Origin of the sequence: Sphingobium lactosutens DS20 (assembly GCF_000445105.1) — a bacterium.
Classification (GTDB): Bacteria; Pseudomonadota; Alphaproteobacteria; order Sphingomonadales; family Sphingomonadaceae; genus Sphingobium; species Sphingobium lactosutens.
This window is the reverse complement of sequence record NZ_ATDP01000092.1, coordinates 170,832-225,864: the sequence shown is the minus strand read 5'-3', so window position 1 is coordinate 225,864 and position 55,033 is coordinate 170,832. Positions and strand designations below refer to the sequence as shown.

Below are 55,033 nucleotides of genomic sequence, written 5' to 3'. Positions count from 1 at the left end.
CGAGGAGCCGATCAGCCCCAGGCCGATGATGGTGACGCGGGCGAAGGGCAGCATGGCGTCAGGCGGCCTCCGCCATGGCGCGCAGCTTTGCCGCGACGGCGCGGGTCTGCTCCTCGGTGCCGATGGTGATGCGAAGGCCGTTGGGCAGGCCCTGACCGGGCAGCCAGCGCGTGGCAAAGCCCTCGTCCCACAACCCCTTCATCGCCGCTTCGGCGGTCAGCTTCCCCTCGAACAGGATCAGCAGGAAGTTCGTCTTGCTCGGGATCGCGCGCAGCCCATGGTTGGAGAGCGAAGCGACCTCCCCCGCCAGCCATTCGCGCCACTGGTTGTTATGCGTGCGGCTGCGCGCCACCCAGTCGTCATCGCCGATGGCCGCGATCGCCGCGGCCTGACCCACGGTCGTGACGTTGAAGGGCGCGCGGATGCGGTGGAGAATGTCGATCACCTCGGGCGACCCATAGCCCCAGCCGATCCGCTCGGCGGCCAACCCGTAGATTTTCGAAAAAGTGCGCGTCACGAATACATTGGACGCGTCGCGGGCCAGCGCCAGCCCGCCATCATCTTCGTCCTCGTCCAGATATTCGGCATAGGCCTGGTCCAGCACGAACAGGATGTCGGGGCGCAGGCCCGCATGCAGCCGCGCAATCTCCGCCCGGCTGGTCATGGTGCCGGTGGGGTTGTTGGGATTGGCCAGGAAAACGACCTTGGTCCGCTCCGTCACCGCCGCCAGCAGCGCGTCGACGTCCGTGGCATAATCCTTGTCCGGCGCGATCACCGGGGTTGCGCCGACGCGCCGCGCGGCGATGTCGTAAACGGCAAAGCCGTAGCGCACATAGAGGATCTCGTCGCCCGGGCCGGCATAGCCGCTTGCCGCCAGGTGCAGCAATTCGTCCGATCCGGTGCCATAGATGATGCGCGCGGGGTCCAGCCCGTGCTTCGCGCCAATCGCTTCCCGCAGCTTGGCTGCGGCGGGGTCGGGATAGGTCGCCATGTCCGCGGCGGCGGTCATGAACGCGTCGCGCGCCGCCTGGCTCGTTCCCAGCGGATTTTCGTTGGCGGACAGCTTGACCAGCGGCCGGCCGTCATCGGCTGCGGCCTTGCCGGGCACATAGGCGTGAATGCCCAAAATCCAGTCCTTGGGCGCGGGATATGCAGCGGGATATGCAATGGTGTCTGTCATGGCCGGGGGCTTTACCCGCTCGACGCCAAAAGGCCAAGCGGGGGAAAAGGCGGGATCAGTCACGGGCACAATGCCGCCCAAGCCAGGTAGGCGGCCAGAGCCATGTCTCATCAGGGATGATCTGTCGCGTCAGCGTCGGGACGGCGTTGGCATTACCCTATCGACCTTTTTTATTATCGTGCGCGCTCAATATGGAAGATGGGTGATAGTGGTCGATGAACCATAGTCGCGGGTGAAATTCGGACGAAGCGTGCTTCGTCATCATGTTCATCACGTCCGAACAATCCGCCATGCCGCACTATGTCGGACTTGGATAAGCCGGGAAGGAAAATTCGATGTTGTATCAAGTCAGCCCCGATAATTTACGGGTTGATGCCCTGATTGGCCAAGAGCGGCCTGCGATCGAGGCAGATATCAACAAGCCGGCGGATATTGTCAGATTGAGGGAAAGCTGGGCGACCGCAGAAGCGATCCCCGTATTGCTGATGAACCGGGACGAGGGGATCGTACGGGACTGGGGCAGGCTTGATGTCCGCACTTTGCTCTATGGCGAACAAAGTTCGGGCCGTTTTTCGGTGCATAGCATTTTGCTGGCGCCAGGCACGGAATTGCCGACACATTATCTTGTCGATTCCCATAGCTATGTCGTGCTGACAGAAGGCGAGGCCGTGCTGACCATCGGCGACAGGTCGCAGGCGGTGGGTGAATATGCGATGGGCTATGCGCCGCCCCGGACTCGACTCGGATTTCGCAATGAATCCCAGGCGCCTGCGACCATCATCCTGATCCAGTCGCCGGCGGGAACAGAGCGGGCCTTTGCCGAAGCGCATCGCCTTTGGAAAGCGACGGGCCAAGCGGATTTTGCGTCCTATGCTGCCATCTTCGAGCGTCATGGCATGTGCTTTGACGATACAGCGCTGCCGAGAGACGTGCTGGTCAACAAGGACCCCGAACCTCTCGATTTCGTCATCGGCAAGGATGGCGATATCGCCGCGCTGCGCGAGGCCTTTGAGCGTCGCGAGCCGCTCCCGCGGCTGGTGTCGATGCCCAGGGACAATCTTTCGACCAAGGCGACGGGCCAGAATGTCAGAAAGCAGGTCATGAGCGGAGACTTCAGTGCCGGCCACGCCATGTTGACGATGCTGGGTTTCACTCCCGGATTTGGTGCCGCGCCCCATCATCAGCCGACCGAGGAAGAGTTTTTCTTCATCTTTGAAGGCCTGCTGGAAATGACCTGCGCGACGGAAACCAGAATGCTCGCGCCAGGCGGTTTCGCCTTTTGCCCCCGCAATTGCACCCATGGTTTTCGCAATCGTCAGGAGGCCGAGGATACCTATTTCATGACCCTGAACTCGCCTGCGGGGCACGAACGGGCGATGGCGGTATTGCGGGAAATGATCCGGAATGGGGCCAACGAACAGCAAATCCACGACGTTGCAGTTCTGGGCGGCTTCATGCTTCATGAACCCACACTTCCGGTCAACGAAAAGACGTAAGACATTTTCCCATGGACGCCAGCCCGTGCGAATGACGGCGGGCTGCACGGTTACGGGCATCTGACCGGATCAGCGGCCGGTGAGCGTTCTCTCGCGCCCTTGGGACCGACTGGGGTCAAACTCATCCAGCGTGTGTTGTGACCGTGCGATAACCTCGCGCGCGGATTGCCCCGCCTATCTGTTCGCCCTCCCGGATCAGGAAGCGAAAGCCAGAAATGGCCAGAAGGGGATCACATTCCCTTGAGCATGGCGCCTGACGGCAATCGGGGGAGCTGTGTCCAACGTCTGGTGGACAAATGACGCGAGCCGCGTTGACGCCGTAGCGTCAGATCAACTCACTCAATCTTGCTGGCAATTTTGGTCGGGACGAGAGGATTCGAACCTCCGACCCCCACACCCCCAGTGTGATGCGCTACCAGGCTGCGCTACGTCCCGACCGGAGGGCGCCCAATAGAGCCATGATCGCCGTGATGCAAGGGTTCAATCGCAACGGCGCGCACGTCTCGCCGCGCGCCCTTATCATATTGCCTCCGCCCCCCTGTCTGTGTTAGCCGCCCGCCCTTGATCCGTGGGTGCGCCAATGGCCGCCCGCGACCGACAGACAACAAGGCAGTCCCACCCATGTTCATTACCCCAGCCTTTGCCCAGACCGCGGGCGGGCAAGCCTCCGGCGCCGGTATCCTGGTGCAGATGGCGCCGCTGGTCCTGATCTTCGTCGTCTTCTATTTCCTGCTCATCCGTCCGCAGCAAAAGAAGATGAAGGCGCACAAGGCCAAGATCGACGCGGTGAAGAAAGGCGATCAGGTCGTCACCGGCGGCGGTCTGGTGGGCAAGGTGGTGCGCGTCGATGACATCTATGTCGATGTCGAACTGGCGCCGGGCATGAAGGTCAAGGCGGTCAAGGCGACGCTGACCGACGTCATCGACCCGATGACCGCCAAGCCCGCGAACGACTGAGCGGCGTCATGCTGAACTTTTCGCGCTGGGCGATCGCCGCGATCCTCCTGCCGCTCCTGATCGGCGTGCTGTGCGCCGTGCCGAGCTTCCTGCCCGATGCCGCCGTCGCCAGGCTGCCCGGCTTCATGCAGACGCGCGTCAATCTGGGCCTCGATCTGGCCGGCGGCAGTCATTTGCTGCTCGAAGCCTCGACCCAGGACGTGGCCAGGCAGCGGCTGGTCAATATGGAGGAACAGGTCCGCACCGAATTGCGCCGGGGCGATCCGCGCATCGCGATCGGCGATATTTCCAGCCGCGACGGCAAGTTGAGCTTCATGGTGCGCAATCCGGCCCAGGTCGACGCCGCGGTCGAGCGCATCCGTCCGCTCACGCAAGGCGCGGGCCTCACCGGGCAGCGCGATTTCAATGTCGAGGTGGTCAATAGCTCGACCATCGTCATCACGCCGACGGAAGCGGGCATCGACAATGCGGTCAAGAGCGCGATGGAAGTCGCGACCGAAGTGATCCGCAAGCGCATCGACGAAATGGGGACGCGCGAACCCACGATCCAGCAGCAGGGCGACAACCGCATCGTCGTGCAGGTTCCGGGCCTTCAAAATCCCAAGGCGCTCAAGGACCTGCTGGGTCAGACCGCAAAGCTCGAATTCAAGCTCGTCGACACGACCGCCAATCCCGCCGAAGTCGCGCAGGGCCGCGCGCCGGTGGGCAGCGAAGTCCTGCCCTATCCCGACAATCCGTCCGGCGTTCCGGTGATCGCGGTCAAGCGGCAGGTGATGGTGTCGGGCGAGGACCTGACCGACGCCACGCAAGGCTATGACCAGAATAACCAGGCGATCGTCAACATCCGCTTCAATGGCTCTGGCGGCCGCAAGTTCGGGCAGGTGACGTCGCAGAATGTCAACCGGCCCTTCGCCATCATTCTGGACGGCCGGGTCTTGTCCGCCCCCAATATCAACGAACCGATCCTGGGCGGCAGCGCGCAGATCAGCGGCAGCTTCACCGTGGAAAGCGCCAACCAGCTGGCGATCGCGCTGCGGTCGGGGAAGCTGCCGGTCGCGCTCACCGTGGTGGAGGAACGCACGGTCGGGCCGGGCCTGGGCGCCGACTCGATCCGCGCTGGCCTCATCGCGTCGGTGATCGCCGTGGTCGCGGTCGCCGCCTTCATGTTTGTGAGCTATGGGCGCTTTGGCGTCTATGCGAACATCGCTGTCACCATCAACGTGCTGGTGATCCTCGGCGTCATGGGGATTTTGGGCGCGACCTTGACCCTGCCGGGCATTGCCGGCTTCGTGCTGACCATCGGCACCGCGGTCGATGCCAACGTCCTTATCTATGAACGCATCCGTGAAGAACGCAGGCGCGGCCGCAACGTGGTGCAGGCGATCGAGCATGGCTATAAGGAAGCCAGCCGCACCATTTTCGAAGCGAACGTGACCCATGCGATCGCGGGCGGCATCATGCTCGCGCTCGGCTCCGGGCCGGTCAAGGGCTTCGCCATCGTGCTGCTAATCGGCATCGCCACCAGCGTGTTCACGGCCGTCACCTTCACGCGCCTGCTGGCGTCGCGCTGGGTCCGCGCCAAGCGCCCGACCGAAATCACGATCTGATGCGCGCGCGTCGCATCTCCGTTCGCCCTGAGCTTGTCGAAGGGCTGTTCTTTCTTCGGAAGGGAACTGGTCTTCAAGAAGGACTGGGCTTCGACAGGCTCAGCCCGAACGGCATTAGGTTTTAAGCCATGAAACTGCTCAAGCTTGTCCCCGACAACACCAATATCGGCTTCGTCGCGATGCGGAAATGGGCGTTCGCGCTCACCGCGTTGCTGACGGTGCTGGCGATTGGTGCCGTGGCCCACAGGGGCCTTAATCTCGGCGTCGATTTCGTCGGCGGCCTGATGATCGAGGCGAAATTCCCGCAGGCGGTCGAAACCGACAAGGTGCGCGCCACCATTGGCCGCCTGGGCGTGGGCGAAAGCTCGCTCCAGCAATTTGGCGATCCCAAGACGGTGCAGATCCGCTTGCCCTTGCCTGAGCAGGGCGGCGCGGGAGCGGCCAATGCGGTGGTGGAAAAGACCCGCAACGCAATGACGGCGCAATTCCCCGGCGTCACCTTTTCCCGCTACGATACGGTGTCGGGCAAGGTGTCGGGTGAGCTGATCCAGAACGGCATATTGGCGGTGGTGCTGGCCGTGGTCGGCATCGCGATCTTTTCCTGGCTGCGTTACGAATGGCAATTCGGCGTCTCGACCTTTGTCGCGATCATGCACGACGTGCTGATGACGCTCGGCTTCTTCGCCATCACCCAGCTGGAATTTGACCTCAACATCGTCGCGGCCGTGCTGACGATCGTGGGCTATTCGATCAACGACAAGATGGTGATCGACGACCGTATCCGCGAAAATATGCGCAAATATCGCAAGATGGACATGAAGGCGCTCATCGACCTGTCGGTCAATGAGACGCTGCCGCGCACGGTGATGACGTCGCTGACCATCCTGCTGGCGCTGGGGTCGCTGCTGCTGTTTGGCGGTCATGTGCTGCGCGGCTTCACCGCCGCGATGATGCTGGGCGTGATCGTGGGGACCTATTCGTCCATCTATGTGTCGTCGTCGCTGCTCATCTCGCTCGGCCTCACCCCGCAAGCGTCGGAGAAAAAAGCGTCCAAGGCTGGCATCGCCGCGCAGGCGGAGCGTGTCGGGCCGCGCGACGACGGGGCGCGACCCTGACCGATTCGGGCATCAGGCTGCGCCGCGATGACAGCGGACAGGGGCCGATCGTCACCGGCTTTCAGGGGCGCGGCTTTCGCGTGCGCGATGATGTGTTTCCCGACGGCCTGTTGCTCAGCCCGCTGCGCGCCATGGCCTGGACCGATGCGCCGTCGGTCGACGCGCTGGATGCCTCGCAATTTGGCGATCTGTTCGCCCTTGATCCCGCGCCCGAATTTCTGCTGCTCGGCACCGGCGCTGGACTGCGGCAGCCGCCCCGGCCCTTCGTGCGCGCGCTGGAAGCACGGGGCATCGGCGTCGAGGCGATGGACAGCCGCGCCGCCGCGCGTGCCTGGGGCGTCCTGCGCGCCGAGGAACGCTGGATCGTCGCTGCGCTGCTGCCGCTCTAACCGTCTGCCGCTAGACCAGCCCTAACCGCGTGAGTTCACCCAGCAGGGCGGGCGGCATCGCCTCCAGATCATCCGCTTCGCCGCTGCCCAGGTCCGGCGGCGCGTCCTTGTCCTCAAGATAGCGCCAGCCCTGATGCGCGCGCTTGGGACTGGTGCGCACGGGGATGAGCCGGGGCGCCAGCCGCACCCAATATCGCCCTTGGCCCGTTTCCTCGAAACCCAGCAGCGGGCTGCGGCCGATGATGGTGTGGGCGTGAATCCAGTACAGCGATCCGCCAGTCATCTCCTCGACGCGCTTGGGCAGATAGCGGGTGGTGATCCGCGCCTCGCCCGATCCGGCCTGGCTTTCCAGCCAGGCGCGCAACGACGCGGGGCCTTCGCTGCGGAAGGCGATCTTGGTCATATGGAGTGGCATTACGGCCTTACATGGGCGCTCGGATCAGCCGGTCAATCCCGCCGCGGTCGCCAACCCCAGGAAAGCGAAGAACCCCATCGAATCCGTGATCATCGTCACGAAGATGGAGGAGGCCACCGCCGGGTCCAGGTTCATCCGGTCAAAGGCCAGCGGGACCGATGCGCCGGCCAAGCCCGCCGTGATGATGTTCGTGACCATGGCGGCGGCGATGACGCCGCCCAGCGCCATATTCTGGAACACCAGCGATACGCCGATCCCCAGCACGATGGCGACGGTCGCGCCATTGAGCACCGCGACGCGAATTTCCCGCAAGATGGTGCGCCGGGCGTTGGACCCGGTAATCTGGTTGGTGGCGAGCGCGCGCACGGTGACGGCCATCGTCTGGCTGCCGGCATTGCCGCCGACTCCTGCGACGATCGGCATCAGCGTCGCCAGCGCGACCATCTGCTGGATCGTCCCTTCGAAAATGCCGATGATGGTGGATGCGACCAGCGCCGTCAGCAAATTGGTGAGCAGCCAGCGGACCCGCGCGCGATAGCTGTCGAGCACCGGTTCGTTGATGTCGCCTTCGCCCGCGCCCGACAGGCGCAATATATCTTCGCCCGCTTCCTGGCTGATGATGTGGACGATATCGTCCACCGTGATCATGCCTACCAGCCGGCCCGAACTGTCGACCACGGCGGCTGAGATCAGCGCATATTTCTGGAAGCGCAGCGCCACTTCCTCCTGATCCATGTCGACCGGGATCAGCGTCTGCTCCCGCTTCATGAGGTCGCTCATGGGCACGCCGCGCGGGCAGGTCAGGATCCAGCTGAGCTGGCAGGTGCCGATCGGCCGATGGCCTTCATCGACGACGAAGATTTCCCAGAAATCCCGCGTCAGATCGCCGCTGTCGCGTAGATAGTCGATCACCTGTCCGACCGTCATATGCTCGGGCACCGCGACCAGGTCGCGCTGCATCAGGCGGCCGGCGGATTCCTCCGGGTGCGCCAGCGCGCTTTCGATCGCGGCGCGATCCTCTGGCTCCATCGCCTCCAGCACCGCCTGCTGGTCGGCTTCCTCCAGATCCTCGATGATCGCGACGGCGTCGTCGGTATCCAGTTCGGACGCGAATTCCGCCACCTGTTCGGGCGCCAGCGCGCCGATCAGGTCGTCGCGCACATAATCATTGAGTTCGGACAGGACTTCCGCGCCGACCAGGTCGCCCAGCGCCGCGGCAATATCGGCGCGCCGTTCGGACGGGGCCAGTTCCAGCAGGTCGGCAATGTCGGCCGGATGCAGCGGCGACACCAGGTCGCGCGCCTTTTCGCTGTCGCCATCCTCGACCGCGTCCAGCACGGCCGTCAGATATTCGGGCTTCAGCCGGTCATCTTCATCGTGGCTGGCCTCCGCCGCCTCGATCACCGGATCTTCGAAATCATCCCCATGCACCAGGGGTTCGGCCATATCGCCGCGCTCGCTCATGGCGCCCCCTACTGTCCGGTTCCTGTAACATATCGTCGCTTTCGCCCATGCCCACTGGAAATGCAATAAGGAGACAGCGCTTCCATCCCGGTCTTTAGCCTTTATATGGGCTCCATCCCCACGTCCCCGGCAAGAGAGGATTTTTCATGGCCGACGATACGCTTACCCTTACCCTCGACAGCGGCGGCGATGTCGTCATCAAGCTGCGCCCCGACCTTGCGCCCGGCCATGTCGCGCGCATCGTGGAAAATACCAAGGAAGGCTTTTACGACGGCGTCGTCTTCCACCGGGTCATCCCCGGCTTCATGGCGCAGGGCGGCGATCCGACCGGCACGGGCATGGGCGGCCACCCCGACAAGCCCGACCTCAAGGCTGAATTTAGCCGTCAGCCGCATGTGCGCGGCGTCTGCTCAATGGCGCGCGCGTCCAATCCCAACAGCGCCAACAGCCAGTTCTTCATCTGCTTTGACGATGCCACCTTCCTCGACGGGCAATATACCGTCTGGGGCGAAGTGACGTCGGGCATGGAGTATGTCGACGCGCTGCCCAAGGGCGAGCCGCCGCGCACGCCGGGCAAGATCGTCAAGGCGACCGTGGCCTGATTGTTGATGGGGGCGATGGCGGGTCATCCCGGCCATCGCCCCGCCACCGTCATTTCTGTTCTGCCTGCTTCCGGCGCGCCATGCCATCGGTGATGGAAATCGGCGCGCTCGCGCTGGACGCAACTTCCGCCTCCTCCGGGACATAGGCGCCGATCGACTGGATATGCCAGCGGCGCTGCTCTTCCGTCGATCCCGGCACATCATTGACGCGGCGCAGCGTCACCTGCCGCAACGCATACCAGGGCTTTCCGTTGGCGGCGATGCGGCCATAGACCTGCACCGGCACTGTCACATAAAGCGAACCGGCCGCCCCTTCGGGTTCCGATGGCGCACCGACATTGGCATGGATTTCGCTGAAACCCCGGAAACGCGCGGCAAAATGCGCGTCATCCTGCGCGCCGATCGCAGTCGCCGGATTCCACATATCCTGTGCGTCCTCGAAACGCTTTTCCTCCAGCAGGCCATAATAGCCCTGCACCACCTGCGCCGCGCCCTGCGCGCTGCCCGGGTCGATCGACCCCTCCTCGATCGGTGCAGGGTCGACCGGCAGGCCGCCCGGCGTCCCCGGTTCGGGCGGTGCGAGCGGCTCCATCAGCGCCATCGCTTCGGCCCGTACATTATTTTCCACCTGCGCCTGGTTGGCGCCATTGGCCAGATTGTCGATTGCGCTTTCCTCCCGACCATCGCAGGCCGCGACGAGCAGGAGGGTGGCCAGCGCGCTTGTCCTGATCGCTCCCCGCATCAGTTCGGGCGGACCCGATTTGCCGGCTCACGACCGCCGCCCGACCGCATCGGTCGCGACATGCGTGATCCTGGCGAGGGTCGTGCGCTCATGCTGCGCTGAGGGCGGGGCTGACTTGCCTGGGGGCGGGGCTGGGGCGATGGGCGGACCGCATTCGCGCCATCGCGTCCGCGCCCGCCATTCCAACGTCCACGTCCGTCCCCGCGGTCGTCATTACCGCCAGGGCGCGGTCGGACATAATTGCCCGGCCGGCCATCGCGATCGGGCCGTTGCCAGTTTCCGGGGCGTCCATCGCGATCGGGGCGGCCATCACGGTCGGGTCGCTGCCAGTTGCCGGGCCGACCATCGCGATCGCCACGCCATCCGGGTCGACCGTCGCGATCCCTGTCTCGCCACCGGTCATCGCGCCGGTCATTCCGCCGCGCCTGCCAATAGCGCCGCTGGCTGTCGGTCCAGCGGTGCCGCCGTCCGCCGCGGTCATAGACATAATACCCGGTGCCCGGATAATAGAAGTCATTATACCAGCCATAGCCGCCGCCATAATAGCCGGGGCTGTAATAGGGGTCATAATAGCCCCCGCCATAATAGCCGGTGCCGACGCCTACTCCGCCATAGCCATAGCCATCGTCATAGGCGCATCCGCCCAATGTCATCGCGCCAATCAAGCCGAGGGCGGCCAGAAACCTTCGTGCAGGTCCAGTCATCGCCTGTCTCCTTATCCTCTTGCTGTCAGGGGTAACGCGTGGAGTTTGAATTGGTTGTGAATGACCGTTCTGCCGCACGAATTTGATTTATCCGCCGTTCAGAAATCTTCCGCCTCGTTCATGTGCACGACAGAAACCGTGTTGTCGGTGCCACAATCTGGCGGTTTTCCGCCTTTTCGTCATTCCGCCGGGAAACCTTCCCGCCATCATGGTCATTATGATCCCTGCCGCTCCGGTCGCTTGAAGCACCCAGGAAGCGGCCCGGCGGGTCCAAACCGCCGCAAGCATCCAACAACAGATCAAAGGGTCACACCCATGAAGACACTGCTTATTTCGGCAGCCGCTGCCGCGTCCCTGATCCCCGCCGCCGCTATGGCCCAGAGCGGCCAGGCCGACGACGCAGGCGCCACCCGCCGCCTGGAACCTTATGTCGGCGTGATGGGCGGCGTGCATAATTTCGACAGCGAAACCGGCAAGGAAGGCATCCCGCCCGTCGGTTACAAGGGCCGCATGGTCGAAGGCGTCGCTGGCGTGAACTACAATGTCGCAGGACCGCTTGTGGTCGGCGTCGAAGGCACGGCTTCCAAGGGCGTCTCTGGCGATATTGATTGGGAATATGGCGTGGCTGGCCGCGCCGGGGTCAAGGCGGGCAAGGACAGCCTGATCTTCGGCAAGGTCGGGTATAAGTGGGTCAATTTCGACGCGCTCGGCCCGGACAGCCCGGACTTCCACGGCACCACCTATGGCGCCGGCGTCGAACTGTCGCCCGCGGACATGGGCGGATCGGCCCAGAGCAGCAACATCCGTCTGCGCGTTCAGGCAGACACGCTCGGCAATTTCCGCTCGATCCGTCCGATGGCGGGTGTCGTCGCGAAGTTCTGACGCGTTTTGACTGAGCTTCAGTGCTCGAGCGGGCGGGGTGGACCAGGGTCTGCCCCGCCCGTTTACGTGAATGGCGGCATCAACCCATCCCAATCCGCAGCGCCAGCGCCGCCAGGGTGACGATCAGGATGGGAATGGTGAGGCAAAAGCCGACCCGAAAATAATAGCCCCAGCCGATCCTGATGCCCTTCTGGCCGAGGACATGCAGCCATAATAAGGTCGCCAGCGATCCGATCGGCGTGATCTTGGGACCAAGGTCGCAGCCGATGACATTGGCATAGATCATCGCCTCCCTGACCGCGCCCGTGGCATCCGTCGCGCCGATCGACAATGCGCCGACCAGGACGGTCGGCAGGTTGTTCATGATGGAGGAGAGGAGGGCGGCGAGCACGCCCGTCCCGATCGCCGCGCCCCATATCCCGCCTTGCGCCATCTGGCTGATCAGCGCCGCAAGATGATCGGTCAGCCCTGCATTGCGCAGGCCGTAGACAACCAGATACATGCCGAGCGAGAAAATGACGACCTGCCAGGGCGCGCCGCGCAACACGGCCCGGGTCGCGATGACATGTCCCCGTGCGGCGATGGCCATCAACAGCGCGGCCCCGGCGCCGGCCACCACGCTCACCGGCACGCCGCGCGGCTCGAGCAGGAAAAAGCCCACAAGCAGCAGGGCAAGGACGACCCAACCCGCGCGGAAGGTGGCCATGTCCCGGATCGCCTCGCCCGGCATGCGCAAAGCCGTCACATCATAGGCCGCCGGTATGTCGCGCCGGTAAAAGAGAATCAGCGCGCCCAATGTGGCGGCGACGGCCGCCAGGTTCACCGGCACCATGATGCCGGCATAGTCCGCGAAGCCAAGGCCGAAGAAGTCGGCCGAAACGATATTGACCAGATTCGATACGACAAGCGGCAGGCTGGCGGTGTCGGCGATGAAGCCCGCCGCCATCACGAACGCCAGCATCGCCTTGTCGCCATAACCCATCGCCCGCAGCATCGCGATGACGATGGGGGTCAGGATCAGCGCCGCGCCGTCATTGGCGAACAGCGCCGATACCGCCGCGCCCAGCAGCACGACCAGGACGAACAGCGCATGGCCATTGCCCTTGCCCAGCCGCGTGACATGCAGCGCCGCCCATTCGAAGAAACCGGCTTCATCCAGCAGCAGGCTGATGATGATGATCGCCACGAACGCGCCGGTCGCGTTCCACACGATGTTCCAGACCACGGGCACGTCGGCCAGCGATATGACGCCAGCCAGCAAGGCGACGATCGCCCCGCCCATGGCGCTCCATCCGATGCCCAGGCCCCTGGGCTGCCAAATGACGAGCGTGATCGTGGCGATGAAGATCAATAAGGCCGGCAGCATCAGGCGACACGCTGACCATCGGCGTCCACGACCGGTTCGCCATCTTCCTTGGCAAAGGCGCCGCTCTGTCTGGTGGGCAACAGCTCCAGCACCGCCTCGGACGGACGGCACAGCTTCACGCCCAGCGGCGACACGACCAGAGGCCGGTTGATCAGGATCGGATGCGCCATCATCGCGTCGACCAGCGCATCGTCGGACAGCGTCGCGTCGTCCAGGCCCAGGGCGGCATAGGGCGTATCCTTCTGACGCAGCAGGTCACGCGCGGTCATGCCGGCGCGGACGATGAGATCGACCAGCAAGGCGCGGGAAGGCGGCGTCTTCAGATACTCGATCACATGCGGCTCGATGCCGGCGTTGCGGATCATGGCCAGCGCATTGCGCGACGTGCCGCATGCCGGATGATGATAGATGATGATGTCGACAGCCATGGCGCAGCCTTTCAGCACAGGGGGGTGAGTTCAGCGATCAGCGGCGCGCAAAGCTCGGCGCGCCCCGCGCAGCAATCCTGGAGAAGGAACAGGGTAAGCGCGCGCATCCGGTCCAGATCGGCGCGATAGATGATGAACCGGCTGTGACGCTCCGCGCGGACCAGCCCGGCCCGCGCCAAGATCCCAAGGTGCGACGACAGGCTGTTTTGCGGCACATCCAAATGCCGCGCGATGTCGCCCGCCGCCATGCCCGCTGGCTCATGACGCACCAGCAGCCGGAACGCATCAAGGCGCGTCCCCTGAGCAAGCGCCCCCAGCGCGGATATGGCCAATTCTGTATCCATATATCCAGAATAATGGATATAGTTTGATCTGCGCAACAGCTATTTTGTCCGCATACACGCCCATCGCCATCGACCTTGCCATATCCGGCGCGTGCGGCCATCACCCCGCCATGACCTGGCATTTCTGGATCGATCGCGGCGGCACCTTTACCGATGTGGTCGCGCGCGATCCTGAGGGGCGCTTGCACACGGCGAAGCTGCTTTCCAGCGATCCCGAACGCTATGCCGATGCCGCCGTCGAAGCGGTCCGCCGGCTGACGGGGGCGGGCGATGGCCCGATTCCGCCCTGTTCGCTGCGGATCGGCACGACCATCGCGACCAATGCCCTGCTGGAGCGCAAGGGCGAACCTGTCCTGCTTGCTGTCACGCGCGGCTTTCGCGACGCCATCCGCATCGGCACGCAGGAACGCCCGGACCTGTTCGCGCGCCATATCCGCTTGCCCGATCCCCTGCATCACGATGTCATCGAAATCGACGAACGAGTGAGCGCCGACGGCGAGGTGCGCGTGGCGCTGGACGAAGCGGCCGCGCGCGCCGCGCTGGAGGCGGCCTATCGTCAGGGATTGCGCGCCGTCGCCATCCTGCTGATGCATGGCTATCGCTACCCCGCGCATGAACAACGACTGGCGCAAATCGCCGCCGATATCGGCTTTACCCAGATCAGCGCCAGCCACGATGTCACGCCGCTCATCAAGCTCGTGGGCCGGGGCGACACCACGTTGGCCGACGCCTATCTCTCGCCCGTGCTGCGCGATTATGTGGATGGGCTGCATAAGGCGCTTGGCGGGCGAGCCGACATGCTGTTCATGCAATCCAATGGCGGCCTCACCCCCGGATCGCTGTTCCGGGGGAAGGACGCCGTCCTGTCGGGACCGGCGGGCGGCATCGTCGGCCTGGCGCGCACCGCCGAGCAGGCGGGTTTTCGGAAGGTCATCGGTTTCGACATGGGCGGCACGTCGACCGATGTCTCCCATTATGCCGGCGCCTACGAACGGGACAATGAAGCGCGGGTGGCCGGTGTCCGCCTGCGCGCGCCGATGATGCGGATCGATACGATCGCGGCGGGCGGCGGTTCGCTCTGCACCTTTGTCGACGGGCGTTTTCGCGTCGGGCCGGAAAGCGCGGGCGCGGTGCCCGGGCCGGCCTGCTATCGGCGTGGTGGGCCGATCACCATCACCGATTGCAATGTCCTGCTGGGCAAGATCCAGCCGGACTTCTTTCCCTGCCTGTTCGGACCCAATGGCGACCAGCCGCTCGATCGCGACGTGGTCGAGCGGCGCTTCGCTACCCTCTGCGAACAGGTCGAGGCGGAAACGGGCCGCGCCATGACCCCGCGCGAGGCGGCGGAGGGCTTTATCGCCGTCGCCGTCGCCAACATGGCCAACGCCATCAAGCGCATCTCGGTCGCGCGCGGCCATGACGTGACGTGCTATACCCTGGCCAGCTTTGGCGGCGCAGGCGGGCAACATGCCTGCCTCGTGGCCGACGCCCTCGGCATGGACCGGGTGATGATCCATCCGCTGGGCGGCGTGCTGTCGGCCTATGGCATGGGACTGGCAGACCGGCGGGCGGTGCGGGAATGCACGCTTGCCCTGCCGCTTGCGCCTGACGCCATGCCGCAGCTCAAGGACGCGCTCGCCGCCATGGAGGCGGATGCGCGCGCCGACTTGCCGCAAGCGGACCGGACCGAAATGCTGCTGCGCCTGCGCTATGACCGCACCGACAGCCTGTTCGATGTGCCGCTCGCCGATCTGGAGACGATGTGCGCCGATTTCTTGGCGCAGCATCGCGCGCGCTTCGGCTTTGACGGGCGCGGCGAAATCCTTGTCGATATGGCGCGGGTCGAGGCGATCGCTTCCACGCAGGCGGCGATGGACGATATCGTCGCCTTCCCCGATGCGGCCGCGCTGCCGCTGGCGCAGGTCGATTGCGGCGGCTGTTCCGCGCCCGTGCATGATCGCGCCGGCCTCAATCGCGACAGCGTCCTTGATGGTCCCGCCCTCATCATCGATCCGGTGTCCACCACCGTCGTGGAGTCGGGCTGGCGGGCGCGGGTGGACGCGATCGGCAACCTCATCCTGACCCGGCATCAGCCTCGCCCAGCGCCGCAGGCCATTGAGCAAGCGGGCGTCGATCCCGTGCGGCTGGAGGTGATGGGCGGGCTATTCATGGCGATTGCCGAGGAAATGGGCGCCGCGCTTCAGCATAGCGCCTCCTCCGTCAACATCCGCGAGCGGCTCGATTTTTCCTGCGCCCTGTTCGATGCCGCCGGCAATCTGGTCGCCAATGCGCCGCACATGCCGGTGCATCTGGGCAGCATGGGCGAAAGCATCCGCGCCATCCTGCGCCGGCGCGGCCCCGGTGCGGACGGACGGCCGATCGACGGGCGGGGTATGCAGCGGGGGGATGTCTATGCGCTCAACGCGCCTTATGACGGCGGCACCCATCTGCCCGACGTCACGGTCATCATGCCGGTGTTCGTCGACGGACGCGATGCACCCGTCTTCCACGTCGCGGCGCGCGGGCACCATGCCGACATTGGCGGCATCACCCCTGGGTCCATGCCGCCGGGCAGCCGGTCGGTCGAGGAAGAAGGCGTCATCCTCGACAATCTGCTGGTGGTCGACCGTGGCGACTTCCGGGAAGCGGCGATCCGCGACCTGCTTGGCTCTGGCCCCTATCCTGCGCGCAACATAGACCAGAATATCGCTGACCTGTCGGCTCAGATCGCCGCCTGCGCCAAGGGTGCTTCCGAATTGATACGGATCAGCAACGATTATGGTGTTGATAGCGTTTCCGCCTATATGGGCCATGTCCAGGACCAGGCCGAAGCGGCTGTGCGCCGGCTGATCGGGCGGCTCGACGATGGTCGCTTCACCTATGCCATGGACAATGGCGCAACCGTCGAGGTCGCCGTCACCATCGACGCCGCCGCCCGCGCCGCGACCATCGACTTCACCGGCACCTCCGACCAGCTGCCCGGCAATTTCAATGCGCCCCTGTCGGTCGTGCGTGCCGCCGTCCTCTATGTCGTGCGCACGCTGATCGATGAAGCGGTGCCGATGAATGACGGCTGCCTCAAACCCATCACTATCATAGTGCCCGAAGGGTCGATGCTCCATCCGCGCCATCCCGCCGCCGTGGTCGCAGGCAATGTCGAAACCAGCCAGGTCGTCACCGACGCGATCTTCGGCGCGCTCGGCGTCATGGCCGGGGCGCAGGGAACGATGAACAATGTCACCTTTGGCAATGACCGGCACCAATATTATGAAACGATCGCCGGCGGGTCGGGTGCGGGGCCGGATTTTGACGGCGCAGCGGTGGTTCAGACGCATATGACCAACAGCCGCCTCACCGATCCGGAAATCCTGGAAACCCGTTTCCCGGTGCTGCTGGAGGAATTTTCGATCCGCTCAGGTTCCGGCGGGGCGGGTCGGCATCGCGGCGGGGATGGCGCGGTGCGCCGCATCCGCTTCCTTGCGGATATGACGGCCGGCATCCTGGCCAACCGCCGTGTGGTGCCGCCCTTTGGCCTTGCTGGCGGGGCGGACGGCGCGCCGGGGCGCAACTGGGTGGAGCGCGCCGACGGCTCGGTCGAACCGCTGGGCAGTACAGCCACGGTCGATCTTAACGCCGGCGACGCCTTCGTCATCGAAACGCCCGGCGGCGGTGGGTTCGGCAAGGCCTGACCCGCCCCGTCCTTGCCTATTGCTTCCAGCTCGAATCGATCCGGTCGATCACCCGCACCATCGCCTGAAAGTCCGGCACCCCCGGCCCGACCGGCAATTGCACCCCGGCCAGGTCCCGCTGATGCACGGCGATCACCTCCGCCGGGATGTCGACCGGCGTGCCCGCCGCGCCGGCCGCGACCTGAATCTCGCAGGCGCGCTGCAACGACCAATGTTTGAGGAAGGCTTCGGGCAGGCTCGCCGCCATGACCAGCGTGCCATGATTGCGCAGGATCATCACCCGCTTGTCCCCCAGATTGGCGATCAGCCTCTCGCCTTCCTCCGGCCGGATCGTGACGCCTTCAAAGTCATGATAGGCGATCTGCCCCGCAAAGGCGGCGGCGTAGAAGCTGATCGGCCGCACTCCCTCGGCGCAGGCGCTCACCGCCATGCCCGCGGTCGTGTGGGTGTGGATGATGCAATGGGCGTCGGGCAGGTGACGGTGAAAGACGCTATGCTGGGTGAAACCGGCGCGGTTCACCGGATAGGGGCTGCCGTCCAGCACCTGGCCCTCAATGTCGATCTTGACCAGGTTGGACGCTGTTACTTCCTGATAGCCAAGACCGAACGGGTTGATCAGAAAGGCGTTATCCTCGCCCGGCACGCGCAGCGTGATATGGTTGTAGATCAGTTCCGACCATCCCATATGGTCGAATATGCGGTAGCAGGCGGCAAGCTGCTGGCGCGCCTCCCATTCCTGCGGCGTCATGTCGGGTTGTTGTGCGGCGCTGGCCATGGGCGATCCTCCTGTCTGTTATCGCGCCACTATCGGCTGGCCCGGCGCAAATGTCGAGATCATGGCCTTTAGGCTTGAGTTTGCGCGACTCTGCTGGTAGGGCGCCGCCCACATGGCGCAGGGCGACCTGCGACGACTCACTGGCTTTGCTATTCGGTCGAGCCGTCGGGAAGGACAGAAACGTCCCGGCGACCCGCCCGTTTTTGATTGGAGATTGACGGACTTATGCAGATCATCGTTCGCGACAATAATGTCGACCAGGCTCTTCGCGCGCTCAAGAAGAAGCTGCAGCGCGAGGGCGTGTATCGCGAAATGAAGCTGCGCCGTCACTATGAAAAGCCGTCGGAAAAGCGCGCCCGTGAAAAGGCGGCCGCCGTTCGCCGCGCGCGCAAGATGGAGCGCAAGCGCGCCGAGCGCGACGGCGTCCGTTAAGACGCTGTCCTGACGCGGGCGGCGTGCTGCCGCCGCGTTGGCTTACGACTTTCCTGCCCTGATTTTAGCGAGCTTAGGCCCATGTCCACGACGGCTGTTCCCCTTCGTCCCATCGCCAAGGGGTCGCTGACCCGGCTCTGGATCGGCGTTGCCATCGTCGCGCTGGCGGCCGGCGGGCTTGCCTGGGCGGGGCAGCAGGGCGTGGCGCCGTCGCCCGCCGCCTTCCTGGCGCAGAATTCGCATGAGGCCGGCGTGGTGACGACGGAATCGGGCCTCCAGTATAAGGTGCTGGAAGAAGGCACCGGCCCCAGCCCGACCAGCAGCGACGTCGCGCTGGTCGGTTATAAGGGCGCGTTGCTGGACGGCACGGTGTTCGATGAAAATCCGCAGGCGCCGATGCCGGTCGATGGCGTCGTGCCGGGTTTCTCCGAAGGCCTGCAAAAGATGAAGAAGGGCGGCAAGTATCGCCTCTGGATACCGTCGGAGCTGGGTTACGGGGCCGAAGATAATGGCCCGATTCCCGGCGGCTCGGTGCTGGTCTTCGACGTCACCCTGCATGACTTCAAGTCAAAGGCGGAATTGATGCAGCTGCAGCAGCAGATGATGCAGCAACAGGGCGCGGCGCCGCAGCCCGGGCAATAAGGCGCGCAGCCAGTGCGTTGATGAAAAAGGGGCCGCCTTTCGGCCCCTTTTTTGTCTTATCCGTTGTCGCCGCAGATGGTTTCGGGCGTCTCGCCAAAGGCAAGTGCACCAGCATCGCCGACCTTGGCCTGTCCGGCAAACAGCTTGTCGAGCCGCTCGCGCACATCGCGGCGATATTCGGGGCAGGCGACGGAGCGTGGTGCGGATATTTCGATATCGCAGGCGATGGCGTTCTTGATCCGGTCGATCGCCGGTTCGTCCAAAATACCCGATTCGCGCAGTTCAAGACAGAGCTGTAGCAATCCCGCCGCGGTCGCCTGCGCGCGCAATCCCACATTGGTGAGATCGAAATGCAGCTTCTTCTGCTTGTCCAGGTCCATCTTCATGATCCGCTCCTTTCAGTCTCTTCTATCTTACGCGGAAAGCAAGCGACGGAAAGCCTGTATGTTCCGCTGGGTCAGGATGCGGGAATCATGGGCCGGCGGGCTTGAGCGACGCTTGGTCGCCATGCTGCCTGTTCGCCTTGGATCGTTCCTCCAGATAGACCTTGATCATCGCGACGATCGGGTCGGCCAAGAACAGGCCGATGATGCCGAACAGCGCGCCGAACAGAATCTGCGCCGCCAGCACCAGCGCCGGCGCCAGGTCGACCGCGCGCTTGGCGACCATCGGCACGATCAGATAGCCGTCGACAATCTGCACGACCAGATAGACGCCCACGGCATAGAGGCCAGTATCCACGCCGCCGGAAAACCCCACCAGCACGATCAGCACGCCCGATATGATCGCCCCGATATTGGGCAGGAAGGCGAGCAGGCCTGTGAGGATGCCAAGCAGCCCCGCCATCGGCACGCCGAACACCCACAGCAGCAGCCAGGTGCCCACGCCTTCGACCGACATGCCGATGATCCGCCCGAACATCAGCCGGCGCAATGTCCAGCCCATCTTGTCGGCGATGGTGTAGAATTGCGCGCGCTTGTCCATCGGCAGCATCCAGGCGACGCCGCGTTCATAGAGTTTGGGTTCGGTCGCCAGGAAGATCGCCAGCACCAGCATCATCGCCCCGCCGGTGATCGCGCCGACGGCCGTGCCGAGCGCTGCCGTGACGCGCCCCATGGAACTCATCGCCTGCTGGGCCAGGCCTTTTAAATCGCTGGGCGTGGCGGTGATGCCCAATTGCTGCATCCAGCCGCCGATGCGCGTAACCTGCGCCTCGACGATGGTGCGCATCGCCTGCGCCTGTGCGGCCAGGCTGGACCCCGTCAGGTAGAAGGTCCACGCCAGGAATGCGACGGCGCTCAACAGGACGATGGCGAGGCGCCATCCCCGGCCGATCGGCAGGACCCGACCCAGCAGCCGCGATCCGCCGTCCATCATCGTGGCCAGCACCATCGCGCCCAGGATCAGCATCAGCGGCTGGGCCAGCAACGCGGCAAGGGCGATGGCGATCGCGACCCCGAACCAGACGCCGGCGCGTTTCAGTTCCTGCTGGACGAGCGGGCTGCGGACTTCGCTGGGGCCGGGTTCCTCGACATGCCTGTGCGTCTCGCTCAAAACCCCGTGCCCCTTTGGTCGTCAATCAGGGGCAGCAACGCTCCGTGGACGCAGGCTGTTCCCCGCCCGTCCGCTGCGGAAGGCATGGAACCAGCTGATCGGATTCCAGCTGGCATTGCCGTCCAGGCTGAAGGTGATGAATTCGGCCCGACCGCCGATCGCCTCCCACGGCACCGGCCCGCCCAGGCCATTTTCCGCCAACGGCGCGCGGCTGTCGGCGCTATTGTCGCGATTGTCCCCCATCAGGAAGACATGGTCGGCCGGCACGCGCACCGGGCCATACCAATCGAGCGCGCTCGGCCCCATGTCGATGGTGAGATAGGTCTTGCCATTGGGCAGGATTTCCTGCCGCACCGGCAATTCGCAATAGTCGCGACCGTCCGCGCCCCGCACGCGCGCGCCGGGAAACTGATCGGGCGAACAGGGCGCGTTGCCATCGACCGGCAGGCGCAGCGGCTTCATCGCCTTCTGCTTCACCGCCGTGCCGTTCAGGATCACCTGGCCGCCCCGCACCTCGATGATGTCGCCGGGCAGGCCGATCACCCGCTTGATATAATCCTCGCGCCGATTGTGGGGCGACACGATGACGATGTCGCCGCGCTGGGGCAGGCGGCCCAGCACCCGGCCTTTGAGGAAGGGCAGGGGGTGGAAGCTGGGCGAGACATAGGACCAGCCATAGGGGAATTTGCTCACCACCAGCCGGTCGCCGGTCAGCAGCACCGGCATCATCGATTCGGACGGGATATAGAAAGGCTTGGCGACGAAGCTATGAAATGCCAGCACCGCCAGGATGAGCAGCGTGATGCTGCGCAATTCATGCCACCAGTTGACGCCGTCCTTCTCCTGCTCCCCGGCGGGCGTGGCGCTGTCCTGGGGCGTGTCGATGGCCGGCATGGGCGAAGTCTCTTGGCGGTCGGCGGGGGGAAGGGTCACGAAGGCAGCGCCTCGATGATGACGAAGGCCTGGGCCCATGGATGATCGTCCGTGAGCGTCAGGTGAATGACCGGCCTATAGCCCGGCGGCACCATCGATTCCAGCCGCGCGAGCGCGCCGCCGGCCAACGCGAGAGTCGGCGCGCCGGACGGCGCGTTGACGACACCGATATCCTTCATGAACACGCCCGCCTTGAACCCGGTGCCCACCGCCTTGGAAAAGGCTTCCTTGGCGGCGAACCGCTTGGCGAGCGTACCCGCGCGGGTCAGCGGACGGCGCGCCGCCTTGGCCTGCTCCACCGGCGTGAAGACCCGCTGGATGAAGCGATCTCCGAAGCGATCGAGCGAATTCTGGATCCGTTCGATATTGCAGAGATCGGAACCAAGACCAATGATCACGCGAACATCCTCCCCTGGAAGGGGAGGTGGCAGCACGCAGTGCTGACGGAGGGGTGTCGCCCTCTCTGAAGCGGGATACCCCTCCACCATTCGCTTCGCGAACGGTCCCCCTCCCCTTGCAGGGGAGGATTTGGCTCTGCCATCACCGCGCCAAATCCATCTGCCGCCGCATTTCGCGGATGCTGCCTTCCAGCCCGCCGAAAATCGCCTCACCGATCAGGAAATGGCCGATATTGAGTTCGGCGATTTGCGGGATGGCGGCGACCGGGCCGACATTGTCGAAGGTCAGGCCATGGCCGGCATGCGGCTCGATCCCGTTCTTGGCGGCCAGCGCCGCGGCGTCAGCGATGCGGCGCAGTTCGCCCGCGCGCGCCGCTCCGTCGAGATGGGCATAGGCGCCGGTGTGAAACTCGACCACGGGCGCGCCAAGCCGAATGGCCGCGTCGATCTGCGCGGCGTCCGCCTCGATGAACAGGCTTACGCGAATACCGGCCTCGCCCAGCTTCTCGACGATCGGCGCCAGCGCCTCATATTGTCCCGCCGCGTCCAGCCCGCCCTCAGTCGTGCGCTCCTCGCGCTTTTCCGGAACGATGCAGGCGGCGTGTGGCTTGTGGCGCAGCGCGATCTCCAGCATTTCCTGCGTCGCCGCCATCTCCAGGTTCAGCGGCACGTCCAGCGCCGCCATCAGCATCGCGATATCCTCGTCGCGGATGTGACGGCGGTCCTCGCGCAGATGGGCGGTGATGCCGTCCGCGCCCGCCTTCACGGCCAGCAGCGCGGCTTTCACCGGATCGGGATGCGCCCCGCCCCGCGCGTTGCGGATGGTCGCGACATGGTCGATATTGACCCCGAGGCGCAGCGGCATGGGCATGGGCCTATTGCTTCCGGCTGCCGGGCTTGGTCGCGGGGATGGCCTCCAGTTCGGGCGGCAGCGCGTCTGCGTCATAGACCGGGAAATTGATCGACACGAGCGGGTAGAAGGGCACGCCCAGATCGACCTCGCCCGCCGACCGGTCGACCAGCGCCACTTCCCCGATCACGATGCCGCCCTCGGCCTCCACCGCCTCGATCGCCTGGCGTGACGACAGGCCGGTGGTCACGACATCCTCGACCATCAATATCTTCTGTCCCGGCGTGATGGCAAAGCCCCGGCGCAGCTCGAACGTCCCTTCCGGCCGTTCCAGGAAAATGGCGTCCCGGTCAAGCGCGCGGCCGACTTCATGGCCGATGATGAGGCCGCCCATGGCCGGCGACACCACCAGGTCGATCTCCTGCCGCACTTCGCGGGGCAGTTTCTGCACCGTGGCGCGGGCCAGCTTGCCGGCGCGCTCGGCGTTCATCAGCACCCGTGCGCATTGCAGATAATTGGCGCTGCGACGACCCGACGACAGAATGAAATGCCCCTCCAGCAGCGCGCCCGCCGCCCGGAATTCCGCCAATACGTCCTCGTCAGTCATGTCGCATTCAAATCCTGTCGCGCGGCCGGCTCCCTCTCGGTGGCCGGGCCGCCTTCATCCCATCGCCGCGCGCCCGCGCGCCGCCATGCCGCGCCCCTGTGCGCGAAGCAGCGAGATAGGCGGGCCGGGGATGCGTTGCAACAGCGAAGAAAATCTGCTCCATCTGTGCTTGAGGCGGCGGGAAAGCATCCCTATAAGCCGCCTCAGACCGAACGGGCGAGGACGGCAGAATGGATGCGTTTTCGTTGCAGCGGCGCCAAGGGGTTAGGGGTACGAAGACGCTATGATGAAGGTGAAATCGTTCATTCTCGCTGGTCTGCTGGCCTTTGCGCCGGCGATGGCGATGAATGGCCAGGCGCTTGCGCAGAATGAAGCGGCCGCATCGGTTGCCGCCACGCCGGTCGATGCCGATCCCAAATCCTCCGATCCCGGCGCGCCCGCCGATTCGGCCGACGCCAATGTCGCCAATGTCAGTGCGGCTGCCCCTGCGGCCAAGGTGGCGGCCCCGCCGCGCATGAAGCCGACCGAAGGCATTGGCATGCCGCGTCCTGGCGAAATCACGCTGCAGGAACAGTTTACCGATACCGGCAGGACCGCCCGCTGGCTGCACGACGTCATGCTGGTGCCGATCATCACCATCATCTCGATCTTCGTGCTGGTGCTGATGCTCTATGTGATGTGGCGCTATCGCCGCGCCGCCAATCCGGTGCCGTCCAAGACATCGCACAATACCGTGATCGAAGTCGTGTGGACGGTGGTTCCGGTGCTCATCCTGCTGGCGATCGCGGTGCCCTCGATCGGCCTGCTCGCCGACCAGTATCGCCCCGCGCCCAAGGATGCGCTCACGGTCAAGGTGACGGGCTATCAATGGTATTGGGGCTATGAATATCCCGACGCCGGCATTCCCGAATTCGTGTCGAACATGCTGCCCGAAGACAAGGCGAAGGCCAATGGCGAGCCCTATCTGCTGGCGCCCGACAATCGCCTGGTGCTGCCGGTCGGCCGCCCGATCAAGCTGATCATCACCGGCGCCGACGTCATTCACAGCTTTGCCGTGCCCTCGCTCTGGGTGAAGATGGACGCCGTCCCCGGCCGCCTGAATGAAAAGAGCTTCACCATCGACAAGCCGGGCGTCTATTATGGGCAATGTTCCGAACTGTGCGGCGCGCGCCATGCCTTCATGCCGATCGCGATCGAGGCGCTGCCGCCGGCTCAGTTCGACCAGTGGGTCCTCTCGAAGGGCGGCACGTTGAAGGGCGGCACCGCCGCTCCGGCCGGCCAGATGGGACCGCAACAGGGCAGCGCACTGCCCGGACCGCCGGCCAGCGACGCCGGCACGACGACGCTTTGAGAGGGGCAAGGCCATGACCACCATTACCGCAGATCATCATGGCGATCACGCCCATGGGCATGATCATGACGCCGATCACAAGCCAGCCTTCTTCCAGCGCTGGTTCATGTCCACCAACCACAAGGACATCGGCACCCTTTATCTGATCTTCGCGATCATCGCCGGCATCATCGGCGGCGCGATTTCGGGCTTGATGCGCGCCGAACTGGCGGAGCCGGGCATCCAGTATCTCCAGACCTGGGCGCGCTTCAGCGACGGGCCGTCGGCGACGCTGGATCAGGCCTATCATCTGTGGAACGTGCTCATCACCGCGCACGGCCTCATCATGGTCTTCTTCATGGTGATGCCCGCGATGATCGGCGGCTTTGGCAACTGGTTCGTGCCGATCATGATCGGCGCACCCGACATGGCCTTCCCACGGATGAACAATATCAGCTTCTGGCTGCTCATCCCTGCCTTCGCGCTGCTGCTCGGATCGACCTTCGTCCCCGGCGGCACCGGCAATGGCGCTGGCACGGGCTGGACGGTCTATGCGCCGCTCTCGACCAGCGGCTCGGCGGGGCCGGCGGTCGACATGGCGATCCTGTCGCTCCACATCGCGGGCGCGTCCTCGATCCTGGGCGCGATCAACTTCATCACCACCATCCTCAACATGCGCGCGCCGGGCATGACCCTGCACAAGATGCCGCTGTTCGTCTGGTCGGTGCTGGTCACCGCCTTCCTGCTGCTGCTCGCGCTGCCGGTCCTGGCCGCCGCGATCACCATGCTGCTGACGGACCGCAATTTCGGCACGACTTTCTACGATGCGGCGGGTGGCGGCGATCCCGAACTCTACCAGCATCTCTTCTGGTTCTTTGGCCACCCCGAAGTCTACATCATGATCCTGCCGGGCTTCGGCATCATCAGCCAGATCGTCTCGACCTTCAGCCGCAAGCCGGTGTTCGGCTATCTCGGCATGGCCTATGCCATGGTCGCGATCGGCGTCGTCGGCTTCGTCGTGTGGGCGCACCATATGTTCACCACCGGCATGTCGGTGAATGTAAAGATGTATTTCACCGCCGCCACCATGGTCATCGCGGTGCCCACCGGCATCAAGATCTTCTCGTGGATCGCCACCATCTGGGGAGGGTCGATCAGCTTCAAGACGCCGATGGTCTGGGCGCTGGGCTTCATCTTCCTCTTCACCGTGGGCGGCGTCACCGGCGTGGTCCTCGCCAATGGCGGCGTCGATGACGTGCTGCACGACACCTATTATGTCGTGGCGCACTTCCACTATGTGCTCTCGCTGGGCGCCGTGTTCGGCCTGTTCGCCGGCTTCTACTACTGGTTCCCGAAAATGTCGGGCAAGATGTATAACGAGTTCCTCGGCCAGCTCCATTTCTGGGTCTTCTTCGCCGGCGTGAACCTGTTGTTCTTCCCCATGCATTTCCTGGGGCTGTCGGGCATGCCGCGCCGCTACCCCGATTATCCCGAAGCCTTTGCCTATTGGAACGGCATCGCCAGCCATGGCTATGAAATCATGGCGGCGGGCATGCTGATCTTCTTCGTCAACCTGATCTGGTCGCTTGCGGCCGGCAAGAAAGCGGAAGGCAATCCGTGGGGCGAAGGCGCGACGACGCTGGAATGGACGCTGACCAGCCCGCCGCCCTTCCACCAGTTCGAAACGCTGCCCGTCGTCGATTGACGGACGGCACCGCAATGGACGGGGGGCTGGGACCTTCCGTCCATTTGCGCGACATCGGCGTGCGGGTGTATAGGCGCGCGCTGATCGCTTGAGGAGATTATGGCCAGTTCGCCTATATTGACCGGGGTTCACGCGCCCGTCCTGCCGGCTCATTGGCGTGACTTCGTCGCGCTGACGAAGCCGCGCGTGATGACGCTGGTCGTGTTCACGGGGCTGTGCGGTCTGCTGGCCGCGCCCGGCCATCTCCACCCAGTCCTGGCCTTCACCGCCATCCTCTGCATCGCGCTCGGCGCGGGCGCGGCCGCCTCGCTCAATCAATGGTGGGAAGCTGACATCGACGCCAAGATGAAGCGCACCGCGTCGCGTCCGCTGCCCGCCGGCCGCATGGACCGGCAGTCGGCACTGCACTTTGGCGTCGGCCTCTCCTTCTTCTCCGTCATCCTGATGGGCATGGCGACCAACTGGCTGGCAAGCGCCGTGCTGTCCGTGTCGATCCTCTTCTACGTCTTCGTCTACACCATCTGGCTCAAGCCCCGGACGGCACAGAATATCGTCATTGGCGGCGCGGCCGGCGCCTTCCCGCCCGTGATCGGCTGGGCGGCCGTGACCGGCGATGTCAGTGCGCTGCCTATCGCTCTTTTCATGCTGATCTTCTTCTGGACGCCGCCCCATTTCTGGGCGCTCGCCTTATTTGTGAAGACCGATTATGCCGCCGCCGGCATCCCCATGCTGCCCGTCGTATCGGGTGAAGTCGCGACCCGGCGGCAGATATGGTTCTACACCGCCATCATGGCGGTCGCGGCGCTCGCGCCCGTTCTGCTGAACCTCACCGGCGTCATCTACGGCACCACGGCGCTGCTGGGCACGGCGCTGTTCGCGCTGTTCGCCTTTCAGGTCTATCGCCGGCGCGAAAGCGATCCTGCGCGCATGAAGCCGGAAAAGCGCCTGTTCAAATATTCGATCCTCTACCTCTTCCTCCTGTTCGGAGCGGTGGTCGTCGACCGCTGGCTGCTGGCATGACGCCCGAAGAGCAGGATCTGGTGCGCGCCCGGCAAAAGTCGCGGTCGATCGTGACCGGCCTGCTACTCGGCTTCCTCGTCATTTTGTTCTTTGCCATCACGCTGGCGAAGATCGGCGCGAGCGACGCGATCTGATGGCCACGCTTCCGCCCTCGCCCTTTGATCGCGCCCGGCGCAACCGGCGGACCTTCATCGCCATGATCGGCGTCGGCCTCGCCATGCTGGGCCTCGGCTTCGCCTCGGTGCCGCTCTATCGCATCTTCTGCCAGCAGACCGGCTTCAATGGCACGACGCAGCGCGCCGACGCCGGCGTGGACGTGCAGCAGGCGACTGGCCACACGCTCTCGATCCGGTTTGATTCGAATGTTCAGCCCGGCATGCCCTGGCAATTCCATCCCGAACGCCCGACGCAGACCGTGACCGTGGGCGCCAAGTCAATGGCCATTTTCGTCGCCAGAAATATGTCGGATCGGCCCGTCACCGGCACCGCCAGCTTTAACGTCACGCCGACCCAGGCCGGCGCCTATTTCACGAAGATCGAATGTTTCTGCTTCACGCAGCAGACATTGCAGCCGGGGCAGGAAGTGCGGATGCCGGTGCTCTATTATGTCGATCCCAAGATATTGGCGGATCCCGACAATAAGGATACGCAAGAGATTACGCTGAGCTACACTTTCTACCCTGTTGAGCAGGGGCAAAAGGCGGGCTAAGGTCCGGCATAGAAAAGGAAACGGGGAAGATACGCATGGCAGGCGCCAAGAATCACGATTACCACATTCTTCCGCCCAGCATCTGGCCGTTCTTCGGCTCGATGTCGGCGCTGGTCATGGCGCTGGGCGCGATCATGTGGATGCATCCCGATGCCATGGGGCCGGGCGGCGGCTGGGTCTTCCTGATCGGCCTTGCCGGCGTGCTGTTCACCATGTTCAGCTGGTGGGGCAATGTCATCAACGAGGCGCATGCGGGCGATCATACCCCGGTGGTGCAACTGCATCTTCGCTACGGCATGATCCTGTTCATCGCGTCCGAAGTCATGTTCTTCGTCGGCTGGTTCTGGGCCTTTTTCGACTTTGCGCTTTTCCCTAGCCTCTTGCCGCCGATCGACGGGCTGTTCCCGTCCAAGGATATCGAGGTGATGAATGCGTTTGAGCTGCCTTTGCTCAACACGCTCATCCTGCTCTGTTCGGGCACGACCGTCACCTGGGCGCATCACAGCCTGATCCATGGCGACCGCGACGGCCTGATCAAGGGCCTGTGGTGCACCATCATCCTGGGCGCGCTGTTCAGCAGCATCCAGGCCTATGAATATATGCACGCGCCCTTCGGCTTCGGTGGCAATCCCTACAGCTCGGCCTTCTACATGGCGACCGGCTTCCATGGTTTCCACGTCCTGGTCGGCACGATCTTCCTGATCGTCAATCTGGTCCGCGCCTATCAGGGGCATTTCACCCCGCGCCAGCATTTCGGCTTCGAAGCGGCGGCCTGGTACTGGCACTTTGTCGACGTCGTCTGGCTGTTCCTCTTCGTCGCCATCTATGTCTGGGGCGGCTGGGGCGCACCGGTCCACGGCGGCTGAACCGGCACACGGACGATATCATAATCGGGATCGACGGCCGGCGCTTTACACGCCGGCCGTTTCTCTATCGGCAGCTATTGGGTAAGCATCCTGCATGACCGGACCGTCTCACCCTTCCATGCGAATCCCGATCCTGCCTACGCTGCTGGTCATCCTCGCCGTTCTGACGATGATCGGGCTGGGCCTCTGGCAACTGGATCGCCGCGCGGAAAAGCGGGACGCAATCGCTCTGGCGCAGGCCAATCCGCAGCGCCCTTCTGTCGCCTTTCCCATGCTGCCGCCGGTCGCGCCTGATCTACTATTCCGGCCATCGTCCGTCCATTGTCTGCGCGTCGTCGATTGGCGCGTGGAGGCTGGCCGGGCCGCTGATGGCAGCACCGGCTATCGCCATATTGCTGAGTGCGCCACCGGTGCGGAGGGGCCGGGTGTCCTCGTCGCGGTCGGTGTCGGGCAAAAGCCGGACCAGAGGCCGGACTGGCCCGGCGGGCAGGTTGCCGGCTGGATCAGCCAGGAGCCAGACCATCGCGCGCTGCTGACCCGCATCGGGGGGAAGGCACCGCCGCTCCGTCCGATGCTGATCGCCCGGTTCGCCCCGGCCGGTCTCAAGCCGCTCGCGCCGCCCAGCGCCGCCGACCTTCCCAACAATCATCTGGCCTATGCCGTGCAGTGGTTCATCTTCGCGGCACTCGCCATGCTGATCTACGGACTGGCCCTGCGCCGGCGCGGCACCGGGAAGCCCGCCTAAACGCTTGCTCCCCGCGCCCGCTGCCGCTACCGCGCATAGCCATCATGCAATATCAGAGCACCAGGGGGAGCGCGCCCGCGCTCGGATTTGAGGATGTGACGCTGGCCGGGCTGGCGTCGGACGGCGGCCTCTATCTGCCCACGCAGTGGCCGGCCTTCACCGCCGATCAGATTCGCGCCCTGGCGGGCCTCTCCTATGTCGAAACCGCCGTTCGGGTGATGACCCCGTTCGTCGCCGGGTCGCTTGGCGAGGACGAATTGCGGGAGCTGTGCACGGCCGCCTATGGTCGCTTCAGCCATCAGGCGGTGACGCCGCTGGTGCAGATGGACCACCGGCACTGGATGCTGGAACTCTTCCACGGCCCCACGCTCGCGTTCAAGGACGTGGCGCTGCAATTGCTCGGCCATCTGTTCGAACGATTCCTCTCGCGCCGGGACGATCATCTGACCATCGTCGGCGCGACCTCGGGCGATACCGGGTCGGCGGCGATCGACGCGGTGGCAGGACGGGCCAAGATCGATATCTTCATGCTCCATCCCGATGGTCGCGTGTCCGACGTGCAGCGTCGGCAAATGACCACGGTGCGCGCGCCCAACGTCCATAATATCGCGATCTCCGGCAGCTTCGACGATGCGCAGGCGCTGGTGAAGGCGATGTTCAACGATGCGGATTTCAAGAGCCGCTTCAACCTGTCGGCGGTGAACAGCATCAACTGGGCGCGGCTGATGGCGCAAATCGTCTATTATTTCTACGCCGCCGTGCGGCTGGGCGCGCCCGAACGCTCCGTGGCCTTTTCCGTCCCCACCGGCAATTTCGGCGATGTCTTTGCCGGCTATGTCGCCGCGCAAATGGGCCTGCCGGTCGCAAAGCTGATCGTCGCAACCAATGTGAACGACATTCTGCATCGCGCGCTGGGGGAGGGCGACTATAGCCAGGGCCAGGTCGTGCCCACCGCCACGCCCAGCATGGATATTCAGGTCAGCTCCAATTTCGAGCGGCTGCTGTTTGACGCGGGCGGCCGCGATGGTGCGGCGCTGGCTGACCAGATGCGCGGCTTTGAAACGAGCCGCGCCATGCGCCTTACCAATGCGCAGCGCGACGGCGCGGCGCGGCTCTTGTCGTCGGCGCGGATCGATGCCGACGCCATGACCATGGCGATGCGCTGGGCCTATGACGCGGCGGGCCATGTGATCGACCCGCACAGCGCGGTCGGCCTTGCCGCCGCGCGGGACGCGGACCTGGCCCCCGACATACCTGTGGTGACGCTGGCGACCGCCCATGCCGCCAAATTTCCCGATGCGGTGGAACGGGCGACCGGCCTGCGTCCGCCGCTGCCCGCGCGCGTGGGCGACCTGTTCGCGCGGGAGGAACGCTATGATCGCCTGCCCGCGACGTTCGAGGCGATCACCGCCTATGTCGCCGAACGCGCGACGCCGCGGCACGGAGCCGGTCCGGCTTGAACCTCACGACCCTCATCGGCGAGCCCTGGTCGGACTATGGCCTGATCGATTCGGGCAACGGCCGCAAGCTCGAACGCTATGGCCGTTTCCGCTTCATCCGCCCCGAACCGCAGGCGATGTGGCAGCCCGCCAGCGACGACTGGCGGGCGGACGGCGAATTCATTCCCGGATCGGATGAGGATGGCGGCGGCCGCTGGTATTATGAGCAGCCGGTGCCGGCCGATGGCTGGCCGCTGCACTGGAACGAGGTGACGTTCCAGTCGAGCTGCACGCCCTTTCGCCATCTGGGTTTCTTCCCCGACATGGCGCCGGTGTGGGATGATCTGCGCGGCGCGATCGCCGACAAGCCCGATGCCGAGGTCATGAACCTGTTCGGCTATACCGGCGTCGGCACGCTGGCCCTGTCGGCCGGCGGCGCGCGGATGGTGCATGTCGATGCCTCGAAGAAATCGGTGGCGCAGGCGCGCGCCAATGCCGCGCTGTCGGGGATGGAGGATCGGCCGGTCCGCTGGATCGTCGAGGACGCGGCCAAGTTCGTCGCCCGCGAAGTCCGGCGCGGCCGCCGCTATGACGGCATCCTGCTCGACCCGCCCAAATATGGCCGTGGCCCTGATGGCGAGATATGGCGGCTGGAGGAGGATCTGCCCGCGCTCATCGCCAATTGCCGCGCCCTGCTGGACGCCGACAGCCGTTTCCTATTCCTGACCGTCTATGCCGTGCGCATGTCGGCGCTGGCGATCGGTGAATTGTTGCGCCAGGCGTTCGCCGACCTGCCCGGCACGGTGGAAGCGGGCGAACTGGCCGTGCGCGAGGAACAGCGCGGCCTGCTGCTGCCGACCGCCATCTGGGCGCGCTGGCGGCGCTGATCGCTCCATCGGTCCTTTTCGGGTTGAGCCGTCCCGCCCGGTCCGGCATGACGCAGGGCATGCGTTTGTCCCTGACCTTTGCCACCGCTTCGTCCCTTCTGGTGCTGCTCGCGTCGTGCGTAGGCCCGCCCGCCTCTGCGCCAGCGCCGACGCGTGCCGCGCGCGCGCGCCCGGCGCCCGCGCCCCGGCCGGCTCCTGCGCCAAGCCCCTCACCCACGCCCGCCTCTGCGCCCGCGCCCGCAACGCAGGTTGCCGCCTCGACCGCCTGGGCCGATCGTCCGCTGACGCCGGGCAATTGGAGCTATCGCGCCGAACAGGGCGGCAGCATCGCGCGGTTCGGTCCGCCGGCCCAGCCGCTGCTGACGCTCCGCTGTGATCTGGCAAGCCAGCGCGTCGTCCTGACGCGCTATGGCGCAGGGCAGGGCGCGATGGTGATCCGCACCAGCTATGGCGCGGTCAGCTGGCCCGCCACCGCGCAGGGCGGCGCGCAACCGGCGCTGGTCGCCGCGCGCGCGGCCAGCGACGCCGTGCTGGACCAGATGGCCTATAGCCGTGGCAAGATCGCCGTCGACGCGCCGGGCCTTGCGCCTCTGGTCGTGCCGGCCTGGGCGGAAATCGCGCGGGTGGTGGAGGATTGCCGCGCCTGACGCGGGATCGGCGCCGCCCCGACGCGGACGCACAAGTATGATTCCAAAAAAGAATAATACAAGGCTTGAAGATCGCCTTCGTCTGATTCACATTCCGTCTTGTGGACGGATGCAGATAGGATTTTGCGGCGGCCACACGGGCTCAACATAGCGAAAGGAGGTGATCCGATGTCTCATGGTTCAGCAATGGGGTCGGTCAAGTCCATTCGGGGAATGCGCCGCTGATCGACGCGCAAGCGTCGGCAATGTCAGGGTGATTCCGGAGCCTTGCGTAGGCCGACATACAGGCCGCTCCTCCCCTGATAGAGCGCGATTCACCATTTCCCACTGGGCGGCGCTTCTGGCCGCTGACCATGTCAATGATGGGCCGTCGGGGATTATGTCGCCCGGCGGCCCCTCTCATTTTCACGGGCTGGACCTCACCGCTCGCTACCCCTGGCCTTCCCCCAGGCGCGCGCGGCGGTGTAGCCCAGATACCCCGTCCCAAACAGCGCATAGAGCGGTTCGGGCAGCGCGTTGAGATAGGCGCGCATCCCCGCCGTGATCGCGGCGGCCATGTCCGGGTTGATCCCCGCGATCAGCCCCATGGGAATGGACCAGAGCAGCAGCGCATAGATGACGTACAGAAAAGCCGGGCGCGCCCGCCGCGTCCATATGTCCGGCTGGGCCTCTCCTGTATCGCTCATGATCGCGCGCCCGAACCGATGCGGTTGGCGAGCCACCCATACAGAAACGCCTCATTGGCCGGCCGGCTTTCAGCGAGCGCGATATAGCGTTCGCCTTGCAGCGCCTCCATCGCCTTCAAAAGCACGATGTCCCCCGACGGCCCGCGCAGCGCCCGAAACGCGCGCAGGACGGCGAGCGTGCGCCCGCCCAGAAGGCGATCGACCTTGATGTCGGGATAATCCTTCTGGTTGCGATTAAGGGCATTGAGCGCGCGCTGCAAAAATCCCGTTGCGGTCGGCGGGCCCATATTGACGGCGGTGTCGAACAATTCGGCCGCCACCGGCCAGGATAGTTCCGCCACGAAGGCATAGCCCGGCTGCTCCCAGTACAGGCGGCGATACAGCGCTTCCGCCGTGGCGCGCGGCAATGCCTGCATCGCACCAAAATAGCCATTGTCGCGCGCGACCGCTTGCGTGATACCCATATTGGTGGCGCCGCCCCGGTCCGCGGGATGATCGCTATAGCCGCCTTCGCGCGCGATCACCTCGTCAATCAAATCCTGCACGTCCATGGGGGCCTCCTGCTTCGGTATGAGGCGGAGCATTTATCCCATATGGTTATCTGTAGGACAGCCGAAATTGGATTGACGCTCCATGTCCTTCATTTGTCCGCCTGGATGGCGCATTAGCCCACCGGAACGGAAGGCGTGCGCTTCGGTTTCTGCTGATTGGCATGAAAGGGATGGAATGATGTACAGGTCATTGGGCGAACATGGCCAAGTCCCCATTGCGGAAAGACGACCGCGATATGACGTCTGACCCCGAAGCCCTGGCTCGTTCCGTGCCGGCCGGCGAATTTCCCGACGGCATCAGCCCACGTAATTTTGTCGGCAGCCGCGCTGCAAACCCGTTGCCGCCGCTTTTCCTTGGCGCGATTTTGCTCGCGGGCCTTGCGGGTCTGTTTGGCGGCAAGCCCGACATGACGCGGCGGATCGACTCGGCCGATGCCAGACTTACCGTCAAGGCGCCCACCGTAATTCGTAATGGCATGTTCTTCGAAACGCTGGTCGAAGTGCGGGCGCGCCGGCCGGTCGCTCAACTCGTCATTGCCATGTCCGACCCGCTATGGCGGCAGATGACGATCAACACCATGATCCCGGCCGCCAGCGAGGAAAGCTATAGCGACGGCGCGCAACGCTTCACCTTCGCCCGCCTCGACGCAGGCGACACGTTCCGGTTCAAGGTCGATGGGCAAATTAATCCGTCGCTGCTGATCGGGAACCGGGGCGATATCACGATACTGGATGGAGAGCGCAGGCTGGTCTCCATGCCGGTGACGATGAAGGTGCTTCCCTGATGGACATCATCCTGCGCGCTACCGCGATGTTCTTCATCATGTATCTGTTGCTGCGGCTGCTGGGGAAGCGGGAACTCAGTCAGGTGACGCCCTTCGAACTGGTGCTCCTCATCGTCATGGGTGATCTGGTGCAGCAGGGCGTCACGCACAATGATTTCAGCGTGACCGGGGCGGCACTGGCGATCGGCACAATCGCCTTCTGGGCGCTGGCCTTGAGCTGGCTCACCTATTTGTCGCCCCGCGCCGAACGTGTGCTCGAAGGCGTGCCGCGCGTGCTTATTCGTAACGGCGTCATCGTTCAGGCCAATATGCGCCGTGACCGGATCACCGGCGCGGAACTGGAAATCGAAATGCGGTTGGCCGGTATCGCGCATATGCGCGATGTCGCCTGGGGCATATTGGAACCCAATGGCAAGATCAGCTTCATCCGACGTGAACGGGGCGGCGACACCGACAGCAAGCAGGAAGATGACGATGATCCGGTATGAGCACCGCCATCGGCCGTCGGCTCGTTCGGCTTCAATCGACCTGCCATACCGGTTCTGACCGGTCGATCAGTCCGCTGTCCAGCAGCGGCGCGGCGTCGATGTCCTGCGCGCCCATCAAGGATGACAACCGCTCGACGGACGCCAGGATCATCGCCTGTTCCCAGGGCTCCAATTTGCCGAAGCCATCGGTGAACTTCATCTGCAACGGGTCGGGCGCATTGGCCAGCGCCGCCACCCCGTCCGGCAGGATGCGCAAATGCGACTGGCGCTTGTCGCGTTCGCTGCGCTGGCGCTGGACATAGTTAAGCGCGACCAGCCGGTCGACGATCGTGGTGATCGTCGCCTGGCTGAAATGCAGCGCATGGGCGATGGCGCCCGGCGTCGCTGCATCGCGCGCATCAATCTCGCGCAGCACCAGCAATTGCGATGGCGTCAGGCCGGTGGCCGCCGCCAGCTGGCGGCTGCCAATCTCGGTAGCGCGCATGATACGGCGGAGCGCGCGCAGGGTCTGGGTGGCGATATCAGCATGCATATTTGGCTCCATAGCGGAACCAAAGCATGGCCACCAACATTGTCTTCGCTCCTTTTTACGCCGGCCAAAATACTTCGCACTGCAAAATAAAATTTCAACGGTGGGGTTGAAAAATTCGTCAAAAACGGCATATTCCGTGCCGTATCGAGAAGGCATCGAGTCCTTTGCCCAGAAAATAATTCGGGAGATGAACAATCTTCGACACCCAAGCTACAGCGGCCCTGCCGCCACGGGCTTCTGCGCGCCCTGATCCGGGCACGGGGCAGGATATCGGTTTCCGCAAGCCCGTCGCCACGGACGGGCCGGCCATCAGCGCGCTGATCGCGGCTTGCCCGCCGCTCGATCCCAATTCGGCCTATTGCAATCTGCTGCAATGCACCGATTTCGCCGACAGCTGCATCGTTGCGACACGCGACGGCTCGGTGGTCGGATGGGTGTCGGGCTATCGTCCGCCCGCCGCCCCGCACAATTTCTTCGTCTGGCAGGTCGCCGTGTCATCCGCCGCGCGCGGCCAGCGCCTCGCCAGCCGCATGATCGATGCGCTGCTGGCCCGGCCGGAACAGGATGGCGTCACGCATCTCACGACGACCATCACGGACGACAATGACGCGTCCTGGGCGCTGTTTCAGGGGCTGGCCCGCAAGTGGGGCGCGCCGCTGGAAAAGACCGCCCGTTTCGAACGCGAAGCCCATTTCGCCGGTGCCCATGCCACTGAATGGCAGGCGCGCATCGGTCCGCTGACCCCAAAGGGGCGGCCCCAACAGGAGGACATTTGAGCCATGACCACGACCCTTCTTCCCAAACCGACCTCGTCCATTCCCGACCGCGCTATTTACGAACGCCGTGAATCGGGCGTGCGCAGCTATGCCCGCTCGATGCCGCGCCAGTTCAACAAGGCGCAGGATGTGTGGATGCACGACACCCAGGGCGGCCGCTATCTCGACTTCCTGTCGGGCTGCTCGACGCTGAACTATGGCCATAATCATCCGGTGCTCAAGACCGCGCTGATGGATTATATCGCCAATGACGGCGTGACCCACGGTCTTGATCTTCACACCGACGCCAAGGAAGCCTTTCTCGAAACGCTCGAAGAAGTGATCCTTCAGCCACGAGGCCTGGACTATCGCGCCATGTTCACCGGCCCGACCGGCACCAACGCGGTGGAAGCCGCGATCAAGCTGGCGCGCAAGATTACCGGGCGCGAGCTGGTGATCGCCTTTACCAACGGTTTCCATGGCATGACGCTGGGCGCGCTCGCCTGCACCGGCAACGCTGCCAAGCGCGGCGGCGCGGGCGTGCCGCTCAATCACGTCGCCCATGAACCCTATGATGGCTATCACGGTCCGGACGTCGATACCGCCGAATTGCTGGAACGCCGCCTGTCCGACCCGTCAAGCGGGCTCGACGCCCCGGCCGCCATTCTGGTCGAAACCGTGCAGGGCGAAGGCGGTCTCAATGCCGCCTCGCCGGCCTGGCTGCGCAAGATCGCCGAGATCGCCAAGCGTCACGGCGCGCTGCTGATCGTCGATGACATTCAGGCGGGCGTCGGCCGCACCGGCAATTTCTTCAGCTTCGAAGGCATGGGCTTCACCCCCGACATCGTCACGCTGGCCAAATCGCTGTCGGGCATGGGGCTGCCCTTTGCCCTCACCCTGTTCCGCCCGGAACTCGACCAGTGGTCGCCGGGCGAACATAACGGCACTTTCCGGGGCAATAACCACGCCTTCGTCACCGCCACGGCCGCGCTGCGCCATTTCTGGAGTAACGACGCCTTTCAACAGGATATCGCCCGTCGCGGCGCATTGCTGGAGCGGCGGCTCGACGCGATGGCCGCGGAGCATGGCCTCTCGACCCGCGGCCGCGGCATGATGCGCGGCATCGACGTCGGGTCCGGCGAAATCGCCGGCACCATCACCGCCGCCTGCTTCGCGCAGGGGCTTATCATCGAAACCAGCGGCGCGCATGACGAAATCGTCAAGGTGCTGGCGCCCCTCGTGATCGACGACGCCGTCCTTTCGGCGGGTCTCGACATATTGGAGGAAGCCGTCCGTTCCGCCCTGACCGTCACCTATGGCGTCGCCGCAGAATAAAGGAGACAACAGCCATGTTCATCCGCAAGCTTCAGGACATCCGCAAGTCCGACCGCAACATCAAGTCCAAGGGCTGGGAAAGCGCCCGCCTTCAGCTGAAGGACGACAATATGGGCTTTTCCTTCCACGTCACGACCATGTACGCGGGCGAGGAATTGCACATGCATTATCAGAACCATCTGGAATCGGTCCTGGTGCTCAAGGGCACCGGCACGATCGAGGATCTGGGCGAAGGCGTGACGCATCAGCTGGCACCGGGCGTCATGTATGCGCTCGACAAGCATGACAAGCATATCGTCCGGCCCGAAACCGACATTTTATGCGCCTGCGTCTTCAATCCCCCGGTCACGGGCAAGGAAGTGCATGACGAAAGCGGCGCCTATCCCGCCGATACGGAGCAGGTGAAGGAACCCGCATTCGCCGAATGACCGGCGGTGCAATGGCCTTTCGTCCGTAGCGAGACCGGGCGAAAGGCCTGGCGCCTTCTTGAAAATCTCACATCAGCAAAAAAGGGGGAAGTCCCATGCAAGACGTCTACCCGTCAAGGCACGGCGACGTGGCGGAATTTCTGCCGCGTCTCGATCCTGTGGTCCACAGCGAATGGACGAAGGACGCGCCGCTCAGCCGCGAACAAACCGAACGCTTCGACCGCGACGGCTTTCTGGTTCTGGAGGATATTTTCTCCGACGCCGAAGTCGCCTTCCTTCAGCGCGAGGCCGGCAAGCTGCTGGCCGATCCGCAGGCGCTGGAAGATGAAACCGTCATCACCGAACCGGGCGGCAAGGAAGTCCGCTCCATCTTCAAAATCCACGCGCAGAGCGATGTGATTGGCCGGCTGGCCGCCGACAGCCGCCTGGCCGGCGTCGCGCAATATCTGCTGGGCGATCGCGTCTATCTCCACCAGTCGCGCCTCAACTATAAGCCTGGCTTCACCGGCAAGGAATTTTTCTGGCACAGCGATTTTGAAACCTGGCATGTGGAAGACGGCATGCCGCGCATGCGCGCTTTGTCCATGTCGGTATTGCTGGCGGAAAACACGCCCGATAACGGCCCGCTGATGCTGATCCCCGGCAGCCACAAGGCGTTCCTCACCTGCATCGGCGAAACACCCGACGATCATTATCGCCAGTCCCTGAAGAAACAGGAATATGGCGTGCCCGACGAAGACAGCCTGGCCGAACTGGCGCACAAGCATGGCATTGTCGCCCCGACCGGAAAGCCCGGTTCGGTCGTCATCTTCGACTGCAACACCATGCACGGGTCGAACGGCAACATCACGCCCTTCCCCCGCGCCAATGCCTTCATGGTCTATAATGCGGTCAGCAATCGTCTCGTCGCGCCCTTCGGCGTCGACAAGCCGCGCCCCGAATTCATCGCCGCGCGCGGAGAGCCTGCGGCCATTACGCCGGTCACGGGACTTTTGATGGAGGAGGCGCTGGCATGAGCGGCCAACATAGTGTGGAAAAAATCGGCGGCACGTCGATGGCGGCGACCGGCGTGCTGTTCGACAATGTCCTGATCGCGGGGCGCAAGGGCGCGGACCTCTATAACCGCATCTTCGTCGTGTCGGCCTATGCCGGCATGACCGACCTGCTGCTGGAACATAAGAAATCGGGCGAGCCGGGCGTCTATGCCCGTTTCGTCGCCGACGATGGCGCGGATGGCTGGCGCGATGCGATCGAAACCGTGCGCGATGCCATGCATGCGCGCAATGTCGATATGTTCGCGCGCGCCGAAAGCCTTGCCGAAGCCAATGGCTTTGTCGATGCGCGCATCGACGCGGTCGCCGCCTGCCTCGACGATCTGGCCCGCCTGCGCAGTCATGGCCGTTTCTGCGTCAAGGAGCAGCTGATCACGGTGCGCGAACTGCTTGCCGGGCTTGGCGAAGCGCATAGCGCCCATTCGACCGCGCTGCTGCTGCGCGATCGCGGCGTCAACGCCTGCTTCGTCGATCTGACATTGTGGGATCAGCAGGATATGCGCGGCCTCGACGAGCGGATCGAACAGGCGTTCGCGCCCATCGACCTTGCCACCACCCTGCCGATCGTCACCGGCTATGCCGGGTGCAGCGAGGGCATGGTCCGCCGCTATCAGCGCGGCTATTCCGAAATGACCTTTTCACGCATCGCCGTGCTGACGCAGGCGCGCGAGGCGATCATCCACAAGGAATTCCACTTGTCGAGCGCCGACCCCAAGCTCGTCGGCACCGACAAGGCGCGCAAGATCGGCCGCACCAACTATGATGTCGCCGATCAGCTTGCGAACCTGGGCATGGAGGCGATCCATCCCGGCGCCGGGCGCGGCCTGCGCCAGACCGACATTCCGCTGCGGGTCCGCAACACCTTCGACCGGGAAGATGGCGGCACGCTCATCTGCGGCGACTATGTGTCCGATACGCCCCGCGTCGAAATCGTCACCGGCATCCGCACCGCGCAGGCGCTGCAATTCTTCGAACAGGACATGGTCGGGGTAAAGGGCTATGACGCCGCCATCCTGGACGTGCTGACCCGCCATGGCATATGGATCGTCAGCAAGGCGTCCAACGCCAACACCATCACCCATTATCTTTCCGCCGACGCAGTCAAGGTGAAGCGGGTGATCGGCGACTTGCAGGATCGTTATCCCGACGCGTCCATTTCCGCCCATCCGGTGGCGATCGTCTCCGTCATCGGCAGCGACATTTCGCGCCCCGGCCTGATGCCCGATGCGCTCAAGGCCTTGGCGCAGGCCGATATCGACGTGATCGCGATGCAGCATCAGATCCGCAACGTGGATGTCCAGTTCGTCGTCGATGTGCGCCAATATGACGCCGCGGTCGCCGCGCTCCACCGCGCGCTGGTGGAGGATAATGACGAACCGGTAGCAGCGGAGGGCCGGCGCGCGGCCTGAGTGCCGCGCGCCGTCGGGCGCCTCCAGATGATAGCTGCGATCCGTCCCGTTCAAAGCCTGCTGCTCGCCATCTTCATGCTGATGGCGGGCAGCGGCTTTTTATCGACCCTCATCAGCCTGCGGCTGGAGCGCGCGGGCGCGGGCACCATGGCGATCGGCGCGGTCGCCACCGCCTATTTCGGCGGGCTGGTGGTGGGCGCGCTGCGCGCCGGTGGCATCGTGCGGCAGGTCGGGCATATCCGCGCCTTCGCCGCCTTCGTCGCGCTGCTGTCGGCCAGCACATTGTCCTATGTGCTCCTCGACCATCCCTTGCTGTGGACCGCATTGCGGCTGATCGACGGCGTCTGCGTGGCCGGCGTTTTCATCTGCCTGGAAAGCTGGCTCAACGACCGGGCGGATGTGGAAACCCGCGGCAGCATCCTGGCCGCCTATATGGTCGCGCTCTATTCCGGTCAGGCGGTCGGCCAGTTGCTTCTGGGCGCGAGCGGGACGCTGCCCGCCATTCCCTTCCAGATCGCCTCGATCCTCATTTCGCTCGCCATCATCCCGCTCTGCCTGACGCGATCGAGCGCGCCCGCGCCGCAGGCGGCGACGGCTTTTTCGCTGCGCTCGCTCTTCGCCGCATCGCCGCTGGGCGTCATCGGCGCAGTGACGACCGGACTGATGCTGGGGGCTTTTTACGGGCTGGCGGCCGTCCATGTCCGCCGCCTCGGCCTCAATCTGGGCGCGACCGCCAGCTTCATGATGATCGTCATTCTGGGCGGCGTCGCGATGCAATGGCCGCTCGGCCGCCTGTCGGACCGTTATGACCGGCGCGCCGTGATCGTCTGGAGCTTCGCCGCGACCCTGGCGGTCAGCATCGCCCTCTCGATGCTCAGCCGGGGCGGCCTGCCGCTGCTGGTGCTGGGCGCAGCCTTTGGCGGGCTGAGCTTCGCGCTGTATCCCCTTTGCGTGGCGCACAGCAACGACCGGTTGCTCGCGTCGGAACGGGTCGCGGCGAGCGGCCGGCTGGTGTTGCTCTATTCGGTCGGCGCGGCGCTGGGGCCGATGGGCGCGGCGGCGATGATGACGCTGGCGGGCGCCAGCGGCCTCTTCCTGTTCATCGCCTTGTGCGCCGGCGCGACACTGGGCTTTGGCCTGTGGCGTCAATTGTCCTCCGATCCGGTGCCCGCGCCCGAACAGCAGGATTTCCAGATCGTGCCGCGCACGACCCCGATGGCCTCGCTGCTTGACCCCAATACCGCAGATCATCTGCCTGATGGAGAGACGACATGACCGCAACCACCATCGCCGCGCCTCCCGGGGCGGCCGGGTCTGTCGATCAGGCGACGCTGCGCCGTGCGATCGCGGCCTCGGCGCTCGGCAACGCCACCGAATGGTTCGACTATGGCATTTATGCCTATGGCGTGACCTATATCTCCGCGGCGCTGTTTCCCGGCAAGGTGGATGACGCGGTCTTGTTCGCGCTCGCCACCTTCGCCATTTCCTTCCTCGTCCGTCCGCTGGGTGGCCTCTTCTGGGGGCCGCTGGGCGATCGCATGGGGCGCAAATCCGTGCTCGCGCTCACCATATTGATGATGTCGGGCGCGACGCTGGCGGTCGGGCTGATCCCCTCCTATGCCAGCATCGGTTTCTGGGCGCCGGCGCTGCTCATCCTGCTGCGCATGGTGCAGGGTTTTTCCACGGGCGGCGAATATGGCGGCGCGGCCACCTTCATGGCCGAATATGCGCCCGATGACCGGCGCGGCTTTTACGGCAGTTTCCTGGAATTCGGCACGCTGGCGGGCTTTTCCTTCGGCGCCTTGCTGATGCTCGGCTTCTCGCTGCTGCTGGGCGACGCGGCCATGCATGCATGGGGCTGGCGCATCCCCTTTCTGGTCGCCGCGCCCATGGGTTTGATCGGCATGTATCTGCGCGCCCGCATGGAAGATACGCCGATCTTCCGCGAGGATGGGCAGGCCAGCGGCAAGGCGGAAAGCCCCAGCCTTGGCCAGCTGCTGGAACGCCATTGGCGGCCGATGCTGGTCGTGGGTGGCCTCGTCGTGGCGCTCAATGTCGTCAACTATACGCTGCTCAGCTACATGCCGACCTATCTTCAGCGGCGCATCGGCCTCACCACCGACGAAGCATTGGTGGTGCCGATCATCGGCATGATGTTCATGATGCTCTTCCTGCCCTTTGCCGGGCATCTGTCCGACCGCGTGGGGCGACGGGCGATGTGGCGCGTGTCGCTGCTCAGCCTGCTTGTCGGGGTGGTGCCGCTCTATTTGCTGATGGCGACCGGGCTTGTGGGCGCGATCATCGGCTTCGTGCTGCTCGGCCTCTGCTATGTGCCGCAACTCGCGACCATTTCCGCCACCTTCCCCGCGCTGTTCCCGACGTCGGTGCGTTTCGCCGGCTTTGCCATCGCCTATAATGTCTCTACCTCGTTGTTCGGCGGCACCGCGCCCGCGATCGGCAGCGGGCTTATCTCCTGGACCGGCAACGAACTCATGCCCGCCTTTCTGATGATGGCGGCTTGCCTCGTCGGCCTTGTCGCCTTGCGCTACATGCCCGAAACGGCGGGCAAGTCCCTGCGCGACGACCCGTTCGCGCGACACTGACGCGCATAGGCAAAAAGGATGACAGGGGGCTGCGAAGCGGGTTAGCTGGCGGCCATGAACATCACATTGTCGCTCGCCTGCATCCTGCCCGCCCTGCTGGTTGCCCAGCCCGCCGCCGCCCAGCCGTCCACGGCGCAAGGCGACAGCGCGCGCTGGCAGGCGCAGGCGGCGCGGGTCACCATTCAGCGCGATGACTGGGGCATTGCCCATGTCCATGGCCGCAGCGATGCCGACGCCGTATTCGGCATGATCTATGCTCAGGCCGAAGATGACTTCAACCGGATCGAAACCAATTATCTGACCGCGCTCGGCCGCATGGCGGAGGCGGAGGGCGAGGACGCGATCTGGCAGGATCTGCGCGCGCGCCTCTACATGGACCCGCAAAAGCTGCGCGCCGACTATGCGGCCAGCCCCGCCTGGTTGCGCGCTTTGATGGACGCCTGGGCCGATGGGCTGAACTATTATCTCGCCACTCATGGCCAGGTAAAGCCGCGCGTCATCACTCGCTTTGAGCCCTGGATGGCGCTCAGTTTCACCGAAGGCAGCATTGGCGGCGATATCGAACGCATCCCGCTCGATCGGCTCAAGGCCTTTTACGGCGCGCCCGGCGGGCGTCCGATCGCCATGGCCGATCCCGACCCCGAACCGCGCGGCTCCAACGGCTTCGCCATCGCGCCGGGCAAAAGCGCCAGCGGCCATGCCCTGCTGTGGATCAATCCCCACACCAGCTTCTTCTTCCGCTCCGAACTGCAAATGACCAGCGACGAAGGGCTCAATGCCTATGGCGCGGCGACCTGGGGGCAATTCTTCATCTATCAGGGGTTCAATCCCACCGCCGGATGGATGCACACCTCCAGCACCGTCGATGCCGTCGACGAATTTCTCGAAACCGTGACGCGCCGGCCGGACGGCGCGCTGACCTACCGCTATGGCGCGGAGCAGCGCCCGGTCCGCGCCTCCACCGTCACCATCGCCTATCGCACGGCAGACGGCGGCCGCGCCGACCGCGGCTTCACCGTCTATCGCACCCATCATGGCCCGATCATCGGGGATCAGGACGGCAAATGGGTCGCCTTCGCCATGATGGACAAGCCCATCCCCGCGCTGGAGCAGTCCTTTTTGCGGACGAAGGCGCGCGATTACGCCGCTTTCGTCAAGGTGGCGACGCGTCAGGCCAATTCGTCCAACAACACCATCTTCGCCGACGCCAATGGCACCATCGCCTATCTGCACCCGCAATTCGTGCCCGTGCGCGATGATCGTTTCGACTATACCCGGCCAGTGGACGGCAGCGATCCCGCCACCGACTGGAAGGGGCTGACTCCGCTCGACGCATTGCCGGCCCTGCGCAACCCGGCGGGCGGCTGGATTCAGAACACCAATAATGGTCCGTGGTCGGCGGCGGGCAGGGACAGCCAGAAGGCGGCCGACTTCCCGCGTTACATGGACATGATGGGCGAAAATCCGCGCGGCGAACATGCGGTCATGCTGCTGTCGGCGGGGCGGGACTTTACGCTCGACACGCTCCGGGCGGCGGCGTTCGACAGCTATCAGCCCGCCTTCGCGCGGTTCCTGCCGCCGCTCGTGCAGGCCTGGGACACTCTGCCCGACACGGATGCGCGCAAGCCATTGTTGGCGCAGCCGATCGCCATGCTGCGCGACTGGGATTATCGCTGGGGTTTGGCCTCGGTTTCCAACAGCCTTGCGGCGCACTGGGCGGAGGATCTGCGCCAATGGACGCTGGACCATAGCCAGGGGGCGCCGCGCACCCTCTATGATCGCATGGCCGCCGCGTCCCCTGATGTGCAACTGACCCTGCTGGCGGACGTGGTGCGGCGGCTGGATCGCGACTTCGGCACCTGGCGCACGCCCTGGGGCGATATCAACCGGCTGCAGCGACTGACCGGCGCCATCACCCAGAATTTCAGCGATGCCGCGCCCAGCATCGCCGTGCCCTTCAGCTCGGCGCGCTGGGGCTCGCTCGCCTCCTTCGGCGCGCGCGCCTATCCCGACACGCGCAAATGGTATGGCACCAGCGGCAACAGCTTCATCGCCGCCGTCGAATTTGGCGACCGCGTCCATGCCAGGGCGGTCAGCGTCGGCGGCGAAAGCGGCAATCCCGCCTCGCCCCATTTCAACGACCAGTCCGCGCTCTATGCGCAGGGCATGCTGCGCCCGGTCTATTTCCATCCCGATGAACTCGCCGGCCATGTCGAACGCCGCTACCGGCCAGGGCAATAGGCGCCTGTCATGTGGGTCCTGCTCGGCATCGCCATCATCGTCGCGGGTTTCCTGCTGCGCTTCCATCCGCTGCTGGTGATCCTGGCCTCGGCGATCGTCACCGGCATCGCGGCGGGCCTCGACCTGCTCACCATCCTCGCAGCCTTCGGCAAGGCGTTCAACGAAGCGCGCTATGTCAGCATCATCTGGATCGTGCTGCCGGTCGTCGGCCTGCTCGAAGCCTATGGTTTACAGGAACGCGCGCGCGGCCTGATCGCCAAAATGCGCGGCGCGACCGTAGGACAGTTCCTCACCGGCTATATGCTGCTGCGCCAGGGGCTGGCGGCCGTCGGGCTCACATCGGTCGCCGGCCATGCCCAGACCGTGCGCCCATTGGTCGCGCCGATCGCCGAAGCAGCGGCGGAGGCCCAGGCAGGCGCGCTCGACGACCACCGCCGGGAAGAGGTGAAAGCCTGGGCCGCGGCGACCGACAATATTGGCCTGTTCTTCGGGGAGGACATCTTCCTCGCCATCGGCTCGATCCTGCTCATCAAGGGGCTGCTGGAACAATATGGCATCAGCCTGGAGCCGCTGCATTTGTCGGTCTGGGCGATCCCGACCGCCATTGCCGCCTTCCTGATCCACGGCTTCCGCCTATGGCGTCTCGACCGCCGGCTCAGGCGCGGCGCGCCGGAGGACCCGGCATGATCACCCTGCACTGGGTCTATGCCGTCGCTGGCGCGATGTTCGCGGCCTTCGCCCTGCTCGGCCTTGGCGACCGCACCAATCCGCGCCGCTGGACCACATCGGCCTTCTGGGCCTTGCTGGCGCTCAGCATGTGGGGCGGCGACAGTCTGGGCGACCTTGGCAATGGCGTCCTGCTGCTGGGCCTCGTCGCGCTGGCGGGGCTGGGCGGCATGGGGCGGGGGCAGTCCGCGCTGCCCGACGCCCTGCGCCGCGACCGGGCCGATCGAATGGGCAATCGCCTGTTCGTCATCGCGCTCATCATCCCCGCGACCGCGCTCATCGGCACCTTCGCCTTCAAGCAGGCGCCCGACTGGGTCGATGGCAAGCAGGCGACGTTGATCGCCCTGGCGCTGGGCGTGCTGATCGCATCTGTGGTCGGCTGCCTCTGGCTGCGCGCGTCTCCGCTCGAACCGCTCCAGCAGGGGCGGCGGCTGATGGATTCGGTCGGCTGGGCCGCCATCCTGCCGCAAATGCTCGCCAGCCTGGGCGCGGTGTTCGCGCTGGCGGGCGTGGGGGATGTCGTCGGCCAGATCGTCAGCATGGCGATCCCGCAGGGCAGCCTCCTGGGCGCGGTCATCGCCTATGGCCTTGGCATGGCGCTTTTCACCATGGTGATGGGCAACGCCTTTGCCGCCTTCCCGGTGATGACCGCCGCCATCGGCCTGCCGCTGCTCATCCGCACCTATGATGGCGACCCGGCGGTCGTCTGCGCCATCGGCATGCTGGCGGGCTTCTGCGGCACGCTGATGACGCCCATGGCCGCGAACTTCAACCTCGTGCCCGCCGCCCTGCTCGACCTCAAGGACAAGCATGGCGTCATCAAGCGGCAGGTCGGCACCGCCGTCCCGCTGCTCGTCGTCAACATCCTCCTCATTTACTGGCTCGCCTTCCCATGACCCTGCTCACCCCCGATATCGCCAGCCGCTTCGCCGGCCTCACCCTGTCGCATCTCGGCCGCGAATATCCCTTCAAGATGGATCTGGTGCTGACCGGGCCGCAGGACGCCCGGCCCCCACGCGCGCATCACCCGATCTTCCACGGCAGTTTCGACTGGCACAGCTGTGTCCATGGCTGGTGGCAGGTGATGCGGCTGATGCGGCTCTATCCCGACATGGCGCAGGCGCCCGCCATCCGCGCCCGCGCCGACGCGATGCTGACGCCCGCCAACGTCGCGGGCGAACGCGCCTATCTCGCCCGCCCGATGAGCGCCGGGTTCGAACGCCCCTATGGCTGGGCCTGGGCGCTGGCGCTGCACGCGGAACTCGCGCGCCACGATGCGCCTTGGGCGGCGGCGCTGGAGCCGCTGGCGCGCGATTTCGCCGCCCGCTTCCACGCCTTCCTGCCCAAGCTCACCTATCCGCTGCGCGTCGGCACCCATTTCAACATCGCCTTCGCCCTCATCCTCGCGCGCGACTGGGCGCAGGGGCGCGACGACGCGCTCGCCGCCCTGATCGACCAGCGCGCACTGGACTGGTTCGCGCAGGACCGCGCCTGCCAGGCGTGGGAGCCGGGCGGCGACGAATTTCTCTCACCCGCCCTGTGTGAGGCCCTGTTGATGAGCCGCCTCATGGACCGGCCGGATTTCGCCGCCTGGTTCCACGCCTTCCTGCCGGACCTTGGGAGTGGTGAGCCGGCGACTCTCTTCACCCCCGCCACCGTGTCCGACCGCAGCGATGGCAAGATCGCGCATCTCGACGGCCTTAATCTCAGCCGCGCATGGTGCTGGCGCGGCATCGCTGCGGCCTTGGGCGAACATGATCCGGTCCATGCCCTGGCGCAGCAGGCGGCGCGCGTCCATCTTGACGCCAGCCTGCCCCATGTCGCGGGCGATTATATGGGCGAACATTGGCTCGCCACCTTCGCGCTGCTGGCGCTGGAATGACAGCGGGGGAGGGGGCAGACACCCTCCCCGAAACCCGCCGCGTCAGTCGCGCAGCAATTCGTTGATTCCCGTCTTGGACCGCGTCTGCGCGTCGACGCGCTTGACGATCACCGCGCAATACAGGCTGGGGCCGGGCGCCCCGTCGGGCAGCGGCTTGCCGGGCAGGCTGCCGGGCACGACCACCGAATAGGGCGGCACTTCGCCCATGAAGATTTCGCCGCTGGTACGGTCGACGATCTTGGTCGACTGTCCGATGAAGACGCCCATCGACAGCACCGATCCCTTGCCGATGCGCACACCCTCGACCACTTCGGACCGCGCGCCGATGAAACAGTCGTCCTCGATGATGACCGGATCGGCCTGCAACGGCTCCAGCACGCCGCCGATGCCGACACCGCCCGACAAATGGACATTCTTGCCGATCTGCGCGCAGCTTCCCACCGTCACCCAGGTGTCGACCATTGTGCCTTCGTCAACGAACGCGCCGATATTGACGAAGCTCGGCATCAGGATGACATTCTTGGCGATGTGCGATCCCGCGCGCGCGAAACTGCCCGGCACGGCGCGGAAACCGGCGGCGCGGAACGCCGCCTCGTCCCAGCCGGCAAATTTGCTCGGCACCTTGTCCCACCAATGGCCCGCGCCCGGGCCATTGTCGATCATGACATTGTCATTGAGGCGGAAGGACAGCAGCACTGCCTTCTTCGCCCACTGGTTGACCTGCCAGCCTTGTGCCGTCGGCTCGGCCACGCGCAATGCGCCGCTGTCGAGCAGGGCCAGCGCCTTGTCCACCGCCTGGCGCACGTCGCCCTGCGTCTGAAGGTTGATGTCGGCGCGCCCTTCCCAGGCGGCGTCGATGGTGGCGATAAGGTCTTGGCTCATGGTCATTTCCCCAGAATGTCAGCCAGAAATGGCGTCAGATGGTCGGTTTCGAAATCGATGAAGTCGGGATGATGGTCATGATTGCCCGCCTCCGACCCGTTATTGACCCAGATGGTCGCCATGCCGATCGCCTTGGCCGGGCGCAGGTTGCGCGCCATATCCTCGAAGAAGGCGGCGCGCGCCGGGTCGATATCATGGATCTTGCATAGCGCATCATAGCCCGACGGGTCGGGCTTGGGCACATATTGGCAGGCATGAATGTCGTGGATCAGCTCGAACGCGTCGGAAAGGCCCAGTTTCTCCAGCACGCGCCCGGCATAATCGGCGTCGCCGTTGGTGAAGATCAGCTTGCGCCCCGGCAGCGCCTCGATCGCGGCATTGAGCGCGGGGTCGACCTCCAGCCGCTCCATCGAAATGTCATGAACATAGTCGAGAAATTCGCGCGGCTCGATGCCATGATGATGCATCAGGCCCGACAGCGTGGTGCCATGCTCGATGAAATAGCGTTTCTGCGTCTCGCGTGCCAGCACCGGGTCGCAGCCGAGCAGCCCCTGAATATATTCGCCCATCTTGACGTCGATCAGCGCGAACAGGTCCGCCTTCGCCGGATAGAGCGTATTGTCCAGATCGAAGATCCAGCTATCGACATGGGAAAGCGCCGGCAACATGGCCGCGCCCTAGAGCGATGCGGGTTGCAGGGCAAGGTCTCTGACCTTCTCCCCTAGGCGAAGTTGGAAGAGGGGGCTTAGCGTTGGGCGCACCCCCTCTCCGGCTGCGACTAGGCGGCATAGCCGCCAAGTCTCGCGTCCCCCTCCCCCGTGGGGAGAGGGATTAGTCGCACCCCGGCACGTCGCTATCCTCATAGAAACGCTGCACCGCGTCCCATCCTTCCTGCGCGCTTTCGACCCAGGTCAAAAGGTCCAGATCCTTGTGTGAAATCACCCCTTCGTCCGCCAGCGCCTCGAAATCCACGACGCGGTTCCAGAACTCCTTGCCATAGAGCAGGATCGGAATGGGCTTCATCTTACCGGTCTGGATGAGGGTCAGCAATTCGAACATTTCGTCGAACGTGCCGAACCCGCCGGGGAACACCGCCAGCGCACGGGCGCGCAGCAGGAAATGCATCTTGCGCAGCGCGAAATAGTGGAACTGGAAACTCAGCTCCGGCGTCACGAAGCGATTGGGCGCCTGTTCGTGCGGCAGGACGATGTTCATGCCGATGGTGGTCTGGCCGACATCCTGCGCGCCGCGATTGGCCGCTTCCATGATCGACGGGCCGCCACCTGAACAGACGACGAAATGGCGGCATCCCGCCTCGTTCACCGGATATTGGGCGGCGATGCGCGCCAGCTTGCGCGCTTCCTCGTAATAATGCGCCTTCCGACCCAGATTTTCCGCCAGCCGCTTGAGTTCGGGCGTTGGCGCGGCGTCGATCCGCGCCTGCACCTGGTCGGGTTCGGGAATGCGCGCCGACCCGTAGAACACGAAGGTCGATTCGATCTTCGCCTCGTCCATCAGCAACTGGGGTTTCAGCAATTCCAGCTGGAAGCGCACGGGCCGCAGGTCTTCGCGCAGCAGGAATTCGTCATCCTGAAAGGCCAGCCGATAGGCGGCGCTCTGCGTCTGGGGGGTGCCGGTCTGCTTGGCGGCGTCGCCTGCCTCTTCGCGGGCAGGGCGGAACTTGCGTTCCTCAATCTCTTTTCTTGTCATCCATGGCCAATTAGGCGTCGGCGATGACATTGCCAAGACGCCCGGTCACAGAATCGCGTCCTGGCGCGTGGGAAAGGCCGCGCCGACGCCTCAGCGGCAAAAACCGCCCCTCCCGCCCATGTCGAAATGGAAATGGTCGTGATGCGCGGCGTTATAGTCGGGGCTGAGCACGGTGTTGAACCGCTTGCACGCGCTGGCGTGGATCAGGCTCAGAAACTGGCGCGTCTGCCGGTCGCCATGCCAGCCCTGCTGCACCGTGATCCGCCTCCCGTCCGACAGGACGAAGGCCGACACGTCGATCGCGTTGCTGTGCGCATGTTCGCTCAGCTTCGCGCTGCCGGCGATCGGGCGGCAATTATAGGTGCCGAACGTTTCGATCTTCTCGATTTCCGCGCCCAGCACCAGCCGCGCCGCCGGTTGCACGGCATAGCGCGCCCAGGCGGCGAAATTGGCGGCCAGATTGCATGTCATCGCCCCCAGGCCCGTGGCGGGCACCCCGATGTCGAGCAGCTTGACGCTGCCGATCGCGCTGCATCCGCCGCCGAAATTGCGGTCAGGCAGGGGCTGGAAATTGACCGACTGGGATTGCAGTTTCGCGAAACATTGCCGCGTCTCCAGCGCCGGTTGCGATGGCGGGCGCGTCGCGCGCGCAGGTGCGCGGACCGGCTTCGACGCACGCGCCACCTTGCCGCGCGGCACCAGGTCGCCGCCGCACCCCGCCAGTGTCATCATGCTTGCCAATAGCGCAGCCGTGGCCGCGCCGCGCAGATTGCTCATCGCCCGCTTTTCCATGAATCGGATGTTTACCAACCCAATCCTTTACGAAAGTTAACCGCCCGCTCGGCTCGTCGCATTCCGACAATCGCCTTGACTCTTTCGCTGCGATCTTTAGGGCGGCCGACGGGCCACGCGGTCCCAACGCCGCGCGCGCTCTCTGCAAGGAGAAGCATGACATGACTGATCTGACTGCCGCCGACGCCACCATTGCGCCTGCCGCAAAGCCCGCCACCACGCCGGCACGCCCCTTTTTCTCTTCCGGTCCCTGCGCCAAGCCACCCGTGTGGAGCGCCGACAAGCTGAGCACGGACTCGCTCGGCCGCTCGCACCGCGCCAAGATCGGCAAGACCCGCCTCGCTTATTGCATCGACCTGATGCGCGAGATTTTGCAGCTGCCCGACACGCACCGTATCGGCATCGTCCCCGGCTCCGATACCGGCGCCTTTGAAATGGCGATGTGGACGATGCTGGGCGCGCGCCCCGTCACCACGCTCGCCTGGGAAAGCTTCGGCGAAGGCTGGGTGACGGACGCCGCCAAGCAGCTCAAGCTCGACCCCACCATCATTCGCGCCGATTATGGCCAGCTGCCCGATCTCACTCAGGTCGATTTCAGCACCGACGTGCTCTTCACCTGGAACGGCACCACGTCGGGCGTGCGCGTGCCCGATGCCGACTGGATTCCCGCCGACCGTCAGGGCCTGACCTTTGCGGACGCGACCAGCGCGGTCTTCGCCTATGACATCGACTGGACGAAGATCGACGTCGCCACCTTCTCCTGGCAGAAGGTGCTGGGCGGGGAGGGCGGCCATGGCGTCCTGATCCTGGGCCCCCGCGCGGTCGAACGGCTCGAAACCCATACCCCGTCCTGGCCGCTGCCCAAGGTCTTCCGCCTGATGGCCAAGGGCAAGCTTGCCGAAGGCATCTTCAAGGGCGAAACGATCAACACGCCCTCCATGCTGGCGGTCGAGGACGCGATCTTCGCGCTCGAATGGGGCAAGTCGCTCGGCGGCCTCAAGGGGCTGATCGCCCGCTCCGACGCCAACGCGGCCGCTCTGGACAAGATCGTCGCGGATCGCGACTGGCTCGGCCATCTCGCCGCCGATCCCGCCTCGCGTTCGAAGACCAGCGTCTGCCTGACGGTCGAGGGCGCGGACGAAGCCTTTATCAAGGCCTTCGCCGCGCTCCTCGAAAAGGAAGGCGCGGCCTATGACATCGCCGGCTATCGCGACGCGCCGGCGGGCCTGCGCATCTGGTGCGGCGCGACGGTGGAAACCGCCGATATCGAAGCGCTCGGCCCCTGGCTCGACTGGGCCTACGCCCAGACCAAGGCCGCTTAACCCCACGCTACGTTTCTCGTCATCCCAGCGAAGGCTGGGATCTCAGGCCTCTAGCTACGACTTCGCCGCCTGAGATCCTGACTTTCGTCAGGATGACGAATTGCAAAGAAAGGCAATTCGCCATGCCCAAAGTCCTCATTTCCGACAAAATGGACCCCCGCGCCGCCGCCATCTTCCAGGAACGCGGCGTCGACGTCGACGTCATCACCGGCAAGACGCCCGAAGAATTGAAAGCCATCATCGGCGACTATGACGGCCTCGCCATCCGTAGCTCGACCAAGGTGACGAAGGACATTCTCGACGCCGCGACGAACCTCAAGGTCATCGGCCGCGCCGGCATCGGCGTCGACAATGTCGACATTCCCTATGCCTCGGCCAAGGGCGTGATCGTCATGAATACGCCGTTCGGCAATTCCATCACCACCGCCGAACACGCCATCGCCCTCATGTTCGCGCTCGCCCGCCAGCTGCCCGAAGCCAATGCGCAGACGCAACAAGGCCTGTGGCCCAAAAACGGTTTCATGGGCGTCGAAGTCACCGGCAAGACGTTGGGCCTCATCGGCGCGGGCAATATCGGCTCGATCGTGGCGAGCCGTGCGCTCGGCCTCAAGATGAAGGTCGTCGCCTTCGATCCCTTCCTGACGCCGGAGCGCGCCGTCGAAATGGGCGTGGAAAAGGCCGATCTCGACACGCTGCTGGCAAAGGCCGACTTCATCACGCTGCACACGCCGCTTACCGATCAGACCCGCAACATCCTCAGCCGCGAGAACCTTGCCAAGACCAAGAAGGGCGTGCGCATCATCAACTGCGCGCGCGGCGGCCTGATCGATGAGGCCGCGCTCAAGGATGCGCTCGATTCGGGCCAGGTCGCGGGCGCCGCGCTCGACGTGTTCCAGACCGAGCCGGCCAAGGAATCGCCCCTGTTCGGCACGCCCAATTTCATCTGCACCCCGCATCTGGGCGCGTCGACCGACGAGGCGCAGGTCAATGTCGCGCTCCAGGTCGCCGAACAGCTCAGCGACTATCTGCTCGACGGCGGCATCACCAATGCGCTGAACGTCCCGAGCCTCAGCGCCGAAGAAGCGCCCAAATTGAAGCCCTATATGGCGCTAGCCGAAAAGCTGGGCAGCCTGATTGGCCAGCTGGAAGGCGACGCGATCACCGGCGTGGCGGTTGAGGTCGAGGGTCAGGCCGCGCAGCTCAATCCCAAGCCGATCACCGCCGCCGTCCTCGCCGGCCTCATGCGCGTCTATTCCGACACGGTGAACATGGTGAACGCGCCCTTCCTGGCCAAGGAACGCGGCCTTGACGTGCGCGAAGTCCGCCATGACCGCGAAGGCGACTATCAGACGCTGGTCCGCGTCACCGTCACCACCGCCAATGGCGATCGCTCGGTCGCCGGCACGCTGTTCGGCCATGCGCAGCCGCGCCTTGTCGAACTGTTCGGCATCAAGGTGGAGGCCGATCTTGGCGGCACGATGCTCTACATCGTCAATCAGGATGCGCCCGGCTTCATCGGCCGTTTGGGCTCGACGCTCGGCGAAGCGAACGTCAATATCGGCACCTTCCACCTTGGCCGCCGCGACCAGGGCGGCGAAGCGGTGCTGCTGCTCTCGGTTGACGGCACCGTCACCGAACCGCTGCGCTGGGAAATCTGTAACCTCACCGGCGTCAACCAGGTCAAGCTGCTCCGCTTCGCGTAAGGTTTCCCTATCCGTTCGTCCTGAGTAGCCATTGAGCGAAGTCGAAATGGCGTATCGAAGGAGATGCACAAGGCCATCCTTCGATACGGGTCTTCGACGTCGCTCAGCCCTACTCAGGACGAACGAAGTGGAATAAGCGGCAATTTCCGCTAAAGGGCCGTTCATGACTACCATCCCCCCCGGCCTTCTGCCCGAAGGGCTGTCCGATCGCCTGCCGCCCCAGGCCGAAGCC

The 55,033-nt window shown here is 64.8% G+C and carries 59 protein-coding genes and 1 tRNA gene (2 of these 60 only partly in view); 36 read left to right on the top strand and 24 right to left on the bottom strand.

Annotated elements, in window-relative coordinates; all coding sequences use genetic code 11:
- A protein-coding gene (locus tag RLDS_RS42940; protein WP_021226599.1) for a prephenate/arogenate dehydrogenase family protein crosses the window boundary here: on the bottom strand, positions 1-54 show its start. The gene continues 852 nt to the left of window position 1, outside the view; only the first 54 of its 906 coding nucleotides appear in the window; the start codon lies at positions 52-54; its stop codon lies off the left edge, out of view.
- 4 nt (positions 55-58) lie between these two features.
- A complete protein-coding gene (gene hisC / locus RLDS_RS42935; RefSeq protein WP_021226598.1) occupies positions 59-1,180 on the bottom strand; it encodes a histidinol-phosphate transaminase in 1,122 nt (373 codons plus the stop codon).
- Positions 1,181-1,515: 335 nt separating this feature from the next.
- Between hisC and RLDS_RS42930 the strand changes: the two genes are divergently transcribed.
- Positions 1,516-2,676 (top strand): cupin domain-containing protein, encoded by a 1,161-nt coding sequence (locus RLDS_RS42930; protein ID WP_021226597.1) that lies wholly within the window; start codon positions 1,516-1,518, stop codon positions 2,674-2,676.
- A 358-nt stretch (positions 2,677-3,034) separates the two neighbouring features.
- On the opposite strand, the gene RLDS_RS42925 is transcribed toward RLDS_RS42930, so the two are convergent.
- Positions 3,035-3,111: transfer RNA gene (locus RLDS_RS42925), tRNA-Pro, on the bottom strand.
- Positions 3,112-3,297: 186 nt separating this feature from the next.
- Between RLDS_RS42925 and yajC the strand changes: the two genes are divergently transcribed.
- The 4 genes from yajC to RLDS_RS42905 all read left to right on the top strand — a co-directional run bounded on the left by yajC (position 3,298) and on the right by RLDS_RS42905 (position 6,744).
- Positions 3,298-3,633: a preprotein translocase subunit YajC gene (gene yajC, locus RLDS_RS42920; RefSeq protein WP_021226596.1), complete on the top strand. Its 336-nt coding sequence runs from the start codon at positions 3,298-3,300 to the stop codon at positions 3,631-3,633.
- Between the two features lie 8 nt (positions 3,634-3,641).
- On the top strand, positions 3,642-5,240 hold the full coding sequence (secD, locus tag RLDS_RS42915; protein WP_021226595.1) for a protein translocase subunit SecD: 1,599 nt from the start codon (positions 3,642-3,644) through the stop codon (positions 5,238-5,240).
- A 128-nt stretch (positions 5,241-5,368) separates the two neighbouring features.
- A complete protein-coding gene (gene secF, locus RLDS_RS42910) occupies positions 5,369-6,355 on the top strand; it encodes a protein translocase subunit SecF (RefSeq protein WP_021226594.1) in 987 nt (328 codons plus the stop codon).
- Between the two features lie 47 nt (positions 6,356-6,402).
- Complete coding sequence (locus RLDS_RS42905) at positions 6,403-6,744, top strand: MTH938/NDUFAF3 family protein (protein WP_084514833.1); 342 nt, start codon at positions 6,403-6,405, stop codon at positions 6,742-6,744.
- 10 nt (positions 6,745-6,754) lie between these two features.
- Here RLDS_RS42905 and RLDS_RS42900 read toward each other — a convergent pair whose 3' ends face one another.
- Together RLDS_RS42900 and mgtE are read right to left on the bottom strand one after the other, a co-directional pair.
- On the bottom strand, positions 6,755-7,159 hold the full coding sequence (locus RLDS_RS42900; RefSeq protein WP_031298347.1) for a DUF1489 family protein: 405 nt from the start codon (positions 7,157-7,159) through the stop codon (positions 6,755-6,757).
- Positions 7,160-7,183: 24 nt separating this feature from the next.
- A complete protein-coding gene (gene mgtE, locus RLDS_RS42895) occupies positions 7,184-8,623 on the bottom strand; it encodes a magnesium transporter (protein ID WP_021226591.1) in 1,440 nt (479 codons plus the stop codon).
- A 146-nt stretch (positions 8,624-8,769) separates the two neighbouring features.
- Between mgtE and RLDS_RS42890 the strand changes: the two genes are divergently transcribed.
- Complete coding sequence (locus RLDS_RS42890) at positions 8,770-9,225, top strand: peptidylprolyl isomerase (protein ID WP_021226590.1); 456 nt, start codon at positions 8,770-8,772, stop codon at positions 9,223-9,225.
- A 49-nt stretch (positions 9,226-9,274) separates the two neighbouring features.
- Here RLDS_RS42890 and RLDS_RS42885 read toward each other — a convergent pair whose 3' ends face one another.
- The gene (locus RLDS_RS42885) at positions 9,275-9,967 is read right to left on the bottom strand and encodes a hypothetical protein (protein ID WP_021226589.1); all 693 of its coding nucleotides are present in this window, start codon (positions 9,965-9,967) and stop codon (positions 9,275-9,277) included.
- Entirely contained in the window at positions 9,967-10,671 is a 705-nt protein-coding gene (locus RLDS_RS42880) for a hypothetical protein (RefSeq protein ID WP_021226588.1), read from the bottom strand. The genes RLDS_RS42885 and RLDS_RS42880 overlap by 1 nt, the downstream gene beginning before the upstream one ends.
- 315 nt (positions 10,672-10,986) lie before the next feature.
- Here RLDS_RS42880 and RLDS_RS42875 point away from each other — a divergent pair, with 315 nt between their 5' ends.
- Positions 10,987-11,553 (top strand): outer membrane protein, encoded by a 567-nt coding sequence (locus RLDS_RS42875; protein WP_021226587.1) that lies wholly within the window; start codon positions 10,987-10,989, stop codon positions 11,551-11,553.
- A 79-nt stretch (positions 11,554-11,632) separates the two neighbouring features.
- On the opposite strand, the gene RLDS_RS42870 is transcribed toward RLDS_RS42875, so the two are convergent.
- The 3 genes from RLDS_RS42870 to RLDS_RS42860 are packed head-to-tail and all read right to left on the bottom strand — an operon-like array spanning position 11,633 to position 13,691.
- Complete coding sequence (locus RLDS_RS42870) at positions 11,633-12,919, bottom strand: arsenic transporter (protein ID WP_021226586.1); 1,287 nt, start codon at positions 12,917-12,919, stop codon at positions 11,633-11,635.
- Positions 12,919-13,347 (bottom strand): arsenate reductase (glutaredoxin), encoded by a 429-nt coding sequence (arsC, locus tag RLDS_RS42865; RefSeq protein ID WP_021226585.1) that lies wholly within the window; start codon positions 13,345-13,347, stop codon positions 12,919-12,921. The genes RLDS_RS42870 and arsC overlap by 1 nt, the downstream gene beginning before the upstream one ends.
- 11 nt (positions 13,348-13,358) lie before the next feature.
- Complete coding sequence (locus tag RLDS_RS42860; protein WP_021226584.1) at positions 13,359-13,691, bottom strand: ArsR/SmtB family transcription factor; 333 nt, start codon at positions 13,689-13,691, stop codon at positions 13,359-13,361.
- Between the two features lie 110 nt (positions 13,692-13,801).
- Between RLDS_RS42860 and RLDS_RS42855 the strand changes: the two genes are divergently transcribed.
- Positions 13,802-17,380 (top strand): hydantoinase B/oxoprolinase family protein, encoded by a 3,579-nt coding sequence (locus RLDS_RS42855; protein WP_031298345.1) that lies wholly within the window; start codon positions 13,802-13,804, stop codon positions 17,378-17,380.
- A 16-nt stretch (positions 17,381-17,396) separates the two neighbouring features.
- On the opposite strand, the gene RLDS_RS42850 is transcribed toward RLDS_RS42855, so the two are convergent.
- The gene (locus RLDS_RS42850) at positions 17,397-18,155 is read right to left on the bottom strand and encodes a class II aldolase/adducin family protein (protein ID WP_021226582.1); all 759 of its coding nucleotides are present in this window, start codon (positions 18,153-18,155) and stop codon (positions 17,397-17,399) included.
- 225 nt (positions 18,156-18,380) lie between these two features.
- Between RLDS_RS42850 and rpsU the strand changes: the two genes are divergently transcribed.
- Complete coding sequence (gene rpsU, locus RLDS_RS42845; protein ID WP_021226581.1) at positions 18,381-18,587, top strand: 30S ribosomal protein S21; 207 nt, start codon at positions 18,381-18,383, stop codon at positions 18,585-18,587.
- A gap of 81 nt (positions 18,588-18,668) precedes the next feature.
- On the top strand, positions 18,669-19,229 hold the full coding sequence (locus RLDS_RS42840) for an FKBP-type peptidyl-prolyl cis-trans isomerase (protein WP_021226580.1): 561 nt from the start codon (positions 18,669-18,671) through the stop codon (positions 19,227-19,229).
- Positions 19,230-19,285: 56 nt separating this feature from the next.
- Here RLDS_RS42840 and RLDS_RS42835 read toward each other — a convergent pair whose 3' ends face one another.
- From RLDS_RS42835 to pyrE, 6 genes are all read right to left on the bottom strand, one after another.
- Positions 19,286-19,615, bottom strand: a complete 330-nt coding sequence (locus RLDS_RS42835; RefSeq protein ID WP_021226579.1) for a hypothetical protein — start codon at positions 19,613-19,615, stop codon at positions 19,286-19,288.
- 85 nt (positions 19,616-19,700) lie between these two features.
- Entirely contained in the window at positions 19,701-20,783 is a 1,083-nt protein-coding gene (locus RLDS_RS42830; protein ID WP_021226578.1) for an AI-2E family transporter, read from the bottom strand.
- Positions 20,784-20,804: 21 nt separating this feature from the next.
- Entirely contained in the window at positions 20,805-21,677 is an 873-nt protein-coding gene (gene lepB / locus RLDS_RS42825; protein WP_021226577.1) for a signal peptidase I, read from the bottom strand.
- 35 nt (positions 21,678-21,712) lie between these two features.
- Positions 21,713-22,114 (bottom strand): holo-ACP synthase, encoded by a 402-nt coding sequence (acpS, locus tag RLDS_RS42820; protein WP_021226576.1) that lies wholly within the window; start codon positions 22,112-22,114, stop codon positions 21,713-21,715.
- Positions 22,115-22,256: 142 nt separating this feature from the next.
- A complete protein-coding gene (locus RLDS_RS42815) occupies positions 22,257-22,985 on the bottom strand; it encodes a pyridoxine 5'-phosphate synthase (RefSeq protein ID WP_021226575.1) in 729 nt (242 codons plus the stop codon).
- Positions 22,986-22,989: 4 nt separating this feature from the next.
- The gene (pyrE, locus tag RLDS_RS42810) at positions 22,990-23,571 is read right to left on the bottom strand and encodes an orotate phosphoribosyltransferase (RefSeq protein WP_021226574.1); all 582 of its coding nucleotides are present in this window, start codon (positions 23,569-23,571) and stop codon (positions 22,990-22,992) included.
- Between the two features lie 283 nt (positions 23,572-23,854).
- Between pyrE and coxB the strand changes: the two genes are divergently transcribed.
- The 10 genes from coxB (at position 23,855) to RLDS_RS42765 (ending at position 32,919) form a co-directional block, all read left to right on the top strand.
- Positions 23,855-24,922: a cytochrome c oxidase subunit II gene (coxB, locus tag RLDS_RS42805; RefSeq protein ID WP_021226573.1), complete on the top strand. Its 1,068-nt coding sequence runs from the start codon at positions 23,855-23,857 to the stop codon at positions 24,920-24,922.
- A gap of 13 nt (positions 24,923-24,935) precedes the next feature.
- Complete coding sequence (ctaD, locus tag RLDS_RS42800) at positions 24,936-26,606, top strand: cytochrome c oxidase subunit I (RefSeq protein WP_009822909.1); 1,671 nt, start codon at positions 24,936-24,938, stop codon at positions 26,604-26,606.
- Between the two features lie 99 nt (positions 26,607-26,705).
- Complete coding sequence (locus tag RLDS_RS42795; RefSeq protein WP_021226572.1) at positions 26,706-27,626, top strand: heme o synthase; 921 nt, start codon at positions 26,706-26,708, stop codon at positions 27,624-27,626.
- Positions 27,623-27,760: a hypothetical protein gene (locus tag RLDS_RS56525; RefSeq protein ID WP_009822907.1), complete on the top strand. Its 138-nt coding sequence runs from the start codon at positions 27,623-27,625 to the stop codon at positions 27,758-27,760. The genes RLDS_RS42795 and RLDS_RS56525 overlap by 4 nt, the downstream gene beginning before the upstream one ends.
- On the top strand, positions 27,760-28,335 hold the full coding sequence (locus RLDS_RS42790) for a cytochrome c oxidase assembly protein (protein ID WP_021226571.1): 576 nt from the start codon (positions 27,760-27,762) through the stop codon (positions 28,333-28,335). Before RLDS_RS56525 ends, RLDS_RS42790 begins: the two co-directional genes overlap by 1 nt.
- Positions 28,336-28,370: 35 nt before the next feature.
- Entirely contained in the window at positions 28,371-29,201 is an 831-nt protein-coding gene (locus tag RLDS_RS42785; RefSeq protein ID WP_021226570.1) for a cytochrome c oxidase subunit 3, read from the top strand.
- 94 nt (positions 29,202-29,295) lie between these two features.
- Entirely contained in the window at positions 29,296-29,946 is a 651-nt protein-coding gene (locus RLDS_RS42780) for an SURF1 family protein (RefSeq protein ID WP_031298343.1), read from the top strand.
- A 44-nt stretch (positions 29,947-29,990) separates the two neighbouring features.
- On the top strand, positions 29,991-31,406 hold the full coding sequence (gene thrC, locus RLDS_RS42775) for a threonine synthase (RefSeq protein ID WP_021226568.1): 1,416 nt from the start codon (positions 29,991-29,993) through the stop codon (positions 31,404-31,406).
- Positions 31,403-32,272, top strand: coding sequence for a class I SAM-dependent methyltransferase (locus RLDS_RS42770; protein WP_021226567.1), 870 nt, complete (start codon positions 31,403-31,405; stop codon positions 32,270-32,272). Before thrC ends, RLDS_RS42770 begins: the two co-directional genes overlap by 4 nt.
- A 59-nt stretch (positions 32,273-32,331) precedes the next feature.
- Positions 32,332-32,919 carry a hypothetical protein gene (locus RLDS_RS42765; RefSeq protein ID WP_021226566.1) on the top strand — a complete coding sequence of 196 codons (588 nt, stop codon included), beginning with the start codon at positions 32,332-32,334 and terminating at the stop codon, positions 32,917-32,919.
- A 419-nt stretch (positions 32,920-33,338) separates the two neighbouring features.
- Here the strand turns inward: RLDS_RS42765 and RLDS_RS42760 are convergent, their stop codons facing one another.
- Positions 33,339-33,605 (bottom strand): 3TM-type holin, encoded by a 267-nt coding sequence (locus RLDS_RS42760; protein WP_021226565.1) that lies wholly within the window; start codon positions 33,603-33,605, stop codon positions 33,339-33,341.
- Positions 33,602-34,156, bottom strand: coding sequence for a glycoside hydrolase family 108 protein (locus tag RLDS_RS42755; protein ID WP_021226564.1), 555 nt, complete (start codon positions 34,154-34,156; stop codon positions 33,602-33,604). The genes RLDS_RS42760 and RLDS_RS42755 overlap by 4 nt, the downstream gene beginning before the upstream one ends.
- Before the next feature lie 236 nt (positions 34,157-34,392).
- On the opposite strand from RLDS_RS42755, the gene RLDS_RS42750 reads away from it, so the two are divergent.
- Positions 34,393-34,941 carry a hypothetical protein gene (locus RLDS_RS42750; protein WP_152528061.1) on the top strand — a complete coding sequence of 183 codons (549 nt, stop codon included), beginning with the start codon at positions 34,393-34,395 and terminating at the stop codon, positions 34,939-34,941.
- Positions 34,941-35,429 carry a DUF421 domain-containing protein gene (locus tag RLDS_RS42745; protein WP_021226562.1) on the top strand — a complete coding sequence of 163 codons (489 nt, stop codon included), beginning with the start codon at positions 34,941-34,943 and terminating at the stop codon, positions 35,427-35,429. The genes RLDS_RS42750 and RLDS_RS42745 overlap by 1 nt, the downstream gene beginning before the upstream one ends.
- Positions 35,430-35,460: 31 nt before the next feature.
- Here RLDS_RS42745 and RLDS_RS42740 read toward each other — a convergent pair whose 3' ends face one another.
- Complete coding sequence (locus RLDS_RS42740; protein ID WP_021226561.1) at positions 35,461-35,961, bottom strand: MarR family winged helix-turn-helix transcriptional regulator; 501 nt, start codon at positions 35,959-35,961, stop codon at positions 35,461-35,463.
- Positions 35,962-36,230: 269 nt separating this feature from the next.
- On the opposite strand from RLDS_RS42740, the gene ectA reads away from it, so the two are divergent.
- The 11 genes from ectA (at position 36,231) to RLDS_RS42685 (ending at position 48,392) form a co-directional block, all read left to right on the top strand.
- Positions 36,231-36,737, top strand: a complete 507-nt coding sequence (ectA, locus tag RLDS_RS42735) for a diaminobutyrate acetyltransferase (RefSeq protein ID WP_031298340.1) — start codon at positions 36,231-36,233, stop codon at positions 36,735-36,737.
- Between the two features lie 3 nt (positions 36,738-36,740).
- Positions 36,741-38,051, top strand: coding sequence for a diaminobutyrate--2-oxoglutarate transaminase (gene ectB, locus RLDS_RS42730; RefSeq protein ID WP_021226559.1), 1,311 nt, complete (start codon positions 36,741-36,743; stop codon positions 38,049-38,051).
- A 14-nt stretch (positions 38,052-38,065) separates the two neighbouring features.
- Positions 38,066-38,479: an ectoine synthase gene (locus tag RLDS_RS42725; protein ID WP_021226558.1), complete on the top strand. Its 414-nt coding sequence runs from the start codon at positions 38,066-38,068 to the stop codon at positions 38,477-38,479.
- 95 nt (positions 38,480-38,574) lie between these two features.
- On the top strand, positions 38,575-39,495 hold the full coding sequence (thpD, locus tag RLDS_RS42720; RefSeq protein ID WP_031298338.1) for an ectoine hydroxylase: 921 nt from the start codon (positions 38,575-38,577) through the stop codon (positions 39,493-39,495).
- Complete coding sequence (locus tag RLDS_RS42715) at positions 39,492-40,940, top strand: aspartate kinase (protein WP_021226556.1); 1,449 nt, start codon at positions 39,492-39,494, stop codon at positions 40,938-40,940. Before thpD ends, RLDS_RS42715 begins: the two co-directional genes overlap by 4 nt.
- A gap of 27 nt (positions 40,941-40,967) precedes the next feature.
- The gene (locus tag RLDS_RS42710) at positions 40,968-42,215 is read left to right on the top strand and encodes an MFS transporter (protein ID WP_031298336.1); all 1,248 of its coding nucleotides are present in this window, start codon (positions 40,968-40,970) and stop codon (positions 42,213-42,215) included.
- On the top strand, positions 42,212-43,543 hold the full coding sequence (locus RLDS_RS42705) for an MFS transporter (protein ID WP_021226554.1): 1,332 nt from the start codon (positions 42,212-42,214) through the stop codon (positions 43,541-43,543). The genes RLDS_RS42710 and RLDS_RS42705 overlap by 4 nt, the downstream gene beginning before the upstream one ends.
- Positions 43,544-43,597: 54 nt before the next feature.
- Positions 43,598-45,784, top strand: a complete 2,187-nt coding sequence (locus tag RLDS_RS42700; RefSeq protein ID WP_021226553.1) for a penicillin acylase family protein — start codon at positions 43,598-43,600, stop codon at positions 45,782-45,784.
- 9 nt (positions 45,785-45,793) lie between these two features.
- Positions 45,794-46,471 carry a DUF969 domain-containing protein gene (locus tag RLDS_RS42695; protein ID WP_021226552.1) on the top strand — a complete coding sequence of 226 codons (678 nt, stop codon included), beginning with the start codon at positions 45,794-45,796 and terminating at the stop codon, positions 46,469-46,471.
- Complete coding sequence (locus RLDS_RS42690) at positions 46,468-47,406, top strand: DUF979 domain-containing protein (protein ID WP_021226551.1); 939 nt, start codon at positions 46,468-46,470, stop codon at positions 47,404-47,406. Before RLDS_RS42695 ends, RLDS_RS42690 begins: the two co-directional genes overlap by 4 nt.
- On the top strand, positions 47,403-48,392 hold the full coding sequence (locus tag RLDS_RS42685) for a DUF2891 domain-containing protein (protein ID WP_021226550.1): 990 nt from the start codon (positions 47,403-47,405) through the stop codon (positions 48,390-48,392). Before RLDS_RS42690 ends, RLDS_RS42685 begins: the two co-directional genes overlap by 4 nt.
- Positions 48,393-48,434: 42 nt before the next feature.
- Here RLDS_RS42685 and dapD read toward each other — a convergent pair whose 3' ends face one another.
- The 4 genes from dapD to RLDS_RS42665 all read right to left on the bottom strand — a co-directional run bounded on the left by dapD (position 48,435) and on the right by RLDS_RS42665 (position 51,776).
- Positions 48,435-49,274 (bottom strand): 2,3,4,5-tetrahydropyridine-2,6-dicarboxylate N-succinyltransferase, encoded by an 840-nt coding sequence (dapD, locus tag RLDS_RS42680; RefSeq protein ID WP_031298335.1) that lies wholly within the window; start codon positions 49,272-49,274, stop codon positions 48,435-48,437.
- A 2-nt stretch (positions 49,275-49,276) separates the two neighbouring features.
- A complete protein-coding gene (locus RLDS_RS42675; protein WP_021226548.1) occupies positions 49,277-49,942 on the bottom strand; it encodes a pyrimidine 5'-nucleotidase in 666 nt (221 codons plus the stop codon).
- 163 nt (positions 49,943-50,105) lie between these two features.
- Positions 50,106-50,984, bottom strand: a complete 879-nt coding sequence (locus tag RLDS_RS42670; protein WP_021226547.1) for an LOG family protein — start codon at positions 50,982-50,984, stop codon at positions 50,106-50,108.
- 90 nt (positions 50,985-51,074) lie between these two features.
- Positions 51,075-51,776, bottom strand: coding sequence for an extensin-like domain-containing protein (locus tag RLDS_RS42665; RefSeq protein ID WP_021226546.1), 702 nt, complete (start codon positions 51,774-51,776; stop codon positions 51,075-51,077).
- Between the two features lie 161 nt (positions 51,777-51,937).
- Between RLDS_RS42665 and RLDS_RS42660 the strand changes: the two genes are divergently transcribed.
- The 3 genes from RLDS_RS42660 to RLDS_RS42650 all read left to right on the top strand — a co-directional run.
- The gene (locus tag RLDS_RS42660) at positions 51,938-53,098 is read left to right on the top strand and encodes a phosphoserine transaminase (RefSeq protein ID WP_021226545.1); all 1,161 of its coding nucleotides are present in this window, start codon (positions 51,938-51,940) and stop codon (positions 53,096-53,098) included.
- Between the two features lie 122 nt (positions 53,099-53,220).
- Complete coding sequence (serA, locus tag RLDS_RS42655; RefSeq protein WP_021226544.1) at positions 53,221-54,801, top strand: phosphoglycerate dehydrogenase; 1,581 nt, start codon at positions 53,221-53,223, stop codon at positions 54,799-54,801.
- A gap of 163 nt (positions 54,802-54,964) precedes the next feature.
- Positions 54,965-55,033 carry the beginning of an ATP phosphoribosyltransferase regulatory subunit gene (locus tag RLDS_RS42650; RefSeq protein WP_021226543.1) on the top strand. Its footprint extends 1,062 nt past the window's final position, so only the first 69 of its 1,131 coding nucleotides appear in the window; it begins with the start codon at positions 54,965-54,967; the stop codon falls past the right edge of the window.

Excerpts from the sequence above, each read along its gene's own strand:
- RLDS_RS42745 (WP_021226562.1), top strand. The coding sequence starts at position 34,941 with ATGGACATCATCCTGCGCGCTACCGCGATGTTCTTCATCATGTATCTG.
- RLDS_RS42740 (WP_021226561.1), bottom strand. The coding sequence starts at position 35,961 with ATGCATGCTGATATCGCCACCCAGACCCTGCGCGCGCTCCGCCGTATC.
- thpD (WP_031298338.1), top strand. The coding sequence starts at position 38,575 with ATGCAAGACGTCTACCCGTCAAGGCACGGCGACGTGGCGGAATTTCTG.
- RLDS_RS42900 (WP_031298347.1), bottom strand. The coding sequence starts at position 7,159 with ATGCCACTCCATATGACCAAGATCGCCTTCCGCAGCGAAGGCCCCGCG.
- RLDS_RS42715 (WP_021226556.1), top strand. The coding sequence starts at position 39,492 with ATGAGCGGCCAACATAGTGTGGAAAAAATCGGCGGCACGTCGATGGCG.
- RLDS_RS42665 (WP_021226546.1), bottom strand. The coding sequence starts at position 51,776 with ATGGAAAAGCGGGCGATGAGCAATCTGCGCGGCGCGGCCACGGCTGCG.
- RLDS_RS42785 (WP_021226570.1), top strand. The coding sequence starts at position 28,371 with ATGGCAGGCGCCAAGAATCACGATTACCACATTCTTCCGCCCAGCATC.
- lepB (WP_021226577.1), bottom strand. The coding sequence starts at position 21,677 with ATGCCGGCCATCGACACGCCCCAGGACAGCGCCACGCCCGCCGGGGAG.
- RLDS_RS42880 (WP_021226588.1), bottom strand. The coding sequence starts at position 10,671 with ATGACTGGACCTGCACGAAGGTTTCTGGCCGCCCTCGGCTTGATTGGC.
- RLDS_RS42795 (WP_021226572.1), top strand. The coding sequence starts at position 26,706 with ATGGCCAGTTCGCCTATATTGACCGGGGTTCACGCGCCCGTCCTGCCG.
- RLDS_RS42835 (WP_021226579.1), bottom strand. The coding sequence starts at position 19,615 with ATGAAGATGGACCTGGACAAGCAGAAGAAGCTGCATTTCGATCTCACC.
- RLDS_RS42815 (WP_021226575.1), bottom strand. The coding sequence starts at position 22,985 with ATGCCCATGCCGCTGCGCCTCGGGGTCAATATCGACCATGTCGCGACC.
- RLDS_RS42670 (WP_021226547.1), bottom strand. The coding sequence starts at position 50,984 with ATGACAAGAAAAGAGATTGAGGAACGCAAGTTCCGCCCTGCCCGCGAA.
- pyrE (WP_021226574.1), bottom strand. The coding sequence starts at position 23,571 with ATGACTGACGAGGACGTATTGGCGGAATTCCGGGCGGCGGGCGCGCTG.
- RLDS_RS42790 (WP_021226571.1), top strand. The coding sequence starts at position 27,760 with ATGGCCACGCTTCCGCCCTCGCCCTTTGATCGCGCCCGGCGCAACCGG.
- RLDS_RS42890 (WP_021226590.1), top strand. The coding sequence starts at position 8,770 with ATGGCCGACGATACGCTTACCCTTACCCTCGACAGCGGCGGCGATGTC.
- RLDS_RS42750 (WP_152528061.1), top strand. The coding sequence starts at position 34,393 with ATGACGTCTGACCCCGAAGCCCTGGCTCGTTCCGTGCCGGCCGGCGAA.
- RLDS_RS42850 (WP_021226582.1), bottom strand. The coding sequence starts at position 18,155 with ATGGCCAGCGCCGCACAACAACCCGACATGACGCCGCAGGAATGGGAG.
- mgtE (WP_021226591.1), bottom strand. The coding sequence starts at position 8,623 with ATGAGCGAGCGCGGCGATATGGCCGAACCCCTGGTGCATGGGGATGAT.
- secD (WP_021226595.1), top strand. The coding sequence starts at position 3,642 with ATGCTGAACTTTTCGCGCTGGGCGATCGCCGCGATCCTCCTGCCGCTC.
- thrC (WP_021226568.1), top strand. The coding sequence starts at position 29,991 with ATGCAATATCAGAGCACCAGGGGGAGCGCGCCCGCGCTCGGATTTGAG.
- RLDS_RS42860 (WP_021226584.1), bottom strand. The coding sequence starts at position 13,691 with ATGGATACAGAATTGGCCATATCCGCGCTGGGGGCGCTTGCTCAGGGG.
- RLDS_RS42840 (WP_021226580.1), top strand. The coding sequence starts at position 18,669 with ATGTCCACGACGGCTGTTCCCCTTCGTCCCATCGCCAAGGGGTCGCTG.
- dapD (WP_031298335.1), bottom strand. The coding sequence starts at position 49,274 with ATGAGCCAAGACCTTATCGCCACCATCGACGCCGCCTGGGAAGGGCGC.
- RLDS_RS42725 (WP_021226558.1), top strand. The coding sequence starts at position 38,066 with ATGTTCATCCGCAAGCTTCAGGACATCCGCAAGTCCGACCGCAACATC.
- RLDS_RS42870 (WP_021226586.1), bottom strand. The coding sequence starts at position 12,919 with ATGCTGCCGGCCTTATTGATCTTCATCGCCACGATCACGCTCGTCATT.
- RLDS_RS42930 (WP_021226597.1), top strand. The coding sequence starts at position 1,516 with ATGTTGTATCAAGTCAGCCCCGATAATTTACGGGTTGATGCCCTGATT.
- secF (WP_021226594.1), top strand. The coding sequence starts at position 5,369 with ATGAAACTGCTCAAGCTTGTCCCCGACAACACCAATATCGGCTTCGTC.
- RLDS_RS42675 (WP_021226548.1), bottom strand. The coding sequence starts at position 49,942 with ATGTTGCCGGCGCTTTCCCATGTCGATAGCTGGATCTTCGATCTGGAC.
- RLDS_RS42765 (WP_021226566.1), top strand. The coding sequence starts at position 32,332 with ATGCGTTTGTCCCTGACCTTTGCCACCGCTTCGTCCCTTCTGGTGCTG.
- arsC (WP_021226585.1), bottom strand. The coding sequence starts at position 13,347 with ATGGCTGTCGACATCATCATCTATCATCATCCGGCATGCGGCACGTCG.
- RLDS_RS42855 (WP_031298345.1), top strand. The coding sequence starts at position 13,802 with ATGACCTGGCATTTCTGGATCGATCGCGGCGGCACCTTTACCGATGTG.
- coxB (WP_021226573.1), top strand. The coding sequence starts at position 23,855 with ATGATGAAGGTGAAATCGTTCATTCTCGCTGGTCTGCTGGCCTTTGCG.
- RLDS_RS42690 (WP_021226551.1), top strand. The coding sequence starts at position 46,468 with ATGATCACCCTGCACTGGGTCTATGCCGTCGCTGGCGCGATGTTCGCG.
- RLDS_RS42710 (WP_031298336.1), top strand. The coding sequence starts at position 40,968 with ATGATAGCTGCGATCCGTCCCGTTCAAAGCCTGCTGCTCGCCATCTTC.
- RLDS_RS42695 (WP_021226552.1), top strand. The coding sequence starts at position 45,794 with ATGTGGGTCCTGCTCGGCATCGCCATCATCGTCGCGGGTTTCCTGCTG.
- RLDS_RS42875 (WP_021226587.1), top strand. The coding sequence starts at position 10,987 with ATGAAGACACTGCTTATTTCGGCAGCCGCTGCCGCGTCCCTGATCCCC.
- RLDS_RS42685 (WP_021226550.1), top strand. The coding sequence starts at position 47,403 with ATGACCCTGCTCACCCCCGATATCGCCAGCCGCTTCGCCGGCCTCACC.
- hisC (WP_021226598.1), bottom strand. The coding sequence starts at position 1,180 with ATGACAGACACCATTGCATATCCCGCTGCATATCCCGCGCCCAAGGAC.
- rpsU (WP_021226581.1), top strand. The coding sequence starts at position 18,381 with ATGCAGATCATCGTTCGCGACAATAATGTCGACCAGGCTCTTCGCGCG.
- RLDS_RS42780 (WP_031298343.1), top strand. The coding sequence starts at position 29,296 with ATGACCGGACCGTCTCACCCTTCCATGCGAATCCCGATCCTGCCTACG.
- ctaD (WP_009822909.1), top strand. The coding sequence starts at position 24,936 with ATGACCACCATTACCGCAGATCATCATGGCGATCACGCCCATGGGCAT.
- RLDS_RS42755 (WP_021226564.1), bottom strand. The coding sequence starts at position 34,156 with ATGGACGTGCAGGATTTGATTGACGAGGTGATCGCGCGCGAAGGCGGC.
- RLDS_RS42705 (WP_021226554.1), top strand. The coding sequence starts at position 42,212 with ATGACCGCAACCACCATCGCCGCGCCTCCCGGGGCGGCCGGGTCTGTC.
- yajC (WP_021226596.1), top strand. The coding sequence starts at position 3,298 with ATGTTCATTACCCCAGCCTTTGCCCAGACCGCGGGCGGGCAAGCCTCC.
- serA (WP_021226544.1), top strand. The coding sequence starts at position 53,221 with ATGCCCAAAGTCCTCATTTCCGACAAAATGGACCCCCGCGCCGCCGCC.
- ectB (WP_021226559.1), top strand. The coding sequence starts at position 36,741 with ATGACCACGACCCTTCTTCCCAAACCGACCTCGTCCATTCCCGACCGC.
- RLDS_RS42760 (WP_021226565.1), bottom strand. The coding sequence starts at position 33,605 with ATGAGCGATACAGGAGAGGCCCAGCCGGACATATGGACGCGGCGGGCG.
- RLDS_RS56525 (WP_009822907.1), top strand. The coding sequence starts at position 27,623 with ATGACGCCCGAAGAGCAGGATCTGGTGCGCGCCCGGCAAAAGTCGCGG.
- RLDS_RS42660 (WP_021226545.1), top strand. The coding sequence starts at position 51,938 with ATGACTGATCTGACTGCCGCCGACGCCACCATTGCGCCTGCCGCAAAG.
- RLDS_RS42885 (WP_021226589.1), bottom strand. The coding sequence starts at position 9,967 with ATGCGGGGAGCGATCAGGACAAGCGCGCTGGCCACCCTCCTGCTCGTC.
- RLDS_RS42700 (WP_021226553.1), top strand. The coding sequence starts at position 43,598 with ATGAACATCACATTGTCGCTCGCCTGCATCCTGCCCGCCCTGCTGGTT.